Origin of the sequence: Chitinophaga sp. sic0106, assembly GCF_019219075.1 — a bacterium.
GTDB lineage: Bacteria > Bacteroidota > Bacteroidia > Chitinophagales > Chitinophagaceae > Chitinophaga.
On record NZ_JAHUWJ010000005.1, the window covers coordinates 230,687 to 288,357 of the forward strand.

General features: G+C 42.6%; 57 protein-coding genes, 2 tRNA genes and 1 pseudogene (1 of these 60 cut by a window edge). 33 read left to right on the forward strand and 27 right to left on the reverse strand.

The genetic code is table 11. The features are described 5' to 3' along the window. The 4 genes from KW844_RS09915 to KW844_RS09930 form a co-directional block, all read right to left on the reverse strand. Positions 1–848, reverse strand: the 5' portion of a protein-coding gene (locus KW844_RS09915; RefSeq protein WP_218376565.1) for a HEPN domain-containing protein. 16 nt of this gene lie to the left of the window's left edge; the window shows 848 of its 864 coding nt (coding positions 1–848); its start codon is at positions 846–848; its stop codon lies beyond the left edge, outside the window. A gap of 92 nt (positions 849–940) precedes the next feature. Continuing rightward, a complete protein-coding gene (locus tag KW844_RS09920) occupies positions 941–1,666 on the reverse strand; it encodes a hypothetical protein (protein WP_218376566.1) in 726 nt (241 codons plus the stop codon). Between the two features lie 12 nt (positions 1,667–1,678). Further along, complete coding sequence (locus KW844_RS09925) at positions 1,679–1,984, reverse strand: hypothetical protein (RefSeq protein ID WP_218376567.1); 306 nt, start codon at positions 1,982–1,984, stop codon at positions 1,679–1,681. A gap of 23 nt (positions 1,985–2,007) precedes the next feature. Beyond that, complete coding sequence (locus tag KW844_RS09930) at positions 2,008–3,237, reverse strand: hypothetical protein (protein ID WP_218376568.1); 1,230 nt, start codon at positions 3,235–3,237, stop codon at positions 2,008–2,010. 129 nt (positions 3,238–3,366) lie between these two features. Here KW844_RS09930 and KW844_RS29380 point away from each other — a divergent pair, with 129 nt between their 5' ends. Beyond that, positions 3,367–3,750, forward strand: coding sequence for a helix-turn-helix transcriptional regulator (locus tag KW844_RS29380; RefSeq protein ID WP_218376569.1), 384 nt, complete (start codon positions 3,367–3,369; stop codon positions 3,748–3,750). A gap of 17 nt (positions 3,751–3,767) precedes the next feature. Here the strand turns inward: KW844_RS29380 and KW844_RS09940 are convergent, their stop codons facing one another. Genes KW844_RS09940 through KW844_RS09950 form a run of 3 tightly spaced genes read right to left on the reverse strand, consistent with a single transcriptional unit; the run spans position 3,768 to position 4,908 of the window. After that, the gene (locus tag KW844_RS09940; RefSeq protein WP_218376570.1) at positions 3,768–4,151 is read right to left on the reverse strand and encodes a helix-turn-helix domain-containing protein; all 384 of its coding nucleotides are present in this window, start codon (positions 4,149–4,151) and stop codon (positions 3,768–3,770) included. Then, entirely contained in the window at positions 4,148–4,564 is a 417-nt protein-coding gene (locus tag KW844_RS09945) for a helix-turn-helix domain-containing protein (protein ID WP_218376571.1), read from the reverse strand. Before KW844_RS09945 ends, KW844_RS09940 begins: the two co-directional genes overlap by 4 nt. 11 nt (positions 4,565–4,575) lie before the next feature. Beyond that, positions 4,576–4,908, reverse strand: a complete 333-nt coding sequence (locus tag KW844_RS09950) for a helix-turn-helix domain-containing protein (protein WP_218376572.1) — start codon at positions 4,906–4,908, stop codon at positions 4,576–4,578. Positions 4,909–5,195: 287 nt separating this feature from the next. Between KW844_RS09950 and KW844_RS09955 the strand changes: the two genes are divergently transcribed. The 4 genes from KW844_RS09955 to KW844_RS09970 are packed head-to-tail and all read left to right on the forward strand — an operon-like array spanning position 5,196 to position 10,908. Beyond that, positions 5,196–5,774, forward strand: coding sequence for a TlpA disulfide reductase family protein (locus KW844_RS09955; RefSeq protein ID WP_218376573.1), 579 nt, complete (start codon positions 5,196–5,198; stop codon positions 5,772–5,774). 34 nt (positions 5,775–5,808) lie between these two features. Then, positions 5,809–9,018 (forward strand): SusC/RagA family TonB-linked outer membrane protein, encoded by a 3,210-nt coding sequence (locus KW844_RS09960; protein ID WP_218376574.1) that lies wholly within the window; start codon positions 5,809–5,811, stop codon positions 9,016–9,018. Positions 9,019–9,031: 13 nt separating this feature from the next. After that, positions 9,032–10,393 (forward strand): RagB/SusD family nutrient uptake outer membrane protein, encoded by a 1,362-nt coding sequence (locus KW844_RS09965; RefSeq protein WP_218376575.1) that lies wholly within the window; start codon positions 9,032–9,034, stop codon positions 10,391–10,393. Between the two features lie 20 nt (positions 10,394–10,413). Further along, positions 10,414–10,908 (forward strand): antitoxin Xre/MbcA/ParS toxin-binding domain-containing protein, encoded by a 495-nt coding sequence (locus tag KW844_RS09970; RefSeq protein ID WP_218376576.1) that lies wholly within the window; start codon positions 10,414–10,416, stop codon positions 10,906–10,908. A gap of 100 nt (positions 10,909–11,008) precedes the next feature. Here the strand turns inward: KW844_RS09970 and KW844_RS09975 are convergent, their stop codons facing one another. The 4 genes from KW844_RS09975 to KW844_RS09990 all read right to left on the reverse strand — a co-directional run bounded on the left by KW844_RS09975 (position 11,009) and on the right by KW844_RS09990 (position 13,818). After that, the gene (locus tag KW844_RS09975; protein ID WP_218376577.1) at positions 11,009–11,527 is read right to left on the reverse strand and encodes a hypothetical protein; all 519 of its coding nucleotides are present in this window, start codon (positions 11,525–11,527) and stop codon (positions 11,009–11,011) included. Positions 11,528–11,671: 144 nt separating this feature from the next. After that, positions 11,672–12,040, reverse strand: coding sequence for a hypothetical protein (locus tag KW844_RS09980; RefSeq protein ID WP_218376578.1), 369 nt, complete (start codon positions 12,038–12,040; stop codon positions 11,672–11,674). A gap of 58 nt (positions 12,041–12,098) precedes the next feature. After that, the gene (locus KW844_RS09985) at positions 12,099–12,578 is read right to left on the reverse strand and encodes a MauE/DoxX family redox-associated membrane protein (RefSeq protein WP_218376579.1); all 480 of its coding nucleotides are present in this window, start codon (positions 12,576–12,578) and stop codon (positions 12,099–12,101) included. Positions 12,579–12,813: 235 nt separating this feature from the next. Beyond that, positions 12,814–13,818, reverse strand: coding sequence for an AraC family transcriptional regulator (locus KW844_RS09990; protein WP_218376580.1), 1,005 nt, complete (start codon positions 13,816–13,818; stop codon positions 12,814–12,816). Positions 13,819–14,471: 653 nt separating this feature from the next. On the opposite strand from KW844_RS09990, the gene KW844_RS09995 reads away from it, so the two are divergent. From KW844_RS09995 to KW844_RS10035, 9 genes are all read left to right on the forward strand, one after another. Continuing rightward, the gene (locus KW844_RS09995; RefSeq protein ID WP_218376581.1) at positions 14,472–14,720 is read left to right on the forward strand and encodes a hypothetical protein; all 249 of its coding nucleotides are present in this window, start codon (positions 14,472–14,474) and stop codon (positions 14,718–14,720) included. A 57-nt stretch (positions 14,721–14,777) separates the two neighbouring features. Further along, positions 14,778–14,981 carry a hypothetical protein gene (locus KW844_RS10000; RefSeq protein ID WP_218376582.1) on the forward strand — a complete coding sequence of 68 codons (204 nt, stop codon included), beginning with the start codon at positions 14,778–14,780 and terminating at the stop codon, positions 14,979–14,981. Positions 14,982–14,992: 11 nt separating this feature from the next. Further along, positions 14,993–15,469 carry a hypothetical protein gene (locus tag KW844_RS10005; protein ID WP_218376583.1) on the forward strand — a complete coding sequence of 159 codons (477 nt, stop codon included), beginning with the start codon at positions 14,993–14,995 and terminating at the stop codon, positions 15,467–15,469. Between the two features lie 65 nt (positions 15,470–15,534). Further along, positions 15,535–15,969 (forward strand): hypothetical protein, encoded by a 435-nt coding sequence (locus KW844_RS10010; RefSeq protein WP_218376584.1) that lies wholly within the window; start codon positions 15,535–15,537, stop codon positions 15,967–15,969. Between the two features lie 52 nt (positions 15,970–16,021). Next, on the forward strand, positions 16,022–16,393 hold the full coding sequence (locus KW844_RS10015) for a hypothetical protein (protein ID WP_218376585.1): 372 nt from the start codon (positions 16,022–16,024) through the stop codon (positions 16,391–16,393). 22 nt (positions 16,394–16,415) lie between these two features. Then, positions 16,416–16,658: a hypothetical protein gene (locus KW844_RS10020; protein WP_218376586.1), complete on the forward strand. Its 243-nt coding sequence runs from the start codon at positions 16,416–16,418 to the stop codon at positions 16,656–16,658. A 3-nt stretch (positions 16,659–16,661) separates the two neighbouring features. Next, complete coding sequence (locus KW844_RS10025; protein ID WP_218376587.1) at positions 16,662–16,970, forward strand: J domain-containing protein; 309 nt, start codon at positions 16,662–16,664, stop codon at positions 16,968–16,970. A 63-nt stretch (positions 16,971–17,033) separates the two neighbouring features. Further along, entirely contained in the window at positions 17,034–17,831 is a 798-nt protein-coding gene (locus KW844_RS10030) for a DUF3560 domain-containing protein (protein ID WP_218376588.1), read from the forward strand. A 59-nt stretch (positions 17,832–17,890) separates the two neighbouring features. Further along, a complete protein-coding gene (locus KW844_RS10035; protein ID WP_218376589.1) occupies positions 17,891–18,184 on the forward strand; it encodes a hypothetical protein in 294 nt (97 codons plus the stop codon). Between the two features lie 86 nt (positions 18,185–18,270). Here the strand turns inward: KW844_RS10035 and KW844_RS10040 are convergent, their stop codons facing one another. After that, positions 18,271–18,612 carry a hypothetical protein gene (locus KW844_RS10040; RefSeq protein WP_218376590.1) on the reverse strand — a complete coding sequence of 114 codons (342 nt, stop codon included), beginning with the start codon at positions 18,610–18,612 and terminating at the stop codon, positions 18,271–18,273. Positions 18,613–18,619: 7 nt separating this feature from the next. Then, the gene (locus KW844_RS10045) at positions 18,620–18,895 is read right to left on the reverse strand and encodes a hypothetical protein (RefSeq protein WP_218376591.1); all 276 of its coding nucleotides are present in this window, start codon (positions 18,893–18,895) and stop codon (positions 18,620–18,622) included. A gap of 165 nt (positions 18,896–19,060) precedes the next feature. Here KW844_RS10045 and KW844_RS10050 point away from each other — a divergent pair, with 165 nt between their 5' ends. The 5 genes from KW844_RS10050 (at position 19,061) to mobC (ending at position 24,776) form a co-directional block, all read left to right on the forward strand. Next, positions 19,061–19,957, forward strand: a complete 897-nt coding sequence (locus KW844_RS10050; protein ID WP_218376592.1) for a toprim domain-containing protein — start codon at positions 19,061–19,063, stop codon at positions 19,955–19,957. A gap of 254 nt (positions 19,958–20,211) precedes the next feature. Further along, positions 20,212–20,604: a plasmid mobilization relaxosome protein MobC gene (locus KW844_RS29075; protein WP_255578340.1), complete on the forward strand. Its 393-nt coding sequence runs from the start codon at positions 20,212–20,214 to the stop codon at positions 20,602–20,604. Continuing rightward, positions 20,589–21,839: a relaxase/mobilization nuclease domain-containing protein gene (locus KW844_RS10060; RefSeq protein ID WP_218376594.1), complete on the forward strand. Its 1,251-nt coding sequence runs from the start codon at positions 20,589–20,591 to the stop codon at positions 21,837–21,839. Before KW844_RS29075 ends, KW844_RS10060 begins: the two co-directional genes overlap by 16 nt. 12 nt (positions 21,840–21,851) lie before the next feature. Next, complete coding sequence (locus KW844_RS10065; protein WP_218376595.1) at positions 21,852–22,760, forward strand: phosphoadenosine phosphosulfate reductase family protein; 909 nt, start codon at positions 21,852–21,854, stop codon at positions 22,758–22,760. Positions 22,761–22,787: 27 nt separating this feature from the next. After that, positions 22,788–24,776, forward strand: coding sequence for a conjugal transfer protein MobC (mobC, locus tag KW844_RS10070; protein ID WP_218376596.1), 1,989 nt, complete (start codon positions 22,788–22,790; stop codon positions 24,774–24,776). Positions 24,777–24,792: 16 nt separating this feature from the next. Here the strand turns inward: mobC and KW844_RS10075 are convergent, their stop codons facing one another. Beyond that, entirely contained in the window at positions 24,793–25,947 is a 1,155-nt protein-coding gene (locus KW844_RS10075) for an AAA family ATPase (protein ID WP_218376597.1), read from the reverse strand. Between the two features lie 114 nt (positions 25,948–26,061). Between KW844_RS10075 and KW844_RS10080 the strand changes: the two genes are divergently transcribed. The 5 genes and pseudogenes from KW844_RS10080 to KW844_RS29385 form a co-directional block, all read left to right on the forward strand. Further along, positions 26,062–26,658: a hypothetical protein gene (locus tag KW844_RS10080; RefSeq protein ID WP_218376598.1), complete on the forward strand. Its 597-nt coding sequence runs from the start codon at positions 26,062–26,064 to the stop codon at positions 26,656–26,658. A 211-nt stretch (positions 26,659–26,869) separates the two neighbouring features. Continuing rightward, entirely contained in the window at positions 26,870–27,022 is a 153-nt protein-coding gene (locus KW844_RS10085; protein ID WP_218376599.1) for a hypothetical protein, read from the forward strand. Then, the gene (locus tag KW844_RS10090) at positions 27,009–27,386 is read left to right on the forward strand and encodes a recombinase family protein (RefSeq protein ID WP_218376600.1); all 378 of its coding nucleotides are present in this window, start codon (positions 27,009–27,011) and stop codon (positions 27,384–27,386) included. Before KW844_RS10085 ends, KW844_RS10090 begins: the two co-directional genes overlap by 14 nt. A 12-nt stretch (positions 27,387–27,398) precedes the next feature. Next, entirely contained in the window at positions 27,399–27,737 is a 339-nt protein-coding gene (locus tag KW844_RS10095; protein ID WP_218376601.1) for a hypothetical protein, read from the forward strand. A gap of 70 nt (positions 27,738–27,807) precedes the next feature. Then, positions 27,808–28,794: pseudogene (locus KW844_RS29385) on the forward strand (recombinase family protein); the annotation flags it as partial. 529 nt (positions 28,795–29,323) lie between these two features. Here the strand turns inward: KW844_RS29385 and KW844_RS10110 are convergent. Next, positions 29,324–29,396: transfer RNA gene (locus tag KW844_RS10110), tRNA-Lys, on the reverse strand. Between the two features lie 89 nt (positions 29,397–29,485). Beyond that, positions 29,486–30,262: an MBL fold metallo-hydrolase gene (locus KW844_RS10115; RefSeq protein ID WP_218376602.1), complete on the reverse strand. Its 777-nt coding sequence runs from the start codon at positions 30,260–30,262 to the stop codon at positions 29,486–29,488. A 144-nt stretch (positions 30,263–30,406) separates the two neighbouring features. Between KW844_RS10115 and KW844_RS10120 the strand changes: the two genes are divergently transcribed. Then, entirely contained in the window at positions 30,407–32,704 is a 2,298-nt protein-coding gene (locus KW844_RS10120; protein WP_255578333.1) for a family 20 glycosylhydrolase, read from the forward strand. A gap of 46 nt (positions 32,705–32,750) precedes the next feature. On the opposite strand, the gene KW844_RS10125 is transcribed toward KW844_RS10120, so the two are convergent. The 6 genes from KW844_RS10125 to KW844_RS10150 all read right to left on the reverse strand — a co-directional run bounded on the left by KW844_RS10125 (position 32,751) and on the right by KW844_RS10150 (position 36,958). Further along, positions 32,751–33,287 (reverse strand): c-type cytochrome, encoded by a 537-nt coding sequence (locus tag KW844_RS10125; RefSeq protein ID WP_218376603.1) that lies wholly within the window; start codon positions 33,285–33,287, stop codon positions 32,751–32,753. Next, on the reverse strand, positions 33,277–33,936 hold the full coding sequence (locus KW844_RS10130) for an SCO family protein (protein WP_218376604.1): 660 nt from the start codon (positions 33,934–33,936) through the stop codon (positions 33,277–33,279). Before KW844_RS10130 ends, KW844_RS10125 begins: the two co-directional genes overlap by 11 nt. A gap of 1 nt (position 33,937) precedes the next feature. Next, positions 33,938–35,617 (reverse strand): cbb3-type cytochrome c oxidase subunit I, encoded by a 1,680-nt coding sequence (locus KW844_RS10135; protein ID WP_218376605.1) that lies wholly within the window; start codon positions 35,615–35,617, stop codon positions 33,938–33,940. 3 nt (positions 35,618–35,620) lie between these two features. Further along, on the reverse strand, positions 35,621–36,076 hold the full coding sequence (locus KW844_RS10140; protein ID WP_218376606.1) for a hypothetical protein: 456 nt from the start codon (positions 36,074–36,076) through the stop codon (positions 35,621–35,623). Between the two features lie 10 nt (positions 36,077–36,086). Next, a complete protein-coding gene (locus tag KW844_RS10145; protein ID WP_218376607.1) occupies positions 36,087–36,212 on the reverse strand; it encodes a cytochrome c oxidase subunit 2A in 126 nt (41 codons plus the stop codon). Between the two features lie 221 nt (positions 36,213–36,433). After that, positions 36,434–36,958 (reverse strand): hypothetical protein, encoded by a 525-nt coding sequence (locus KW844_RS10150; RefSeq protein ID WP_218376608.1) that lies wholly within the window; start codon positions 36,956–36,958, stop codon positions 36,434–36,436. A gap of 133 nt (positions 36,959–37,091) precedes the next feature. On the opposite strand from KW844_RS10150, the gene KW844_RS10155 reads away from it, so the two are divergent. The 3 genes from KW844_RS10155 to KW844_RS10165 all read left to right on the forward strand — a co-directional run bounded on the left by KW844_RS10155 (position 37,092) and on the right by KW844_RS10165 (position 41,188). Beyond that, the gene (locus tag KW844_RS10155) at positions 37,092–39,527 is read left to right on the forward strand and encodes a glutaminase domain-containing protein (protein ID WP_255578334.1); all 2,436 of its coding nucleotides are present in this window, start codon (positions 37,092–37,094) and stop codon (positions 39,525–39,527) included. Positions 39,528–39,600: 73 nt separating this feature from the next. Further along, positions 39,601–39,673 (forward strand) — tRNA-Lys (locus tag KW844_RS10160). A 252-nt stretch (positions 39,674–39,925) separates the two neighbouring features. Continuing rightward, on the forward strand, positions 39,926–41,188 hold the full coding sequence (locus tag KW844_RS10165) for a site-specific integrase (protein WP_218376610.1): 1,263 nt from the start codon (positions 39,926–39,928) through the stop codon (positions 41,186–41,188). 105 nt (positions 41,189–41,293) lie between these two features. On the opposite strand, the gene KW844_RS10170 is transcribed toward KW844_RS10165, so the two are convergent. After that, the gene (locus tag KW844_RS10170; protein ID WP_218376611.1) at positions 41,294–42,097 is read right to left on the reverse strand and encodes a hypothetical protein; all 804 of its coding nucleotides are present in this window, start codon (positions 42,095–42,097) and stop codon (positions 41,294–41,296) included. A gap of 271 nt (positions 42,098–42,368) precedes the next feature. Between KW844_RS10170 and KW844_RS10175 the strand changes: the two genes are divergently transcribed. From KW844_RS10175 to KW844_RS10195, 5 genes are all read left to right on the forward strand, one after another. Then, positions 42,369–43,628, forward strand: coding sequence for a hypothetical protein (locus KW844_RS10175; protein WP_218376612.1), 1,260 nt, complete (start codon positions 42,369–42,371; stop codon positions 43,626–43,628). A gap of 160 nt (positions 43,629–43,788) precedes the next feature. Beyond that, positions 43,789–44,067 carry a helix-turn-helix domain-containing protein gene (locus tag KW844_RS10180; protein ID WP_169191003.1) on the forward strand — a complete coding sequence of 93 codons (279 nt, stop codon included), beginning with the start codon at positions 43,789–43,791 and terminating at the stop codon, positions 44,065–44,067. Beyond that, complete coding sequence (locus KW844_RS10185; protein ID WP_218376613.1) at positions 44,067–44,966, forward strand: hypothetical protein; 900 nt, start codon at positions 44,067–44,069, stop codon at positions 44,964–44,966. The genes KW844_RS10180 and KW844_RS10185 overlap by 1 nt, the downstream gene beginning before the upstream one ends. Continuing rightward, on the forward strand, positions 44,887–45,570 hold the full coding sequence (locus tag KW844_RS10190; protein ID WP_218376614.1) for a hypothetical protein: 684 nt from the start codon (positions 44,887–44,889) through the stop codon (positions 45,568–45,570). Before KW844_RS10185 ends, KW844_RS10190 begins: the two co-directional genes overlap by 80 nt. A 271-nt stretch (positions 45,571–45,841) precedes the next feature. Continuing rightward, on the forward strand, positions 45,842–46,876 hold the full coding sequence (locus KW844_RS10195) for a DNA cytosine methyltransferase (RefSeq protein WP_218376615.1): 1,035 nt from the start codon (positions 45,842–45,844) through the stop codon (positions 46,874–46,876). Here KW844_RS10195 and KW844_RS10200 read toward each other — a convergent pair. Genes KW844_RS10200 through KW844_RS10215 form a run of 4 tightly spaced genes read right to left on the reverse strand, consistent with a single transcriptional unit; the run spans position 46,873 to position 57,422 of the window. Next, a complete protein-coding gene (locus KW844_RS10200; protein ID WP_218376616.1) occupies positions 46,873–47,295 on the reverse strand; it encodes a very short patch repair endonuclease in 423 nt (140 codons plus the stop codon). The genes KW844_RS10195 and KW844_RS10200 overlap by 4 nt on opposite strands. 40 nt (positions 47,296–47,335) lie before the next feature. Next, entirely contained in the window at positions 47,336–48,427 is a 1,092-nt protein-coding gene (locus KW844_RS10205; protein ID WP_218376617.1) for a PD-(D/E)XK nuclease family protein, read from the reverse strand. Continuing rightward, positions 48,424–54,528 (reverse strand): DEAD/DEAH box helicase, encoded by a 6,105-nt coding sequence (locus tag KW844_RS10210; RefSeq protein ID WP_218376618.1) that lies wholly within the window; start codon positions 54,526–54,528, stop codon positions 48,424–48,426. The genes KW844_RS10205 and KW844_RS10210 overlap by 4 nt, the downstream gene beginning before the upstream one ends. A 2-nt stretch (positions 54,529–54,530) precedes the next feature. After that, complete coding sequence (locus KW844_RS10215) at positions 54,531–57,422, reverse strand: hypothetical protein (protein WP_218376619.1); 2,892 nt, start codon at positions 57,420–57,422, stop codon at positions 54,531–54,533. Between the last annotated feature and the right edge of the window lie 249 nt (positions 57,423–57,671).

Genomic DNA, 57,671 nt, shown 5'->3' on the forward strand with positions numbered 1-57,671 from the left:
ACATCCAGAAGCCCCGACTTTCCTGCATCTATAAGTATATCCAGCACCAGTTGGGCCTTCTCCTTCAATTTTAGGACATACAGCATAGGAGGAGAAAAGTCATAAGCGTATCGCGCACCTACATATGATTTTTGCAACGTTTCCAGCAGCTTTTTACTGTCTGCCTGGTCAATAGGAAAAACTTCCAGCAAACGATACGTAACCAATCCAGCATACCTTAGTAACCGATCAATACTATGGGTATCTACAACAAAGCCGCTTCCAATTAATACAAGTGTTTTAAGTGATTGCTCAAAACACTGATGTATCATGAAAGTTGCAAGTTCACCTTCTTCACGAGCAAGATAGAGGTCAGCACCGGCGAGAAATTCTTTTGCTCGATGGACTGTTTTTTTGTATTCTTTCTGACCGTCGCGTGGTGCTTTTACTTTAATATCATTCAAATCCGGCAACTCCACATTTCCAGCGTCATAGAAAACCGCACCTGCGCTATGTGCCGATGTTGCGAATATGTTACCTTCTTTATACTTTTCCACGAATGGTAGCAACTCCATCACAATTATTGTCACTCTTGCAATATGCGCACACCGCTGTTCTAAAATATCCTCCCATTCACTCATACGCCTACCTTCTCCATCTTTTGTTATAACGAGAAGAAAATAATCACCCATGTAATGTGATGCAGGAGATGTACAATTAAAGATTGTTTCTGTTCGTCGTTGGTACAATGACGAACCAAGTAAATAAATTATTTCTGTGGCTACGGAGTTCTTTATGATCCTTACAATTTCTGTTTGCGGATTCTGAAACAAACTGTTGTGAGTGCTGAATAAATTAAACGGTCGCATATCTAAATTGATTTTAATGATAAGTATTCAATTATTTTACTTTTAAAATGTGCTGTTGCTATTTCCATCTTTCACTATCGAGGAATAGCAAGCTACGAAGTGCCTTCCGGCGTTTTGATGGGCCTGATCTTACCAATAAGGTCAGCAACTCGTGAGCTGAGTATCTCCATATTCTCACGTACAAGCGATCCAATCATATCTGCCTCTGCGTTTGATAGTTTAGCATCAGTATGCTGTTTCCTATAGTAAGTAGAAATTGACCAGTTACATTGTTCCATTACTTCATTTCTGATCTTTATCAAAACATCTTCCATAGTGGTTTGCAAATCGCCCAGTATATTGTAGGCACTTCGGTGTGACGAGCATCCTGCGTTTGACGGAGTATTGTAACGCTCCCGATGCCGTTCTGTTTGATTTCGATACGAGGGTGAGAATATGGGTACTTCCTTACAGTCGCCATTTTCTGGTAAATCGACAGCATATCTTTTTTTGCTACGGTTATTACTTCCCGGCGGGCGGCCCACTCTTTTTTTTCGCTCCCCACTTCCCACTGGCTCATTCTGGAATCTTTGCAGAGGCAACGAAGGAATGATATAACGATTCCTTTCCTCCAAAGTAGAGGGCGATGTAGGTTCATTTGTTACAGGATCATACTTAGGCCGTACACCTAATGATTTCCAATTACCCGGCTTTGTCGGAACACCTGGATTCTCCTTTTTGGGTCTGCCTCGCTTCCCGTTCGGACGTTCCTTATCTTTGCGACCGCTGTACAGATCATCATCGGAGTAATCGAAATCCAGATCATCAGCATAATTCATAAGGAGTATTTTTTAACGTTTTGGGTTGTCTTTTTCGTTTCGGATTAACCAAGCGGCTTCAATCAGCATCTCAGTTTCAGTATAAAAGAAAATAGCTTGCGCTGCATTCTCATGATGTGTTCCTTCCCTACAATAGTAACCAACGCAAGAGTGGTAGAAATCCCATAAGTGGCTTCTGGCTTCCTGTAAAGTGAAATTGCTGAAAAACGAATCCACAGCTTCCATTGGAGAAAAAACATTATTTTCCTGCATCCTAGACTGCCGATAGTGCAGCTCCTTTAAATGCTTCTTTTTCTTTCCTTCAGTTTTTTCAGTCATAATTAGATGGGATTTTTTAATCTCTATAAAAGTGTATATCTCTGCGCCAGCGGTTTTATTATTGCCTCAGCAGCTTCTTTCTTATGCTCATTATAAATTGTGATGTGACCAGCATTGACCATCCACTGCGCAATCGCCGCATCCTGATACGTATCGAACATATACAAGGTTCCCTGATGGATTACAAAGAAGGGATAGTGAGCGTCAAATGATGATAATGGCCTGCCGTTTATTTTAACCCCCATAGTTAGTTGAAATCGTTCCTTTGTATAAACCATTTTAAAATACACTTCAGGTTTCTCCACTGAAACCGTGATTCTACTTGCATGAGATTTTGATGGTCGCATTTTCATCGCTCTAATTCCGAAATATGTATATGAATAAACGAATATTTCATTCTGCAACAAGGGGTAGATGTTTCTCCATTCATTAAAAGCTGCCAGCATTTTTTGATTCCATTTAGGCATTCTGGAATAGTTATTTTCCTTCCCAAATTCTTCAGACCGCTCTCGCAACTGTGATCCTTTTATAACGAGGTCAAGCTGATGTACACTGATCGATTTTTCAGCTTCTTCATCTAATACAGGTAAAAACTTAGTCCATGATGTGATTCTATCATTAGACTTGCTCATTTTACCCGAAGCTGGAACTATAAAGGGTGGTTGTTTTCCTGCGTATGGTAACATTAACAAGAAGGCAACCGCTTCTCGCTTCTCCGGCATCTTCTTTTCTGAGGGAACTTTGAGTGATAATATATCATCCAGGGCCAAAGGAAAATTTGGCTTATCGAAAGGAAACAACTGCTTTACCTCCTTCCTTTGCATTAAGTAGATCCCGCTTTCAGTTTCGATCTTATCAAATCCATATTGATATTTAAAAGCAAGATCAAACTGGCGGTTCGGCAACAACTGAGCGAAATAGTATTTACCGTATCTACTTACTATTACTGCAACGGTTTTGCAAATATGAATGCAAACACCGGTGTGCTTTCCTTTGCAGCTACAAGTAACCTGTAGTTCTTTTTCAGACGCTTTAAACTTTACATCATAGTCGCCTGTAAAAAAAGTACATTTCAATACAAGCTGATGGTTTCTGTATTGAATGAATTTAATGGAAGGAGAATGGAACTCGTTTATTAATTCAGCGTCCACGCAACGCTTCATCAATTGTTCCGTCGATATACCCTTGTCTTTGTCAAATGGGATTGCTACAATGTTAGATGCAGCTTTCGGAAATGATTTAGTTGTAACCATGATTTTTGTTTCTCGCAAATCACGGCGTTCTCAAACTGAAAGCAGAATTTTCAATTTTGTATTTTACCACTAACCGGTTGACTTTTACAAAAGTTGAAAATTATATACTTGTGAAGGTTTTATTCGCTTATGACAAATTCAACTATAAATGAAGGAGAAAATGTTAGGAGGCTAAGGCTAATAATGGGGCTGCGGCAGAGCCGAATGGCACTGAAGTTGGGAAAAGACTGGAACCAACAACGAGTTTCCTATATGGAAAACAGAAGGAAAATAGATATATCGACTTTAAATCGCATTGCTGCTGTATTGCAGGTTCCTGTCTGGTTGCTTCAGATGCCCCATTCAGTATTCAACAACATCGTTCTTAAATGTCCAAAACAGGACAATTTTTGCCCTGATGTATATATGATTAAGATTGTAGAACTATACGAAAGATTATTGATAAGTGAGCGGGAACTGCATAAATTAATAGGTGAGCTGAATGAATTGGAGGGAAGTGTAGTTTGGGAATGAAGGGGATGCAGTTTGTTTTAGCTCGACTTTGCATCGAGCTTTTTAAGTATCAATTCCAGTGTTTCTGTAAGTTTTTCATATTGACTATTGTTTACCGTGTGATGATAGTAATTTGCCACAGTATTTGTGTTCACTCCACAATTTTCATAAAAGTTGATCGTATTAAACTGTGCCATGTCTTCATTATAATCAAGCAACCCCTGTTCTGTTACCCCCAACGCTGAGGCAATTTCTCTGATCCTGTCAACGTCCAAATTTTCAAGTTGTTCCAGCATTGATACTTCCTGAGCTGTTACCCCCAGGGCAATAGCAAATTCATGTTCTGTTATGCCTCGCAACCGGCGAATGCTTCCTATTCTCCTTCCCAAATGCTTTATAGTCTTAGGTTTTTCTATTGTCATTGATCGCCTGATTTCTTGTTTCTCAATTTATCCGCTTTTATCTTTTCTCCAGCAATGAGTTTTTCGTACAATGACATTGCTTGATGAATATCGAATGTGTTCAAGTTCTCAATATTATTAGAGCAAATTCCCGATGCTGATACTCCGCTTGAATCGTAGAAGTTAATAGTGTTATACAATACACGTTCCTCATGGAAATTTTTTAGCCCTTCTTCCGTTACCTCAAGAGCTTCGGCTACCTTCCTTATTTTATCGTCATCCATTTTTTCCGTCTGTTCCAATTTTGAAACAGCCTGTTTTGACATACCAAGCCTTTCCCCAAGTTGAGTTTGAGAGAATCCTCGTAACCGCCTCACCCGTTCTATTTTGCGGCCTATATGAGCAGTATTTGTGCTATTTAATGTTTTTTCCATATTGTGCTAAATTAATTACTGTTATCTTTTTTCTTTAAAATTTCAACTTTTTCCCTTTCACTTGTCAGCAGCCTTTCATACAATTCAACGATTTTTTCAACGGGATTGAAGGTGCCCGCGACTGAATTTATCGAGTTGTCAGAAAAGGTACAATCCCGTACATTGTTTATGTTGTTTATTACATTCTTTTCGTCAAATTCTTTGATCATCTCCGCCGATACACCCAATACATCTGCCACCTTTGATAACATATCGTCGTCAATTACCTCTTGTTTTTCCAAACTAGAAATGCCTTGTTGCGATAACCCAAGATCAGCAGCTAGGGCTTCCTGCTTAACGCTCATGTAAACCCTAATTTTTTGGATATTCCTTCCATGATGTTTATTCGATTTAACCTCCGGGGAATTTGAAACCATACTTTATATTTTAACCACAATATAGTAAAAGTCAACCAAATTCCAGTTAAAGTCAACCGAAAATCGCACAAAAGTTGCACAACATCGCATAATTTGCCTAGAATACTAATTCCCTAACCATACGCACAATCACAGTTTATTGAGATCGGGGAAAGGCAACTGGCATGGCAAAAGCCCATATATTATAATATCTCTTAATTAATTCACAATCGCGCATGAAGTTACTTCTTTTCATTGCGCTGGCCCTTGTGTGGCCGGCACGATGCTCCTTTGCTCAGGATCTTCATCTGGCTAAACACGCTCCGTTATCTATTGGCGACACGGTACCGGATATTTCGTTTATGCTCTGGAAGAAAAGCATACCTGCCAAGCTCAGTGACTATACCGGAAAGCTGGTGATCCTCGACTTTTGGGCTACATGGTGCGGAAGCTGCATCCGCATGTTCCCTAAAAGCGATTCTTTAGAAAACCAATACAAAGGACAGGTAATCTTCCTGCTGGTCAACAGCATACGTTCCACCCAGGACAGCGCCCGTCAACTAACTAATTTCTTCCAACGCTGGCAGAAAATGAACGGCCAGCAGTTTGCCCTTCGCACTGCCGTCAATGATACAACAGCATTCAAATTATTCCCTCACATATTCCTACCGCATTACGTTTGGATTTCAGGTGATAGAAAAGTGTTAGCCATTACCGGCTTCGAGGCAATCACGGCCACCAACATACGAAAAGCACTGAGTGGAAAAATACTAAAAGAACCGATTAAAGGCGACAGGTACGACAGGGATAACTGACACCACACCATTTTTCACCAAAACACAATTTTCAATGAGATTGATTTTAGTAGGATTTTTCTTTTTATTTACCGTTGTGGCGTTGGCACAGCCGACAACCCGTGTAGAGATCAGGGGACGTGTATATTCAAATGAACAACTGCCGCTGGCTGGTATTTCGGTATCGGCACAGAAAAGCGGCGTCAGAACCACCACACGAAACGATGGCACTTTCAACCTATCCATATCACAGCTACCCGATACCCTGACCTTTACACATATCGGCTACAGCCCACTTCGGATGCCCATCACAAAGCCGGGCGAATCATTAGATATTGTGATGAATGTTATTGCTACAGAACTTTCGCAGGTTACGATCAGTACAGGCTACCAGCGAATAAAGCCCAACCAGGTCAACGGTTCATTTGCCCTTATCGACAATAAGGTACTAAACCAGCAAACCGGAACCAACATCCTTAACAGGCTACAGAATGTTACGCCGGGCCTCAACTTTAACCCCGGCTATGGTAATGCCAACAGTAACAACAATAGAACCGGAATAAATATCCGTGGATTAAGTACAATCAACGGATCGTTAGACCCATTGATTGTACTGGACAATTTCGTTTTTCAGGGTGATATTTCAAATATCAATCCGAACGACATTGAAAATATCACTGTTCTTAAAGATGCCGCTGCCGCTTCCATATGGGGAGCTAGGGCCGGGAATGGTGTGATTGTCATTACAACCAAGAAAGGACGCTATAATCAAAAACCAACCATTTCCCTTTCTTCTGGCTTGATCGTTCAGGATAAGCCCGATCTTTCTAACCTCCGGGATATGAGCATACAAGACTACATGGGGCTTGAAGCATTCCTATTCGGTAAAAACTACTTCAACACTACATTGAACCGCCGGTACGTACCAGTTCCACCACTAATCGAAGTGCTTCAGAAGCGGAAGAGCGGCTTGATCTCTGCTGCGGATAGCGCGGCGCAGGTTTCAGCATTGCAAGCACAAGACAGCAAAGCTCAGTATCAGGAACACTTTTACCGCCCTGCCGTCACTCAACAATATTCACTAAGCCTTTCAGGAGGTAGCAGTAGTATGACATGGTTACTCGCCGGAGCGTATGACCGAAATATCGATAATCTGAGCGCCGCATATGACAAAGTAAACCTGCATCTATCCAATTCGATGAAACTTTCCAAAAAAATACAGGTCGATGTGAACGCCTACTACACTAATAGCAAGGCGACCAGCGGCAAAGAGAGTTTCGGTACAGTAGCAAGTGTAAATGGAAGATATGCTCCATATCTTTCATTTGCTGATGCAGCAGGTAAATCCTTGCCTGTTCCGAAATACTATCGGGATAGCTATGTAGATACGGCAGGGGCAGGTCAATTACTCGACTGGAAATATTACCCGCTGGATGAATACCACCAACGCAGGGCGACAACAAGAACAGACGAGATAATCGCAAATATCACAGCCACCTACAAAATACTACCATTTCTGCAGGGCAGCATCTTATATCAGTACCAGCGGCAGCGTACCAACCTGCAAAGCCTTTCAGGGGCTAATAGTTTTGATGCCAGAAACACCATAAATCTATTTAGCCAGGTCAACCGATCCACGGGTGAAATAACCCATATTGTACCTGTAGGCGATATTCTCCGTACAACCTTCACCAACCGAAGCAGCCAGAACCTGCGTGGTCAAATTGATTTCAGCCGGGGCTGGAAAGACCACAGCATAGTAGCACTTGCCGGGGCTGAGATTCAGGATATTGAAGCCGACAGTTACAAAAATATCTATTACGGATATAACGCGCAGCCCTTATCATATGCAAAAATGGATTTCATCAATCCCTACCCAACTTTCATTACAGGTCGAAACCAAATTATTTCTGATGCAGGGCTGCCGACCAGTACGACGAATCGCTTTGCTTCTCTTTTCGCCAATCTGAACTATTCCTACCAAGCAAAATATAGTTTCTCCCTTAGTACACGGCGCGATGGAAGCAATGCTTTTGGAGTGAAAACAAATGATCGGTGGAAACCACTATGGTCTGCGGGCTTTGGATGGGATATTTCTCAGGAAGGATTTTATAGGCTTCAGTGGCTCCCACAGTTGAAACTCAGGGCTACCTATGGAACATCAGGTAATGTTGATATTACACGCACTGCAATGCCGGTCGCTGTATATTCCGTTGATCCTCTCACAAACCTGCCCATTGCCACTGTTTCCACGCTGAACAACCCGCGACTGCGTTGGGAAACCGTTAAACAACTGAATATAGGTGTACAATTCTCTAACAACTTCCTGTCCGGCAGCATCGATTACTACCGCAAACTAGGTTCCGATCTGTATGGGCCGATGCCCTACGATTACACTGCATGGGGTGCATCGAATTTCATTATCGCTAACGTCGCAGACATGCGAGGTAATGGCATCGATGTGATACTGAATAGCAATAACCTCAAAGGAAAGCTGAAATGGAATACTACGGCGATATACAACTACGTCAGTAATAAAACGACAAAATACTTTGACGAATCTGCTCAAACGATCAATACCATGTTGAGCGGAGGCAGAAGTATCACTCCGGTGATCGGAAAGCCATTGTATGCAATCGCAGCCTTCCAGTGGGCGGGGCTTAACGGAAAAGGAAACCCGCAGGGCTATTTGAATGGTGCAATAAGCACCGACTATGCAGCAATGCTGGCATCGACCTCCGGGAAAGATGGAGATCGGCCAAGCATCGTTTATGTAGGCTCATCGATACCAACATCTACAGGCAGTTTAATTAACACTTTCTCTTACGCCAATTTTGATTTAGCGGTAAATATCGCGTACAAACTCGGCTACTATTTTCGCAAACCATCTATTTCCTATTCCGGTATCGTTGCCGGATCGATGGGCAATAAAGAGTATACAGATCGATGGCAGTTTCCCGGTGATGAAAACCGTACCACGGTGCCTGCTTTTAATTATCCCGCAGATGGAACCCGTGATATGTTTTATGCTTACAGTACTATCAATGCGCTTAAAGGCGACCATATCAGGCTACAGTACATCAACCTGACGTATACACCGGTTCGACCCTTCGGGATCTCTACTATGAAACAAATACAGCTTTACATCAATGTTGCTAACCTGGGCATCTTATGGCGGGCAAATGACCATAACCTTGACCCTGATTTCCCCAATGGGTTACCGACACCTAAAACATTCTCAGTAGGCATCCGTGCCTCATTTTAAAAAACATATAATCATGAAAATTATCGCACAAATATTTCTCATTGGTCTTTTAGGTGGCCTTCTCGGATGCAGCAAATATTTAGAGGTTCAGCCTGATGATACGCTGACTGTTCCGAAAAGCCTCACCGACCTTCAGTCGCTACTGGACAATTCCAATCGTATGAACATGCAACGAACTCCCAATTTCGGGGAAGCATCCAGTGATGATTACTTTCTGCCCGGCGCACAATTCGACAATATTGAAGTGGAGCTGCAACGAATCTACACATGGAAGGTAAAAGAGTACGTCTTTCAAAATGATTGGTCTATAGCATACGAGCCGATCTTTGTCGCCAATCTCTGTCTGGAACAGCTACAAGAAATCCCTTCGTCCGGCAACGCGGCAGAATGGAACCAAATAAAGGGCGCTGCCCTGTTCTTTCGCAGTTACTACTATCAGCAATTGCTCTGGACTTTTGCACCAGCTTATGACGCATCCACGGCAGCAAACGATTTAGGCATAGTATTACGCAAGACCTCTGACTTCAATGAACCTAGTGAACGGGCGAAAGTGCAGCAGTCGTATGACCAGGTGTTACAGGACGCGAAAGAAGCAGCCGCACTTCTGCCCGATCTACCGCTGCTTCCAATGCGGCCATCGAAAGCGGCTGCATATGGTCTGCTGGCCCGGACGTATCTTTCTATGCGCATTTATGATAGTGCCTATTTCTATGCGGATGCTGCCCTGCGAATAAAAAGCGACCTTATGAACTTCAATGGTGATACCGACATAAACGGCAGCATCACCGAGCAAGTCCCTTTCCGTATGTTCAATAAAGAAATACTATTTTATTCGGAAATGACAACCACCAATTATATTATCAATCCTTCCAGCATAGCCATAGATTCCAATCTCATAAAGTTGTACAACCCGCAGGATCTCCGCCTTGCGGCTTTCTACACGAAGGAGGACACCATTTACCATTTCAAAGGTAGTTACACCGGTAATGAATGGCAATACTTCACAGGCATTGCCACTGATGAACTATATCTGATTCGGGCGGAAGGAGCGGCCAGAACCGGACAGGTAGAACAGGCTGTATCTGACCTTCGTGCATTACTGACAGCCCGGTGGAATGAATCGAGCGACCCGCCGGTAATTGCGCCCGCTGACAGCCAAGAAGCACTACAAATGGTTCTCGAAGAACGTCGCAAAGAACTTTACATGCGCGGGGTACGATGGGTGGATATAAAACGACTTAACAAGGAAAGACGGAATATTACACTGCAACGTATTGTGAATGGTACCAGCTACAAATTGAATCCGAACGACCGATACTTTGCATTGCCACTTCCAAAAGACATAGTAAGTGATAGAGTACCTCAGAATCCATAATCGCAGGAAAAAGGTTTACAATGACGAGATTCTTAGAAGAAAAAAATGCGAAACGAAACTACTCCGCTTTAGTAGGCTTTCACAATTTGTCATGGAGAGAAAAAGAAAGCATTTTCCATCAGGGCGTTCGCAAGGTGCAGTTATCCGCTTTCAGGGAATTAGTTCAACTAAACTGGCAAGAACTTGCAGTTTTACTGGCAGTAACTCATCGGACTTTACACCTTTGGCGAGAAGACCACAAACTTGCGGATTGTTATGCCGACCGGTTCATCCAATATGTAGAAGTATTTAGTTTGCTATACAATGCTATTACCATTCACCAGCAAGCGACCGTATGGCTTAGAACCCCGTGCCGGGAATTGTCAGGTCGAAAACCGTTAGAGGTACTTGAAACCTACCCAGGTGTAATAGCTGTAGAATATGCTCTAAAACGCAAACTGGCGGAAAGATGGCACGCTGACCTGCATTGTAAAAGATGTTATCAGTTTCCGCTTAGAAATACGAATGCGGTATGATCCAGCTATAGTTCCAAAGAAGGCGGCTCGTAAGCCGCCTTCTTTTCTTTCTTCCTTTAATGAAAAGGGCTACCGACCGGCAGCCCCTCAATTTTCCGAATTACTTTTTCTCTACCATCTTCCATCCATCATCAGCCAGTGTGAACACAGCCCTTTCTTTTTTTTCGCCCTCCAATTTATAGTGAGATAGCTTAGCGAACGGCGTATTATGACGATGTTCAACGGTGTACTCGACGATAGTTTGTTTTCCGTCAGCTTGCTCAACAACATCTGTGATCTCTTTGAAGTGCAGCTCACTCACCTTTACCCGCTGGATACTGTATTCTTTATCCTTATCTGTGACAGGTAGTAAGTATGGCCCTGATCTATCGGTGAAGCTGATAAAGGGCTTTCCAGCGTCGGCAAGTGATTGTGTTTTCGCTATTTTAATATACCCTTCATCTTCCAGCTTTGAATCCAGGGCGCGAGCTGCGTGCTTCGGGTCAGCGGTGAATACTTCCCAATCAATAGTTTTCGGGTACTTTTTTGAAATGATCTCTGCGGCTTTCTCCTTCGTCAATTGCTGAGAGCCGCAGGACACCAGCAACAGTGCAATCAGTGCATAGAAAGTGGTTCGCATGTTCTTATAATTATTTGTAAGCAATTTACTGATTTTATCCGCTTCAAATCCGCACTGAACAACAGTTATACGAAAATTCTGGCTCACGACAAAAAGGCTACCCTCTACAAAGGAGGTAGCCTTTTTTGTCTGCTTAAAAATTAATCAGTCCGCCTGATTGGAATACAGATTTCCGGTACCGGAAATTCCGGTTACGTGTGCCGTAGTTCCGCTTTGCGTTGCTGTGATCGAAACACCGGATAGTTGCGTTGGGCTATCCGGATCATCAACATAATCGGCGCTCACCAGCACGCGGCAGGCTTTTTGGTTAATGTTGGCGCAGCCACTCAGATTCAGACCCTTGTATTCCCAATATGCGTTCGAGGTATTTTGTACATTACCTTGTGTATAGGGTTGGGAGCTTTTGAACTCAAACACGTACATATCTGCACGTTTGGAACTCTTTGCTTCTTTGAAAGCAACGCCTGTAAAGGCTACCACTGCGGCAAGTATGCCGAACAAATACTTCTTCATGACATGAAATTTTAGCTGTTATAAATATTGTTTAGATAAAACCGGACGATAACCCACGTTACGAAGGTGGCGCACGACTTCCCACGCTGGAGCTTTTACCGCTGGCAACAATTCCTATTATTGCCAATACGATCATGACAGCATTGAAAATGATGTGCGACTTCCAGGACAATGATTCCAGCAACCCTGCACACATGCACGGCAACTTCGGTGCAAATGCCATCATATAGCTCAGGTAAATAGTGAATACTGCCAGTAAAAGAATCGTGGCTTTAAATCCCGTCTTTCTCATAGTCGGGATAAAAAGTGCCGTCGCTATAAAAATTTCTGCTACTGGTAGTGACCACGCCACTAAGCCCGCCACATTCCCCAATACCGGTGATTTACTCAACGCATCTCTGAACTGTTTATAATTATACAATTTATCGAGGCCGGTAAATAGAAACAGACACATTATAACTGCTGCAATTGATTCAACAGTCAATGTCCATTTCGTCCTTTCGGTTAGTGATGGGCGGTATGTTTTGTGGGTATTCATTTTTTGTTTTAGGCAAAACAATCCCTGATAAGGATGATCCTTATTTTTTTTTGATCCAATCTGTTGTTGGTAATTAAGAGTTCCTCTGCGATTGTCTAAAGCTGCGGGCTACAATATTCCTGTTTGTCTGCTAAATCTGTAATAAAGGTAATAAGCTGTTCCATTGATAACAATACGGTAATACTGAAATTTCCTTTTTGATGTAAAAAATTGCCTTTTTGACACATAGCCGTTTTTACAACAAATCGAACAGCATAGCCTCAACGAGCAATTGAAATGCCATTCCTAAATTCTTGTCCCGCCATACGGTCAACTTTGTTTTCTCCATCGGATAGAATGCCCGCCGAAGATTATTGTATGTACGGAATCCGCATTGCCTTGCTACTTCGCTTAGGGGTAACTGTGGGTCTGAAAGCATTATCTGCTTTGCTGCTTTTATTCTTTCATACATCAGGTAGCGATAGGGTGTAATGCCGAAAACCTGACGAAACTTATACTTGAAGTCTGTAGTGTTCATCCGGGTGTCCTTCGCCCATTGCTGCAATGTCATTGCTTCCGGGTATCTTTTTCTTATCATCTCCCTTACGAGGTACAAATTTTCCACCTGGTCATACGTTATCTTCTTATCATGCCCGTTGTTTTTGATAAGCGTATGCACTACCTGTCGCACTATTTCCTTAGCTATACCTTCTTTTGTGGGATCTTGTAATAGTTCTTCCATTCCCTCCAATACTGTATAGTCACTCCATGCAGGCTTCTCTGAAATCCACACCGGTTTGTCTGAACCAATCATGGAAGAAAAGGTATCAAACGTCCGGCCCCGTAGTTTTAGCTGACTGAATAGTGCCGGCGATACCTGCATATCCACTACCTCATAAATTTCATTTCCCTTTAAGAGCAGCTCAACATCTGTCAGCGGGGAATAGGCAAAGTGCATCTGGCCCTGCATGATCCCAATCGGCTTCCCCAGGAACACATGGGCAATGTGTTTCTTCAGCATGAGCCGAAAACCGAGCCATTCCATGTTTCTTTTCACCCGCAATGAAACATCTTCATGTGGATGATAAGAACTTCGCCAGATGGTGAAGTTTTCCTGCTGCACTTCCTGATAATAAAAATCGCCAAAATTGTTTGTGGACTGGAATGCGAGGCTTCCGGGAATGTAGGACTGAGGCAATTCTTGGGGATTATTTGGCATAAAGCTAACTATTCCCTTTGTCCGTTCGGATAAGGTAAACATATAGGGTGGGTTTAAATGATTAATGGTTTCCTGTTAATGAGTTGCTGGCATTTCTTGCGGGTTTTTAAATGATTACTGAATAATGGGGTTATTGTCCGGTTATATTGCCCCTATATAAATTTACTAAACTCCTCTCATTTAATTATATACAGCTCTGCAACAATCCTTCACATATTTATCTAGTATGGCATTGGATTACATGGCAATTCATAAATTATTGTAAACTTTTTTATTGATAATGGACACTCGCGCTAATAGTTAATGGTTTTTGGGTAGTCGGCATAGGAACATCAATTAAACCCCCGTTGCGTCGCACTCTTGTACGTCATGTTAGCCTACTCACCATGTCCATTTTCAGATTTTCCTTTTGCATAGGATTCCATACCACTTTATAACAACGCCCACGTACATACGATTCTCACTCTATTCCATAAAGTTCACAATAGATGTACTGTTTTCAGGATGCCGCCGAACAGCCCTGGAAAAAAAATTTCTCCCCTCGTTGGCTTTTATAGTTACGGGACTCAGGGAGAAATTTTTTTTCTGGCGGGCAGTTCTCTGGCATCCTGAAAACACTAATACGCTTTGCGTGCGAAAAAGAAGAAAGCGGCGCACATAATAAGCCGCAATGTTTAACTCAAAACTTTTTCGTTATGCAAATTCCTAACAATCTATCAGAGATCGCAAAGATCATCCGCGCGGACTGGAAGAACATACACTACACCGCGAAACCTTACCTGTCCGCAATGGAAACGCTGGACAGTATCAGCGATCACTTTTTTGAAGATAGCGCCCGGAGTATTGTTTGTTACTTCCTCGGCAATGCTCATTCATGGAAGGGCGAAACCGCAAAAGCAGTGAAGCAAAAGTTAAATGAACTGCTGAAAAACTCCGATCAATAAGCCCACCGCCGGGGTGAAACGCCCCGGCTTTATTCCTCACTATCAAAAATTTTAAACATGAAAACTACAACACTTAGCCGCTTAATGCGCATGTCATGGGAGATTCAGCGCCGCCGTCATACAGACCGATCTAAAGCCCTGCTTTCCGCGTGGGTGATATTCAAAAATGATGATGTGGCTGTAGGTTATCTCCGCGCCAAGCATAGCACCCGTAACAGCAAACCTGCCCCCGCTGCAAACTATTCCCTTTTCAACATTTAAAAATTCAAGTCATGAAATACTTCAATAGTTGCAAAACCTTAGAAGAAGTAAAAACGCTTTACCGCGAACTGGCAAAAGAACATCATCCAGACATGGGCGGAGATACCGCTACTATGCAGGAGATCAACAAAGAATATGCGTTTGCCTGCGCTTTCATTGCAAAGGGTTCCGGTATGACTGATGAACAGGTAGACCAAGAATTGAAACTATCCGAAGAATACCGCGCCGTCATTGAAAAAATTATACACCTGCCCGGTATCACCATTGAGCTAGTAGGCAACTGGATATGGGTAACAGGTAACACCAAACCCGTAAAGGAAAACCTGAAAGATGCCGGTTTCATTTTCGCCTCAAAAAAAATTGCATGGTTCTACAGAAATGAAGCCTTTAAAGTGCGTGGCAATGGCGCACCCCTTGAAAAAATCCGCGCAAAATACGGTTCTCAGACCGTGCAAGGAAAATACAAAAAAGAACTTAACGAAGCATGAACATAACGGAGCGGCACAACCGCCGCTCCGCTCTCTATTTCTTTCTCACGTATAAATTTTTAATCATGAAAAAGATAAATCAACAGGCGACGAAAGTATTTAGCCAAATCTTAGAAAAGTTAGGTACACGATGCCATATAAAACTTGAATCCTCCGGATTCATGCCTTTAACAGTGGAATTGCTGAATAGGTATATAACTACAGCAGCCGGAGAAGGTACACTCTACAGCCTTTGCCATTATTACGAGCTAAACGGTGATCTAATGCGCGATCCTGAAATGTGCTTTTTAGTGGTTGATTGCCGGAAGGAGCCGACAGATTATAAAAATCTCCACATATGCCCGCAGATGTACCAGCAAGACAATCGCGGGTTGTATGAGGAAAGCATGGAGATTGAAAACAATACAGTAAAAGCGTTCTGGCCGGGCTACCAACATCAGCACTGCATTTTTGCCAACTTCTGGTTCCAAAATATCCAACAACAAGGTTTCCTGAAATAAAAACCAGCGCGGAGCAATCCGCGCTCATTCTCTCACTCTAAAATCTTATCACATGCCTGCACTTAATCAAATGTACAACGTTCACAAGGCGAAGTTAATCTGTGAACTTTTACCCGAAGAAATCCCCGGCTTTCTTGACTTCGCAAAATCTTTTTCTGATGGCATTACCGCCGCTCCTGATGAACTCCGTAAACAGTGGAAAATAAATCCAATTATCGGCCCGGATCATTGGCTGAGTTACGCCGCTGAAACTAGCCAAATCATTACGCAGTACGGGAAAAAATTGGCTAAATCTCCAAAGGTTTTTGCAGATCAGCTTTTTGATGGCATGATAGCTTTATATACCTGTCACTGCCTGCAACAGTACGTAGAACACAAAACCACTAACGAGAAGTTTAAACTCGCCTATCAGCTCATTTTTTAACTCCCGCTTAAATACAAACGAAATGAAACCGACAATTTATGTACGGCCTGATATGGCATTGCCCGACAATGACCAATGGCAACACCGATTCAACGTAAAGAGCGAAAGCTCCAACCGTCTTTACGTTATCTCGCAAAACATAAAGGGCAGGCATTGGGCCTGCTCCTGTCCGGGATGGAAAGCGCACCGTACCTGCAAACACCTTTCCGCCCTCGGACTACCCGGCAAATGCACGCCATATGAAGCAAACCTGATAAACGAGTAAGCTATGGCAAAGAAAGGTTTTCTCGATGGTTACAAAACATACGACACGGCCAGCGGTTACGGCAGTCCTCAAAGCTGGCGGGATGCCTTTACTCAACGTATGAGCAAGGAAGATGCAACCCGAATAATTACCGATGCAGTACAAACTCCGCATGAGGTACTCGGAATTAAACAGGGGGCATCCGCAGCAGAAATTAAGAAAGCATTCCGCCAGCTAATTCGTCAGTGGCACCCTGATACTAATCAACACCGGCTCACCGAAGCCGAAGCCATGAGTAAGAAGATAATCGCGGCTTACACACTTCTTTCCTAATACATTTTTTTAACCGGCCTGCCCTTAGACAACATGGAGGGCAGGCTACAAACTCGCATCATTATGAAACACAATTATGAAGAACGAAAACAAAACCGCATCGAATATGCAAAACAAAAAGCGGTCAAATTGCAAAAGGAATCTAATCAGCTTTATGACCAGGCTAAAAACATGGCATCAGCTATTCCAATGGGCCAGCCTATTCTTGTGGGTCATCACTCAGAAAAGAGAGATCGTAACTACCGCGAGAAAATACACAACACCTACGGAAAGGCTTTTGCAGCCAGTGACAAAGCAGAGTATTATGAGAGCAAGGCCGTTACGATAGAGGCCAACGATGCCATATCATCAGACGATCCCCAGGCACTCCTGAAACTCAGGAACAAACTCGCATCCTTGCAGAGTGCGCAGGACTTCATGAAGGAAGCAAACAAATGCGTAAAATCCGGTAACAAGGAGGCGTTTATGAAACTGCCACACGCGTCGGAAAAAATCTGGCAGGAAATCACAACCCCGGATTGCATGAATACAATCGGTTTTGCTCACTACTCCCTCAAAAATAACAATGCCAATATCCGGCGGATAAAGCAACGTATTGTACAACTGGAAGGGATGGAACAACTTAAAACTTTTGAGAAAACCATCAACGGTGTGCGCGTAGTGGTAAATGCAGAGGCAAACCGTGTTCAATTATTCTTTCCTCAGATTCCCGGCGAAGATATAAGAAAGCGGCTCCGTGATCGTGGTTTCCGTTTTTCTCGATCAGAGGGTAACGCTTGGCAACAGTTCATCAGCAACAGCGCGGTAAATCATGCTTACATGGTGGCCGGACTGTATCAGGCTGAACACGGCGACAAATAATTGCTGACCTGCGGCGCCTTTCCCGGCGCCGCCATTTTCTCACTCCCAAAAACAGCTATATGTCAATACGTAAAAGGAAAAATGCCTACAATGTATTTTGCCGGTCAGCTAACCGGGTTACGGCACAGGATGCGGTCGCAGATCCTGAGCAATACCCTTACGCTCCTGATCTTATGGATGAAGGTGATGTTCTTGCATTTCATGTTTATCTCGATGGATATTTCTTTCTCGAAATCACTCACAGTGGCGAAGTGAAATACCAAGTCCTTACACAATGGATGCACCCGATTTTCTCCAATATTGAAGATGCAGAAAAAGAGCTTTTCGATATGTGGAAGAAAGGATTGTATTAAATGCGAAAAAGCTGCCGCCATGCTTTTCACCATCGCCAAACAGCGACGCACAGCGGCAGCTTCCCACTGCCCAAATTAAAATCAATCTATGCTTCCAAACATCGTATACTCTCCAAAAAAGGTCTGTCTTTCTTTATCCCTATCTTCAATTCATATCGGCAATCAACAGGGCAAAAGGCGAAGTCTATGGATTCATTATTCAGTTTGTAATTTCGCAACCGCTTATTTAGAAAAACGGTTAGCTGAAATCTTAATCCTCCTTCCTGAGAGAAGTAGCCATTTATCCCCATGACCTTCTTTGCCCAAATTTTAAAATCTAATCGGGCAACCACCATTCCTGTAGGTACCAGTTTCTTTTCATACGGATAGTCTTTCGGACGCAGCCCCATTTGCGAAGCCTTTCCCCACGCCAGCACATTGTTTTCCATACCACAATCATTTCTGCGTTAACAAAGAAATTTTCTCGTTTAGTTCGGTCAGACCTGCTTTTTTGAGCAATTCATCTGCGATACTTTTAATCGCATCAGCGGTGCCTTCATCCATCCCGGCAAGTAGCCCATCTTCGCGGTTCTTTAAACCAGAATCGATCACCTTCACCAGAAGCAGGATTAACTTCCGTGGTTGGTTAACGCTCACCTTCACCGAATCACCCATTCCAGGGCTTGCAAGTAATGTTTCAAAAACTACTACAACATCTTTCGCACTTAACATACACTTCTGTTTTTGTGAGTAAATAATTTCTCCGTAAAAATATTCGCTTCCATCGTCGCATTGATACTTCACCTACTTCCTTCTTTGCAGTGGTATGTTCTCGCCTGTGTCACATATCTACTTTTGTATCTGCAATATTGAATTGTGAAGTGAAAAATGTGAGTTATGACAATAGAGCAAGCTAAAGAGCTGGACATGGTGGATTATCTCACCAAAATTGGTTTCCAGCCGAAGACGATCAACGAACCTCATTACTGGTATATCTCTCCATTGCGTCCAGAGGAAAAAACGCCCTCCTTCAAGATCAATCGCAAGATGAACAAATGGAAGGATTGGGGAAGCGGTGACAGCGGCAACCTGATAGATTTTGGCATCCAGTTCCACAAATGTTCCGTGAAGGACTTTCTGCAAAAGCTGGACGTGAACACACCAATGTTCAGACCTGCTCCGCAGCAGGAATCTTCCAGTAGAACAGACGGCGAAATTACTGTCAGCCGGGTAAAGCCCATAACCTCAATTCCTCTCATTCAGTATGTGCGACAACGTGGTATTCCGCTAGATACAGCAGAACGATATTTGAAGGAGGTGCATTACAACCTCAAAGGCAAAAACTATTATGCCCTCGGCTTCAAAAATGATGCAGGTGGTTATGAGCTTCGCAACAAGTATATCAAAGCCAGTAGTTCCCCCAAAACTTCCACGTTTATAGATAATAAATCCGGGGAACTAGCGGTATTTGAGGGCTTTTTTAACTTCCTTTCTCACCAAGCGATCAACCGCAACAAACAGCAGCCATCCAGCAATTTCCTAGTACTAAATTCTCTCTCTTTTTTCGACAATAATATTTCCCGCATGACAGCCCATGATCGTGTGAAATTATACCTCGACAACGACAAATCCGGCGACAAATTTACCAAGCAGGCATTAGCCATAGACTGCCATAAATTCAGTGATGAACGCAAGTTGTATGCACCGTCAAAAGACCTCAACGAATGGATGCTGAACAACCGTCCACAACAGCAGCACCAGCACCACCAACAACAACAACGCCGAAGCCCGTAGTCTATCCGGGCGACTGGCTCCCTGCTCTCCAGGGCTTCGGGACATGACTAACATCTGCGATTACGGCATCCAGCACTGCATACCCATTTTGTCCACCATGACAAAATCTGAGATCATCTGCTGCGCCATGATCGGCCAGATGTACGGTTGTGGCACAAGCCTCAACCGAATCTGGCCGGCCACCCTCCGAAGTCGGGGCCGGAAATCGCCACAGGCGGCAAAAGAACCATTTTAAGCCACTTAAAATTTATCAAATGAAAGGGCAAAAGATCAATCGTAACAAGCATCTCCATGTTCGGCTAACGCCGGAAGAATACCAAAAGTTATTCAATCAGTTCACCATTTCTTCCAGTCAGAAATTCAGCGAACATATTCGGAAAATCCTATTGGATAAACCGATAAAAATGTATCACAGAAATCGATCTCTCGATGACCTAATGACAGTCCTGATCCTACTCAAAGATGAGCTGAATGCCATCGCCAATAACTACAACCAGGTCGTCAAAAAACTGCACATGCTCAACGATAAATCAGACCTCTCCGGATGGTTATCGCTCAATGAAATTGGTCGCAAAGCATTGCATGAAAAAGTAACTGAAATCAAAGACAAAATATCTCAAATCAGCGAAAAATGGTTGCAAGAGTAAACGCTAGTAGATCACTGAGAAATGCGCTGCACTATAATGAAAATAAGGTGCGGCAGTCCACCGCTGTGCTTATCCATTCCAGAAATTTTGCAAAGGACACTCAACAGCTCGGCATTACCGATAAATTGGGAACACTTCAGAACTTAGCTGCCCGGAATGAGCGTACTAAAGTGAACAGTGTTCATATCTCGTTGAACTTTGATCCGTCAGAGAAACTGGACGACGTAACCTTTCAACGGATAGCCGATTCATACCTGCAAAAAATTGGCTTTGGAGATCAGCCATATCTCGTTTACAAGCATGAAGATGCAAGCCATCCCCACATCCACATCGTTACCACCAACATCAAACGGAACGGGAAAAGAATTGCACTCCACAACATCGGAAAAAATCAGTCCGAAAAAGCTCGCAAACAAATTGAAAAGGATTTTAATCTAGTTCGTGCTGATTCAAAGCAGCGGCAACAGGCATATGAGGTAAAGCCAGTTAACGCTGAGAAACTTTTATATGGAAAGAATGCTGCCTCCGGTACCAAACGGGCCATCGCAAATGTTCTCGACACGGTGTTACCGAAGTACAAATACACCTCATTGCCAGAGTTAAATGCAGTTCTCCGACAATACAATATTGTTGCTGACCAGGGCAGCAAGGAATCCCGCATCTATAAGTCCGGTGGACTGGTCTACAGAGTGCTTGATGCGAACGGGCAAAAGGTTGGTGTCCCGATACCTGCCAGTCACATCTACAACAAACCAACTCTTAAAAACTTAGAGAAAAACTTCCTGAAAAATCAGGTGCAACGCCGCCCACATATGCAGCGGGTTCGCAATGCCGTGGACTACATCATTGCAACAAAAGGACGTATCACCTTAACAGAATTACAAAACTACTTACAGAAAGAGAGGATTTCGCTTGTTGTACGGCAAAACGCGGATGGCATTGTTTACGGCTTAACCTACGTAGATCATAAAACGCAATCAGTTTTTAACGGTTCAGATCTCGGCAAACCCTACAGCTCTAACCAAATGCAACAACGTATCCGGCAGATCCCCGTGATGCGTCCAGAAACGCCACTGATAAAACAGCATACCTCCAATTCTCAGAAGAATGAACAAACACAAGCGGGTGCCGTGAAGGGTGCTGTAGAATCAGTGTTTGACATTGAAAAGGAATCGTCACCACAGGCAGAATTTGACGAAAGAAAGAAGAAAAAACGAAAAAGATTGTTTCATTAAACCTTGTTTCGTATGAAGAAGAAATTGATCGTGTCGTTTAGTGGAGGCGAAACATCAGCTTTTATGTCGCAATGGCTATGGCAGCATAGAACAAACGATTATGAAATGCTTTTTGTATTCGCTAATACCGGCGAGGAAAGAGAAGAAACACTGGAATTTGTTCAACATTGCAGCGATTATTTCGGGTTTTCCGTGAACTGGATAGAATGCGAACCCGGTTGTAAGGATAAATACAGGTCGGTTGATTTTAAAACCGCTTCCCGGCATGGAGAACCGTTTGAAAAAGTAATTCAAAAATATGGCATTCCCAATATTGCATTGCCGCATTGTTCCCGTGAGCTAAAGGAAGTACCAATATCTGCATTCTCAAAATGCTGCTTCAAGAAGTCATATTATACTGCAATAGGTATTCGTTCCGACGAAGTTGATCGCATATCTCCGTTGGCCCAAAAGAAGAAGCTAATTTATCCGCTAATATCAAAAGGATTCCTTCCGGGCATCATGAAGGTTGATGTAAACCTGTACTGGTCAAAAATGCCGTTTAGACTGAATCTGAAAGGCTACGAAGGGAACTGCAAATGGTGCTGGAAGAAATCAAAAAGAAAGCTGCTGCGTATAGCAAAAGATACCCCTTCAGCTTTTGACTTCCCTCGGCGTATGGAGGAACTATATGGACATTTCATACCTGATAGCCGATCCGCGAAACTATTGCAGGATGGCAAGTCAATATCCTTCCCAATTACATTTTTCAGAAACCATTTATCGGCCAAAGAGATTCTACACATGGCCCAGTCTGCCAATCCTATCATCAGGGATGAGAGCAGGGATTATACAAAGCAAGCAACACTACCATTCGATGATACCGACGACATCGATGCCGTAGGTGGTAATAGTTGCGAGGTATTCTCGGATTGCCGATAGATATTCTTTACTTCCAAATTGTGTGTTATGTCAATGCGAACAGGTGAGAACGAACAGGGGTTGAAGAAGATCATTGACCTCACTAGAATGATAGCAATAGTTATCCTACTTCTTCATTGCTATTACAACTGCTACTATGCTTTTAAGCTAATAGGATGGACTAGCAACATATCCGACCAGCTATTAAAAAATATCGTCAAAACTGGCTTATTATCAGGGTATTTTAGGAGTAAAATCATCGCACTCCTCTTACTATTTATTTCGTTGCTTGGAGTGCGTGGCAGAAAGGATGAAAAAGCAGATGCGCGTGCAGGCATTGCGCTGCTGTTCTCTGGCCTCATTATTTACTTTGTGAGTGGTTTGATTTTATTGGTAGACGGACTGCCCGCGCAGGCTGTTTCAGCAACCTACATTCTATTAAACGCACTAGCATTCGTACTCCTTATTACTGGCGGTAGTATAATAGCCAGGTCTTTAAAAAAAAGACTGAGCGGCGATATATTCAATAAAGAAAATGAAACGTTCCCGCAGCAGGAGAAACTACTACAGAATGAATTTTCAATAAACCTTCCCGCATACTATTTCTACAAGGGTGCGCAGCGGGATTCGTGGCTGAATTATGTATCGCCAGCTCGTGGCCTACTCTGCGTAGCCTCGCCCGGAGCCGGAAAATCCAGATACCTTATTGAACCTGCGATCCGCCAACTTCTGGCTAAGAATCATGCAATGGTTTTATATGATTTTAAGTACCCTGATTTATCAATCATAGCATACAATCACTATCTAAAAAATCGAAAGAACTACCCGCGCAAACCCTCATTTCATGTAATAAATTTTGACGACCTGCCACACAGCAACCGGTGTAATCCACTCTATCCGGAAATGATGCACGACATATCCGATGCTGTTGAGGCAGCGCGAATCCTAATGCTAGGAACCAACAAATCCTGGTTGCGTAAGCAAGGGGATTTTTTTGTCGAATCGGCAATAAATTTTACTATATCAGTCATTTGGTTTCTGCGGAAGTATGAGGATGGACGGTATTGCACATTGCCGCACATAATTGAGTTTATGCAGGTAAAAATGGATAAGCTCTTTACGGTGCTTCAGACGGAGCCGGAAATTTCTGCCTTCATTTCACCCTTCATTTCTGCATTCGTTGAAAATACAATGGAGCAACTCGAAGGTCAGTTAGACGCAGCAAAGATCGGTCTTGCAAGACTTTCCTCGCCTACAATTTACTATCTGCTTAGTGGTAATGATTTCACTTTGGACATTAATAACCCGGCATCCCCGAAGATTCTTTGTTTAGCAAATAATCCGCAGAAGCAAGAAGTATATGGGCCACTATTAAGCCTTTTCATGACCCGTATCAGTAAGATCATGAACCAGCCGGGCAAAATAAAATCGGCGGTGATACTGGATGAATTTCCCACCCTGACATTTCTGGAACTCTCAACACAAATCGCAAGTGCAAGGAGCCACCTTATATCTACCATCTTGGCAATGCAATCGGATCATCAATTGCGTTTGCAATATGGCAAAGAGTGGGCAGACGTAGTGCTAAATATTTGCGGAAATATTATGATCGGGCAAACCAGCGGAGAACTTGCAAAGCAGGTTTCCGAAAGGCTCGGTAAAACAATGCAAGACCGCGAAAGCATTTCCATAAATAGCGGTGACACTTCCATTTCCAGAAGTAAGCAACTTGAAATGGCCGTGCCTGTGAGTACAATTTCCAACCTTTCTTCCGGCGAGTTTGTAGGCATCACTGCCGATACACCCGACCAGCCCATTGAATTGAAACGGTTTCATGCTCACGTGAAGGTTGATAACAGTGCCTTGAAAATTGAAAAAGAAACCTATCTGCCCGTTCCGATAGTGAAAGCTGTAACCCGTAAGGACATAATGGACAATTATGCCATCATTAAACAGGATGTGCAGGATATTGTTGAGGCTGTTTTACAGTCGGTTTTAAACGATCCTTCGCAGGAGGGACTAATAGTGAAAAAATAAAAAACGTCTGCAATATCTAGTTTGCAACCGGCGCATGTTCTGCATCCGGTTCGGCTGTAGGTTGAAATACGTAGAAGGTTTCACGACCTCGTTTTTCAGCCGCAAACTTTCCACCGCCGTTAATGTTTAGTATAAACTGATCTTCACGGCTTAGGTCGGCCAGCTTACGTGCAATAGTATTTTCATTGTACTCTCCATTCATTTTTTTTGCGACGAAGGAAGCAAGAGCAGCACGAGAAAATTCCCTCTGTTGGCTGAAGGCTTCAGCCAGGGCAGCATGAAGTTCGTTCCCTGCGCTGGGGCTTTCTTTTTCGCCTCTACTTTCTTCATTGTATTCGACCTCTACCAATGTTTCTAATTCTTCATCATATGCGATGTATATAGGCGCATACCGCTTTTTAAACCGCATTTTTTTGAACACCAACTGAAATACGTCTTTATCCTCTTTATCACTCACACGGCGTATCTGTAATTGGGTCGATGCCTTCAATGTAAGCTCAGTTCCGACGTGTCCACGTGCCTTGTCATTACCACTTAAATTTTCATGGATCAATAACAAAAATGTCATATCGAACTCCGTCCTCATGATGTTCATCCAATCATGTATCTTATTGGCACTTGTAGAGGAATTAAAATCGTCTATACAATCCGTAGAAACGTCAAGAACTACCAGCATGTGCTGCTTTACTTTCTTCCGCAATTTCTCAACGTAGGTTTTTAATACTTCGAGCCTGTTATCACGGGAAATATTCAATATCGGAACAGGTGTTAATCGGGCGGAAATTGTGTTGGCTTTGTGTCCTGCATTTCTGTTTAACGATTGAATCGAAGTTGGAAACTCGTCTTGCATGTTCCGTTCGGTATCAACATACAGAACATGGCAGGGCATATCAGGGTTTGCAACGATATTGAGGTAATTCCCGCCAGGTTTCCCCACTGTGTTTTTCCCCACAATTGCAGCGGTACAGATTATCTCTGCAAATCGGCTCTTATGGCTTCCTTCTTTCCCTTGTATTGCATTGATGGTATAAGGGCGAAATAGCGGCTGCCCATTTATACTCAGCAACGCAGGAGGCTGCGCGATGGGATTACGTGAAGCCTTCTTTACCTGCTCCACATTTGTTTCAAGAACTTTTAATTCTTCTGCGATTGTTTTTTCAGCGTTACTCATAGCTAGTTTAAGATGACGAATGATGTAAAATACGTTACATTCAAATTCCAAATGTTAATTAGATGTAAACATTTTATCTTTTTCCGGGGTCACGCAATCATGATTGTGTGACGGATGCGTGTATGTGTATATGTATATATAGCCATCAATGCACGCATACATAATATCGCGGAGGTACGTCTGGTTGGAGCGGCGAAGTTATTACTTCAACATCATACTGCAATTCTATTGCAGTACAATTCCCACGCTGGTAAAAATCAACCTTGTTGTGGTAAAAGTCAACAGCTACAAATTCCTGTAAATCCGGGACTTAGTGTATTTTTCTATTATAGCTTTAAGACTATGGCAAACTTCCCTCATTTATTTCCCGGAAACCGATATAAAAAGTTGTCCTCACAGCAGCTTCGCCAGCAATTAAAGGGTATGGCGCAATACATCTATGATCTCGGCAGGCGTATCGGCTCTTACAATTCCATAAGAAAGAAAACGCTTATGCAAAAGTTCAAACGTCAGCTTCTCATTTATCAGGTTGGATATTACTTCGCGTTCTATGAACATTTATATAATATCCTCATGGAAAAAGAAAAAAAGAACCTTATCAAAGATCACCCAGGTATGAAAGTCCTTTTCGATAAAGGAATCGTAAAAGATATTCAAGACGTTATAGCACTTCGAGAGAAAGCAAAACGCCGCCCACCTGACCCACCTTAATATCGCTGACTGAATTTTAGAGCTATTGCCATTTTTTTAAACACTTTCTAAATTTTAGAATTTTGTCGCACATTGATACATCTTGCTTTTGTCAGTAGCTATTCACGATATTCCGGCATAATGCTGGACGTTAGAATAATGCACATTCATTTGTAAATTTGTGTTATCCCGCATAGCACTTGGAATTGTGAAGTATGAACATGAGTGTGTTATGGACAAAAAAATGAAGCCTGAAACAGCAGTGAAAATACTGAGTGAACAAGGCATTACGGTATCTCTTGAAGAAGCCGCAGCTATTCTCGACATTATCTACCAGTTTGCAGAAATTACTATTACAGAAATTTTAAGTCATGAAGATTGCTGATTTATATATCCGTGCAAGGTGCGATGACCCTGCACGTCAAAAGTTAATGGAAGAACAACAGGAAAAAGAACTTGAAGAATACTGCGTCGCCAACAACATCAAAATAAGGGCAAAAGTAATTGACAATTGTTCTGCCGGAAACTTTGATAGACCCGGTTGGTCGGAATATTATGATCGGCTTGTTTCCTCAACCGTTTGGCCGGACTTGATATTATTTACTACATGGGATAGGTTCACAAGAAATTTAGAAAAATTCACTATTGTGAAATCTAATCTTGATAGAATGCAGATAACCGCTAAAGCGATTAAAACAAACATTTTCTTAGAAGCAGCAAACAGAACATGGCAAAGCATGGAACTGTAACAACTTTATACAATGAAGAAGGGATTAACTGGCGGCCAGCAAGCAAAAATTTCAGCCGCTAAATTTTTTATGAAAAATCACAAAGCCAACGATACGTTATACAATGTTGTAATTATTCTCGGCCCGGCCTTATTCGGTTCGTTTTTCAACTCGAACACAGATACAGTTTGGTCAAGAGTAGAAGATCCGCCACAATTTAGATTGCTAGAAATGATGGCATTAACGAATGTCTTTGAAATAACGATGGAGCGATTAATAGAAATACTCGTTTTACAAGTACAGTATAATGAGTTCGAGTTATTGAACAACCGTCCGATTGGTAGAGAAAAGTATCAAAATCCTAGTTCTTAGAACATCATTTTTGCGGCGATGGCAATTCGACGCATGTTACTTTAAGTTTTATTTAGAAATTATTTCTTTTATGTTAGTAGCAGATTTATATATCAGAGTGAGTACAGACGATCAGCGTGACAAAGGTTTCTCCCAACGAAATCAGGAAGAAGTTCTGCGTAAATACTGCGATCACAATTTTATCCAAATTCGTCAGGTCATTTTTGAGGATCACAGCGCCAAAACTTTCAATCGTCCGCAGTGGAATAAGCTCTTATTTGACTGGCGGAAGAAAAAGCATCAGGTTGACCTCGTGCTGTTCACAAAATGGGATAGGTTCAGCCGCAATGCAGGGGATGCCTATCAAATGATAAGCACCATCAGAAAACTTGGAATTGAGCCGCAGGCGATTGAACAGCCCCTCGACATGACAGTACCGGAAAGTAAGATTATGATGGCCGTGTATCTGGCAACTCCCGAAGTCGAAAACGACCGTCGCGCACTCAACGTATTTTATGGTATGCGTCGCGCCCGCAAGGAAGGGCGGTGGATGGGGACAGCTCCAATAGGCTATCAGAACAGAACCGACGAAACCGGTAAGGTTAAGTATATATGCCCGAATGAGCCAGAGGCAAGCATAATGAAATGGGTTTTTGAAGAAATTGCGGCCTGTCGTTTCAATACTGAGCAAATTCTACACATGGCCCGCAACCGTGGCCTGAAATGCAGTAAGAATAATTTTTGGGTGGCAATACGCAACCCAGTCTACTGCGGAAAAATACACGTTCCCAAATTCAAGGACGAAGAAAGCATTTTTGTCCAGGGCAAACATGAGGCCATCATTTCGTCTACGTTATTCTATCTCGTGCAGGAGATTCTGGATGGACGGCGTAAAAAACAGCGTACAAAAATCGTAGTTGATAATAGCCTGCCTTTACGCGGCTTCCTGATCTGCCCACGTTGCGGCAGAGTTCTAACCGGCAGCGCATCAAAAGGCAGAAACAGGCATTATCACTATTACCACTGTATCACGTCATGCGGTTGCCGTTTCCCGGCAGAACGGGCCAATCAACTTTTTTCAAAGGAATTACGCAAATTTGTGCCACAATCTCCGTTCCGCGATATTTTCCGCCCGGCATTGGAATACTATTTTAAGGCTCAAACCAAAAGCACCTCCGAAGAAAGAGATAGTCTGCTCTCTCAAATCGACGCTTATACAGATTTAATCAGGGAAGCGCGGAAACTTTTATTTCAACAAAAAATCACTCCGGAGGACTTCAAGGAAAGTAAAGAAGAATATGAATTGTCCATTACAAAGCTGGAAGATCGCCTTTCAGAGATTCCGAAGAAGAATTATAATATTGAGGGCATTCTCGAAAAGGGCATGAGAAACCTTTCCAAACTAGATATTTTGTACGACAGTGGGGAGGTAGAAACGCAGCGGAAGATCATTGGTTCGATATTCCCCGAAAAACTGGTATTCACTGGTGACGCATATCGAACCGCCAGAGTAAATTATGCAGTTCAGCTAATATATAGCATGGATAAGGCTTTCGTAGAAAAAGAAAATGGGACAAGCCTATCAATTTTAGACTTGTCCCATCAGGTGATCCCGCTGGGACTCGAACCCAGGGCCCATACATTAAAAGTGTATTGCTCTACCAACTGAGCTACGGAATCATTCCCGTTAGGGGAGTGCAAAAGTAGAAAATATTTTATCTCTACCAAATTTTTTCTAAAATTTTTTTCGGGAGATATAACAGTGACGACTATACGTTAACCGCGGAAATATGATACACACCCGTTTCAGCGTAGCGCGAAGCGACCACAATTTCAGTAGTGGTGCCTTCCTGCGTAAATAACTGATGTACCAGTTCGGGATTGTTATTGTCTTTGGAAAGGTGCGCCAGCAGCAGGTGCGACATATACTCCGGCCGGTGCGCCCTGAATAATTCCAGCGCCTGGGTATTGGATAAGTGCCCATGGCCACCACGGATACGGTTTTTCAGGAAGTAAGGGTAGCGGCCCTGCTCCAGCATTACCTCGTCGTAATTGGCTTCCAGGAAAGCTGCATGACATTGTTTGAAGTGGTGTACCAGCTGATCGCAAGCCACGCCAATATCCGTAAACACGCCAATATTGATGCCGTTGGCGCTCACTATAAAACTATGTGGCTCTATGGCATCGTGAAATTTTGGGAAAGCAGTAATCTGTAAATCACCGATCACCACCGGTTCAAAGGCTGTAAAGCGCCGTACCAGCGTTTCGTGAATTTCCAGCCCGCCGTGCTGCATGGTGCTGGCTGTAATATACACCGGTAACTGATGCTTGCGCGCCATCACCGGAATACCCCGGATGTGATCTGTGTGTTCGTGCGATACAAATATCGCCCGCACCTTGCTCATACTCAAGCCCAGCCTCGCCATCCGCTTCTCCGTTTCACGGCATGAAATGCCTGCATCCACCAGTATGGCGTCCGTATCGTTGCCGATATAATAACAGTTTCCGTTGCTGCCGGAATTCAGAGAAGTAATGTAAAGTGACATGACATGCAAAGAAAATTCATTTTCCCCAATTCCTGAAATATACCGTGGAAGTCAATATAGTTGCAGCATTAGACAATATCACACCACTCGCATGCTCAAAATTTGCTTTAATTTGCCGGATTGGATCATACTTAACGATAAACTATGCTTAGATCACTCAAGTTGACTGTACTTGCCGCAACCATTTACAGTACCACACTGATGGCGCAGGATGCAGATCCACAGCGCTATCCGTTGATTCCTTACCCGCAGGAGCTCACCGCTCAACAGGGGGAATTTGTGGTTGGAAGGAATACGAATATTGTAAGCGCGAACGCTTTTGCAGGCGAAGTAAAACAGTTGCAACTGCTGATGACCACTTTCCTCGGCGCTAAACTGCCGGTGTCATCAAAGGTAGGCCAGAGCAGTATTGTGCTGGTTCAGGATAACACCATAAAAGGAGAGGAGGAGTACCAGCTGGAGATCACACCTGCCCGTATTACCCTCCGCGCCCGTACCGGCGACGGTATTTTCCGCGGTATCCAGACACTCACCCAACTGGTGCCATTGGCAGGCCATCACGGCACCGAAAAAATGAAAACCATTGCCTTCCCCGCCGCTACCATCAAGGATCATCCTACCTATGACTATAGAGGGATGCACCTCGATGTAGCCCGCCATTTCTTCTCTGTAAAATATGTGAAGAAATTTTTGGATGTGATGGCGCTCTATAAAATGAACAAGTTCCACTGGCACCTCAGTGATGACCAGGGCTGGAGAATTGAAATCAAAAAATATCCTCTGCTCACAGAACAAGGCGCCTGGAGAACGTATAATAACCAGGATTCTATTTGTATAGAGAAATCAAAAGATAACCCTGATATGGCCCTGGACCAGGAACATATCATCCAGCGTACGGGTAAAACCCTGTATGGTGGCTTCTATACACAGGCTGAGATCAAAGAGGTAATCGCCTACGCGGCCGCACGCCATATCGAAATCATCCCGGAAATCGATATGCCCGGCCATGTGATGGCAGCTATCAAAGCTTATCCATTCCTGACCTGCGATAGCGAAAACGGCTGGGGTAAAACCTTTAGCACGCCTATCTGCCCATGCGAGGAAACTACCTTCAAATTTGCAGAAGACGTATTCACGGAAATCGCTGCCCTCTTCCCATCCAAATATATCCACCTCGGTGCGGATGAAGTAGAGAAAACCAGCTGGGCTAAATCGCCCGCCTGTGAAGCCGTGATGAAGGCCAATAACCTGAAATCGGTAGAAGAATTACAGAGCTACTTCGTAAAACGAATGGAGAAATTCTTTAATTCAAAAGGCAAAAAACTCATCGGCTGGGACGAAATTCTGGAAGGTGGCGTGAGTCCTACCGCGGTAGTGATGTACTGGCGCTCCTGGGTGCCAAAAGCCCCGATAGAAGCGGCAAAGAATGGTAACCGCGTGATCATGACGCCGGGTAATCCCCTGTACTTCGATGGCGTGCCTGACCGCAATTCCATCTCCAATGTATACCATTTTAATCCGATCCCTAAAGGCCTCACCGCCGCTGAAGCAGCCAATATCCTGGGTGCCCAGGCAAACATCTGGACGGAGTGGATTCCTTCAGAAAAACGGGCGGACTACATGTATATGCCACGTATGACGGCCCTGGCTGAGGTGCTGTGGACCAACCAGCCCCGCTATGATCATTACATGAACCGACTCAGAGTAAGTTATAGTCTCCTCGATCTGATGGGTGTCAACTACCGCCTGCCGGACCTCGACGGATTCGCGGGCGATAACGTGTTTGTGGACAAGGGCAGCCTGAACGTAATCAAGCCACTGGATATTATGACCGTGCGCTATACCACGGATGGTTCCATTCCTTCGGTGCAGTCGCCCCAGCTAAGTGGCGCGCTCACCATCACCAAGCCGGAAACCATTAAGCTCTCTGCTTTCTCGCCAACCGGCAATCGCGGCGATATATACACACTGAAATACCGTCAGCAGAACTATCTGAAACCTATTGATGGCGCAGGATTACAAGCAGGCCTGCAACTGGGAATGTTTAATGGTGCGTTTAAAAGTGCCACTAAAATCAAATCAGCAGCTGATGCGACTGTAACTGTTTCTAATGTGGAAATTCCCGAAGAGCTGGGCAAAGGCGGGAAACCTTTCGGTGCTAAACTGGATGGCTTCATCGACGTACCTGCTACAGGTATATACAGTTTCTACCTCACCTGCGACGATGGTGGTATCCTCTACATCGGCGGGGAAGAAGTGGTCAATAATGATGGCTGGCATGCGCCGGTACAGAAGAGTGGCCAGGTAGCACTGGAGAAAGGTCTGCATCCGCTGCAGGTGGCATTTGTAGAAGGCGGCGGCGGATATACGCTAAAGCTGGAATACAGTGTGAATGGCAGTAAAATTCAACCGGTTCCTGATAGCTGGTTTAAACGTAAATAAGGAATATATGAAAAAGCCCCGGTCTGGGGCTTTTTTTATGGAGATGTCAATCGTCTTTATGAATATGGTGCTCGTAACTTTTGATGTTTACCAGGAACACGAGCAAAATCACCATGACGATGATCAGCACCAGGTAGGCGATCATAAATGGGAAATTGTAGATCGATAGTGGCATCAGATTGGGTTCTTTCTGCCCTGGCCTTGAAAACGGCGCGTCATCTTCTTTCGGAGCGTTGGCGGCGGTTTCCTTGATATAGGCCAGGATATCGCGGATCTGATCATCGGAAAGATCAGGATGGTCTGGCATAATGACCTGGTTATTTTTATTGAAAACCTCCAGGGCAGCGGCATCACCGGATTTTACCATGGCCTGTGAGCCTTTTACAAAGGAGATGATCCAGGCTTCGGGATGGCGCTCTTCCACACCTGCCAGCGCAGGCCCTGTGAGTTTTTTAGTTACATTATGGCAGGAGGCGCACCTGCCCTGAAACAGCATTTTACCCTGCTCCGGATTGGCTGCCTTAACAGCGGCGGCAGTGGTGATGCAGCAGAAAACCACGATCAGTAAACGCTTACATTTCATTTTGTAATTTTTTTATGTCAGCCAGCAGCTGGTCTACTTCTTCGGGCAAGGTGCCGTCGTAGTAGCCACGTATCCGCTGGCGGTTGTCCAGTAATACAAGCCTGTCGCTATGGATGAAGTCAGTTTCTCCTCCGTCACCTTCCGTAGCGGTAATGAAGAGTCCCTTGCGGGCGAAGTGATAGAGGGCTTTTTTATCTCCCGTTAATAACCTCCACCTGTTGGGCAGTACATCATATTGCAGGGCGAATTTCATGAGCCGGGCTACTGAATCCCGCTTCGGGTCCACGGTAAACGACAGGATCATCACTTTATCGGTGCCTGCCTGCACCCGCTGCAGCTGCATCATCATTTTAGGGCAGATGCTGGGGCAGGAGGTGTAGAAGTAATTGGCCACTACTATTTTGTTGGTCATGATCGAATTGGTGACCGTACTGCCCAGCTGGTCGGTGAATACGAACAGGGGCAGGCTCCCGTCAGTTTTACTGTCGGATGCCAGCGTGGAGCTGCTGGCGTAGATAGGCAGTTTGCCGTACTTTTTTTCCAGCATGCGCACGGAAATATAGGCCAGCAGCGGAACGCCGATCAGCAGTGCCAGGAAAAACTTCCAGGAAGTCAGTAGGTATGACTTTTCCAGTTTCATGACCCTCATCTTATTTTTTTTGTACTACAGGCGTTGGGTCTGTAGGCAAGTATGGTGGCGCTTTTTTGCCGGTATTATTCAGTGCATCGGAAATGGCCGGCAGGTACGTCAGAAAAATAATCAATGCCATAATTGCCAGCCAGGGCTTAAAGGTATCCAGCACGGGTATACGTTTTTCTTCATGCAGAGGTTCACTTTCCGGCAGGTCGAGCAGTGGTTCGGTGGAACGTTTGCTGAACAGGGTGCCAAAGAAGCTGATGAAATACAGGAACCCGGCTACAAACATGATTCCGCCGCCTGCGAGTCCCAGCATACTGGAAATTACCCAGTAGGGGTGGTACTGGTCGCTCGCCGGATTCAGGTAAGTGAGGCCCAGGTTGGTCCTGCGCGGTTCGCCCATGAGTCCGCCCCACATGAGGCCACTGGAGAAGATGATCACGCCCACCGTCCACAGATAGGGCACGATGGCATTGATAGTAGGCAGAAATATTTTCTTTCCTGTCAGCTGTTGCAGTAGAAATATAGACATGCCGAGTATAGCCAGGAATACCGGGCCCGCCACTGTCATATGAAAGTGCCCGGGAATAAAGGCGGTATTATGCACTACGTTATTTAGTGAATAGGAGGCTAATACCAGCCCGGTGAGTCCGCCGAAGATAAACAGGATGAGGCCATTGATCAGGTAGCCGAAGAGGAATACATCCTTGCGGAAGAACGGCAGTTTCCATATCCAGTTGTACAGCCCTGTGGCGCCGCGTTTGCGGGCAGCATATTCCAGGGATGCCGCCAGGGTAAAAGCGGTGATAAAGCTGGGCAGCGCCACACCAAAGGTGAGCAGCGACTGTGACAGCTTCACACCTCTGCCGATCGATGGATCGCCAAACTGATGATGCACACCAATTGGGATGGAGAGCAGCAGGAAGATGAAAAATGCAATGCGGCCTGCGGTGGCGGAATACAGTTTACCACCTGCGAGTTTAGGCAGCATGGTATAAAACATGATGTAGGAAGGTAACAGCCAGAAATATACGAGGGCGTGGCCGAAAAACCAGAACAGCGTACGGGCCAGCGGCACATTTACAGTAGGCGTATGGCCCAGGCTCCAGGGCACCAGCAGTACCAGCACTTCGTAAGCTACCGCAGTAGTACATACGAACCAGATGGTGAAGTTTACCAGGGTGCCTATTATGGCCAGTGGTGTATTGGTTTCGGGGTTTTCTTTTTTCCATTTCAGGTAGATGGTAACCCAGTCGAAAAACGCGACCCACGATCCGATAATAAGCATAGCAGTGCCGATATAGAAGGCAGGATGTGCTTTCAGGGGCGGGTAGAAGGTGTAAAGTACCGAAGCTTTGCCGGCCAGCATGGCGGCAGCGGCCAGGAGGGTGCCTATCACCATCAGCCACATGGATAGGGCAGTGGCTTTTTTATTAGGTTCTTTTTTCAGGTAGAAGGCAATGGTAGCATGGCCAAAGGCTACGGCAAAGAACGTGGTGAGCACTACGGCATTGATAACGCCATGCAGCGTGAGGCCCTGGTAGTAGTCGAGCTTGGCTACGGACGACTGATGGATCACGCCGGCGCGGTAAATCACCTGCATCAGGCCATGGTAGATGCCTACTGTGAGTAATAATATCGGGACGAACAGTTCAATGAGAATGGTATTGCGTAGAAACCTGCTAACCTGCATAGTTTATTGTTTTTTGGGATAGTTTACGATTATTTCTGCCTGCATATTCTGGTGGCCGGTGCCGCAGTATTCGTGGCATACCACTTTGTATACACCGGGCTGATCAAACCTGACGGTAGTTTTGGTGACTCCTCCCGGAACGGCCATCAGGTTTACGTTCTTGTTATAGACGTTGAAGCCGTGTACCACGTCGTTGGAGGTTACGAACAGGTCCACCTCGCTGCCTACGGGAATATAGGCCACGGAGGGCTCAAAATTCCACATACGGGCCACGTAGAAAATCTGGTAGGTGGTTTTGTCCAGCTGCTCCACCCGTGCAGTTTCGTACGTTTTATCGTAGGGGAGACACTCCGTTACATCCGCCTTGCGGGCGCCCATGGCGTAAAAGATAGCCAGAATGAACAGGCCCATGACGAGGATGGAGACGAGGATGATTCTTCTTTCAAATACGTCGATCATACTTAACTATTTAGATCCTTTCAAGCATGAGAAAATAGATGCCAAACCAGATAATGAGGCCGAGGGCGATCAGAAAAGCAAAGAAGGCGATGGCGCCCCGGGGCACAAAATTTTCTGAGTTATCGGGTTGTGTCATATGGGAGATTTTGGTGATTTGGATAGTTTAATAACATTAACCATCCATCACCGGGATTTGTTTGCAATTAATTGTGAGAATTTGGGGTAAATGTGTATTTTTGCGCTCCCTTCGTATTGGAATTATTTAAAATATTGAAGATAAACGCAGATCCGCTATCGTACTGACAAGGCTTCTCAGGGCCTCCAAGGCGATATGTTGGGTCTGCGTCTTTTTTGTGGCTACATCTTTTTGAGGATGGGGAAGGATTCGATGGTGGCTTCTCCGCCATAATCTGCTTCGGTCAGTTTTCCTGTGGCTGCATTCCACTCTTTCCATTTACCTACTTTTTTTCCATTAACCCGCACGCCCTGGGCTTCGACCTGGTTTTCTGTTCGCAGCCAGGTGCTGAGGCCATAGCCTTCGCCGCGGTAATAGATGCCTTCAAATGAGGCGGGGCCTTTAAAGGTGAATTCGCGGCGCAGCTCAAAAGCTCCATCCTTGCTATGGTAAAATTCATAGTGCAGCACGTTGTTGTCGTACGCCCGGGTGATCAGCAGCTGATGATTGGCGAATGACTGCTGTATTTTCGTACTACTGTCCCGGTTATACGAAAAATGAACACTATCGGGCTCCGCCGATGCCTGGCTGATAATCCGTTCTTTAGTTTGCCTAAACCATAATTCGTGTGCAGCCTTTGTTTGTGGCTGATTACAACCCATCATAACAGCTACCGAAAAGGCGTATAGTGTAATAAATCCTTTCATTGTTTACCGGATGTTTGAATTAATGTAATAACAAAATGGATGAATGGTTATTAATCATGATAATTTTTGAATAGTTTTCTAAAATCTTTAACAAACCCATTCCAGTTACGTTATGAGGCATATCCGCTTTATTATGAGTACCCTGCTGATGGGGGCCGGTGCTGTTGTTGCACAACAGAAGGCGCCATCATATCCTTTGGTAACCCACCATCCTTACTTCAGTATCTGGTCGTCTACGGATACGATTATGCAAAGCAGCACCCGCCATTGGACCGGCACGGCACAGCCTATTACCGGTGTGGTGACCGTGGATGGGGTGCCTTATACCGTGTTGGGCAGTATGCCTGATACGTATGAGGACTTATTGCCGGCCGCTGGTGCGGTGAAATACCTAACAGACGTGCCATCGGGCGAATGGACATCTCCCGGATATAATGACCAGCAATGGAAGAAGGGCGCAATGCCTTTCAGTGATAACCCGGCAGCCGGGGAAACAGGGTGGAGGAGTAATGATCTTTTTGTGAGAAGGTCATTTGACCTGGGGCAGGTGGCGTCGGACACGCTGTACCTGAAGCTGCACCACGATGATAATGTAACGGTGCATCTGAACGGGAAAGAGGTGTTTGCCCGAAAAGGCTGGAATGGCCGCGACGAGTACTTTCCGATAGCGCTGGACCCACATCTCCTCCAACAAAAAAATAATTTGCTGGCTATCCATGTAAAAAATACTGCTGGTGGCGCTTATTTATCGGCCGGCCTGTCGAAAAAAGTGCAGCCGGCAGCAGGAGCTGCGCGTATGGCAATACAGGAGTCGGTAGAAGTACATGCTACGCAAACCGTGTATCAGTTCAGGTGCGGGCCGGTGCAGATGGAGATGGCGTTTATCTCTCCCTTATTAATGGACGACCTGATGTTGCTTTCCCGCCCGGTAACGTACCTGGCATGCCACGCATTATCGGCCGATGACCAAGCCCACGATGTTCGTGTACAGGTGGGCGTTAGTACCGCTGTTTGTGTAAATAACGCCGGGCAGCCGGTGGAGGCTAGTCAATATACCAGTGGTGAGCTGACTGTTTTGAAAGCCGGTACGAAAGAGCAGCCGGTGCTGAAAAAGAAAGGGGATGATATCCGCATCGACTGGGGGTACATGTATGTGGCTACCAGTAAAGGCCCTGGCGTAAAGCAGTGGATAGCTGACCGTGCGGACAAGACCAAGATGTTGGTAACGGAGGCGGCTATGGGAAAAGTAGGGAGAGGGATAGCAGCTATGCCTTCCAGGGTGTTTTTACTCGGGTATGACGACCTGTATGCCGTTGAATATTTTGGAAAACGGTTGAAGGCCTGGTGGAAAAATGATGCCAGTGCTACGATGGATCGGGAGTTGAAAAACGCGATGCGGGATTATGGGAAGGTATTGGGTCGCTGTATGCAGTTTGATGAAGCGCTGCAAAAGGAAGCTGCGGCTGCCGGTGGAAAAGAGTATGCACGGTTGTGTGAGCTGGCGTATCGTCAGGCGATAGCGGCGCATACGTTAGTACGTGGTCCGAAAGGGGAGTTGCTGTTTTTGTCGAAAGAGAATTTCAGCAATGGATGTATCAATACCGTGGATATCACGTATCCTTCTGCACCTATGTTTTTGCTGTATAATCCTGACTTGCTGAAAGGGATGATGACGGGAATTTTTGAGTATTCTGAAAGTGGTCGTTTTCCGAAACCCTTTGCTGCGCATGATCTTGGAACGTATCCGATTGCCAGTGGCCAGGTGTATGGAGAGGATATGCCGGTGGAAGAATCCGGCAATATGTTGATTCTGACCGGTGCCGTTGCAAAGGCAGACGGCAACGCCAGCTATGCAAAAGCGCATTGGAAAACGCTGACCACCTGGGCGGAGTACTTGCTGAAGGCGGGTTTTGATCCGGAGAACCAGCTTTGCACCGATGACTTTGCGGGGCATCTGGCGCATAATACCAATCTGTCTTTAAAAGCGATTGCCGGTATTCGTAGCTATGCTATGCTGGCGGATATGTTAGGCCACAAAGATGTAGCAAAGCGCTATACCGACAGTGCGCAGGCGATGGCCACTAACTGGATGAAACTGGCTGCGGACGCGGATCATTACCGGCTGGCATTTGACAAACCGGGTTCCTGGAGCCAGAAGTATAACCTGGTATGGGACCGGGTGCTGGGCTTTAAGCTGTTTCCTGCATCGCTGTACGAGCAGGAGGTAAGCTGGTATCTGAAGCAGCAGCAGGCGTTTGGGTTACCGCTGGATAGTCGCAAAACCTATACGAAATCCGACTGGATCGTATGGACGGCCACGTTAGCCTCTACTCCGGATGAATTCAGGGAGTTAGTGGACCCTATTTACAAGTATGTAACGGAAACGGCTACACGTGTTCCGTTATCAGACTGGCATGAAACTACTGACGGCAAGCAGGTTGGTTTTCAGGCGCGTAGTGTGGTGGGCGGTTATTTTATGAAGATGCTGGATGTGCGTTATAACGGCGGAACGGGCTCTGGTAGTGGCTCCGTTATATATACATATAATCCGCTTTCGATAAATCATTAAAAATGAATGAAATAAATTTGGTAGGAATGGAATAATTTCTATCTTTGCACTCCCGAAATGATCGGGGGTGATTGATTCCGTAGCTCAGTTGGTAGAGCAATACACTTTTAATGTATGGGCCCTGGGTTCGAGTCCCAGCGGGATCACTACAAGAATATCAAAGGTTATTAAAGCCGCTTAAATCGTAGGATTTATGCGGCTTTTCTGTTTTTGGTATGAAAAGATAAATCATATCAAACGAATCTGAAAGGATACAAAAAAGGATACACAAAAAAAATCTAAGTTAGTGTATCCTTTTTTCTGGTAGATGCTTATCAGTAAAGGGTTTTAGGACTTGCAAACCGAAACAAAACACACCAAACAAAACCAAAAATCGGTAACCTAAAACTTGTTTGACTATGAAAGTAAGTCAAGATTTATCAATCCTCTTTCATCTCCGGTACGATAACAATAATTCCAACGGAAAGGCTACTATCTGCGTCCGTATTACTGTTACGGGTTTTCCCAGAGATGGTTTTTCACTGGGCTATAAAGTTGATCCCACGAAATTCAACAAAGAAGCCGGCATCTTTATGGGAAAGTCAGCGGAGGCCATTGAGATAAACAACCAGCTGCAACACGTCAGAGGTGAGCTGCTCCGGCACTACAACCTGTTGAAGAAGCAGGGATCAACTGTTACCCCCGCTATGATTAAAAACGCTTACCTGGGTGTTCATCAGGAAAAGCAGACACTGTTGCAGGTCGTAGATTTTCATAATGGGAAGTTCAAAGAAAAGGTGGACAAAGGGAAGCGGGAAAACAGCACCTACAAAAAATGGCTCACCACAAAGGATAAGATCACAGCCTTTCTTGCCGGCGTCCTGAAAATGAAAGATATTCCCCTCGAAAGAATTGAGTTTTCCTTCGCAGAAGATTTCTTCGATTATCTCACCCTTACAGAAGGTATCCAGGATAACACTGCTATGAAATACCTGAAGAACACCAAGCAGCTGTTAAAACTGGCGGTCCAGCGGAAATGGTTGCAGTGTAACCCCTTGCAGGATTATGTATGTTCCTATATCAACCCGGAACGGGATATACTCACCGTGGCGGAACTCAGCACACTGTATCATAAAGAGTTTTCCATCCCCCGCCTGCAGGAAGCCAAAGACGCCTACGTATTCATGACACTCACCGGCTACGCTTATAAAGATGCGCAGTTGCTGACACCTGACAGTATCACTAAATACTTCGATGGGGAAGACTGGATCGTGAAAAACAGGGAAAAGACCTGGTGCCGTGAAAACGTTCCCCTGTTACCGTTAGCTAAGGAGATCCTGCGGAAGTACCGCGATCACCCGCACTGTGTTGCCAACAATGTACTGCTGCCCATCAAAAGCAATCAGCGTTTTAATGGGTATCTCAAGGAAATAGCTGACCTCTGTGGTATTCAAAAGAACCTTACCACTCATACCGCGCGACATACATTTGCCACCACCGTTACGCTGGCCAACGGTGTACCGCTAGAAACCGTCAGCGCCATGCTGGGGCATAAATCCATACGCACCACGCAGATCTATGCTAAGATAGTAGCCAGCAAAGTGAGCGAAGACATGCAGGTATTGAAGCACCGGTTTAATCTCAAATTGCCGGAATCCATGCTGGGAAAGGCTGTAGCGTAGTCCGTTGTCGTATTGGATATTAATAACCCCCACGGAGGAGATTCAACTGCTCAATGGGGGCTTTCACTTTTCTGGGTAGTGAATATTTTAAGTGAAATTCTTGGACTATGCACAGTCAAACATGATTAATTCAAGTTGCACTTCCTTCTTGGGGTCTTCCGGATGAACAAAAATGAAAGAAGCACAGCTATCTTTAGTCTGCCCCAAGTATCTCTTACATAAGGGGTGGCTCTTTATAGCCTCAATCGCTTTGTTTACAATTTCGCTGAACCCCTTTACGGTTTTGTTGAAAATAATGAAGGCTAACTTTTCATCTCTCCAGGTTACGTAGCGCTGGAGTAGTTGGTCTATTGCAGGGTGCACTTGAGATTCTCCACCCCAAAGTTTACATTCTGCAATAAAGACATTTTCACTCTTTGTGTTTTGAACTAAGATATCTGTCTTACCGATTTTATTGAACGTTTCTCCGGTTGCAGTGTGGTTGGGGGACATAGAGTTCAGATAGGGCAGAAAATACTCTCGATAGCCTTCTTCATCAAATTTGGAGCGTAGATTAGTGAGCTTTTCCATGTTTTTCCCAAAATAATATATGAGGTCGATAATTTGGCGATATGCAAGTTCACTGATGCTTGATATGCCCTCCTCAATTACAACAGGGTCGGCTGGTTTAGATTCAAAAATGACCTTCAATGCTGCTTCAATTTCTTGTTGTGTTTCTTCTGCCGTATATACCTTGCTAGGATAGGCTGTTAGATCTGGTTCTTTATTCTGAGTTACATTTATATTCTTAACTGAAGTAAGATTACTTAACACAACGCGAATCTCTTCCAATCTGGATTTATCCTTCAGGAATACTTTTACATATTTAGTTCCAAATGTTGACCTGATCTCAGTTGTATAATTTGCCATTCTAGAGTGTTTTTAATGGTGAAAAATAGTTTAAATTCTGAAATATATTAAAAATTCATTTTATGAATGTGTGAGGAATTAAATAATTATCGAGCTCAAAATATAAGGAAAAATCAGATGTCTTTAACATAGCATTAACATGTCGATATTGCTCAATTGCGTTGTATTGCAACCATTGTTGATGCCCAAAGTGTCACGCCCCGATCATGTGATTTATGAAAGACCATTACGCAACCAAATCCATACTCGCGCACATTTTAAAACCAATAATATGCAGCAGTATTACCCATTATCCTTTTTTGAAAAATTTATTCACGTTGACCTGCAACAAGCATCAACCGAACGAAAACACCCCGATGAACCGTTCTGCACACAAGCCGTTAAAGACATCATCAACGAAAAAAACAAAATCTTGGAATGCATCAGCAAATACCTGTACGACCTTCGAAAGGAGAAGCAGATAGAATGGTTCATTCAACAAAGCCAGCGACAGCTGGTCACACTGATGATCAGCGTAGCCAAAAGCCTGCCGGCAGAAAGTCTTGTCGATGACGCCAAGCCCGCAGTGAAGAACACCTGGTCAAACCTTTACAAAATCCTCTACCTCCATCTGGCTGAACTACTTGCACACCTTGAACAAAAATTTGAACGGTACCTCGACATTGACTGCAAAGTACCACCATCCTATCTGTTAAAAGCCCAGGCGAAATTCCGGGAAGATGTAGGGCTGCTGAAAGCCGGCTTCCTATCTTCCGGCGTAGACGAGCAGTTGCAAAATGTTGTATTCATGCCCTTTCTGGAACTAACAAAGAGCATCCATACCAGTTCCCCGATCACCTACCAGCAGCTGCACTATCTAACGGAAATGAATAAACGGTTATTTCAGTTACTCGATGTCAGTGGAGAGCAAGCCGTATTTCCGCAAAAGCTGCACGAGCTATTGTTGTTTATTAATTTCAACAACGTCCACTATTTTGAATATTGGTGCATTATGATCACCGAAGAGCTGACCACCTTTCCCTCCTTCCGGGAAAAGCTGGAACGGCTGATGTTTCTCCAGAAGAAAATTAGCCAGGCTACCCAGAAACCTGCGTTTGTATTCAATTCCCAACGTCCTCCGCTTCAACATAAAATGCAATCTTGGCTGGCAGAAGAAATTGTTTACCACAAGGAAATCAACGCCACATCAGGTGGAGCGCACCTCCCAGAGGAGTTAAGCCGCTGGAAGGACTTTAAAGTGCAAACCAATTTTTCGGTCCCGCAAATCGGCCATATTCTGAAGTTGTTGCTGGATAGCGGTATTTATGTAAACAAGAATAGGGCGGAAGTCCTGGACTTCTTTTCTTACTTCTTCACCTCTGTTAAGCAGGATAGTATTTCTCCCAGCAGCCTCCGGAACAATTTCTACAACGACAACGCCGCCGTGTCAAAGTCTGTACGCGATCTCCTCATGAAGCTGGTCAATCAATCGCATAAAGGCTTAAACGTGGCCGCCTGCCTGATAGCGGATTGTTTCCTGCAACAGTTCTGATTTTAGGTATCATGCACCGATTCTAATATTGCGAAAATAATTATATCAAATTGTTACTTTTGATTATCAAATAGTTACAAGGGGTTGTAAAACCCCTGTAACTATTCTTGCGTGAGTAATAATTTTTCTTTTGCTGCCATAACAAACAAACCCAAACCATATGGCAGCAGAAATCCTCACCCGTGAAGATCTGGCGATCTTCAAAACAGAGTTATTCAGGGAACTACGGGAGCTGGTCAGCGCCCCGGCCCTCCAGCCCAAGAAATGGCTTAAAACTTACGAAGTCCGCGACATGCTGGGTATCTCTCCCGGTACCCTTCAAAACATGCGTATCAACGGTACGCTGTCTTTCACCAAAATCGGTGGCTTAATCTTCTACGACTACGACGACATTCTCCAGCTGATGGAAGGCACCCGGAAAACCGTTAAGCGTTCCTGATGCCGGCGCCAGCAGCTCATACCAACTACATCAAACATCTCAATGCTTTCTTCGCACAGGTGCGGAAAGAAACCCGCTTACAAGCTAATCATGTAAGCCTCTACCTGGCATTGTTTCAGGTCTGGAACTATCACCGTTTCCAGAATCCCTTTCCCATCCTGCGCGAAGAAATCATGAGCCTTTCCTGTATCGGCTCCCGGAGCACTTATGTACGTTGCCTGAAGCACCTGGACCATTGCCGTTACATCACCTACGCACAGGCCCGACAGGCTTATGCCACCAGCTATGTGTCCATCATTCCCCTGGCCGATTTTATCGCAGATCCTCACTCTGAACAGCTGTTTCTGTTTCAGGATGAAAAGGCTGCCCCCATGAGGCCCAAAAGTGAGCCACATAACCTGCTCAAAACTGGGCCACACATGAGGCTCAATAATGGGCCTGACACGTGGCCTAAAACTGGGCCACATACAGGCCCAAAAGTGGGCCACTTTAATAAACATATAAACAATAGTAAACGTGGGGGAGAAAACAGGCTCCCGCCCCCAACTAAAAAAAATAAAAATGAAACTGAAAACCTCCCGCACAATCCGGATGCACCCGGCGCGGAAAATTCAGTCGGCGCCGCGCGGGTTCTTCCCTTGCTTTCCGAGGTGCAGGAATTCTTTGCCGCCTGCAACTACCCGGAAGCAGAAGCCAGCAAATTTTTTCACCACTACCAGGCCAACGGCTGGCGGCAGGGCGGCAAAGCACTGATCACGGACTGGCAGGCCGCCGCCCACAAATGGATACACAACATTCACCCACCCAAACCCGACCATTATGACAAACATAGCAGACCATCAACCGGGGCAGGAAGGCTCCACACCAATGAAAACAAAAGCTATTCAGAGCCCCTATGATTACTATCAACTATTCCAGCAGCTGGGGGAACATGGAAAGAATATCTACGGTCCCAGGTTCTGGCTCGACGATGTGGATCGGCCGGTAGTTGTTAAATTACTGGCTTATTTTCTGCAGGATGAAGCTGTAGCAGCTGCGGAGGGGATCGACCTGCACAAAGGGATACTCCTTACCGGCAAGATCGGATGCGGCAAAACCTCCCTCATGACGCTTATGAGAGCCCTGGTGCAGGAATCGTACCGGTCGCATATAGTGTCTTGCCGGCAGATCAGTTTTGAGTTCAGCAAAATTGGGTACGATATTATCAGCCGGTATAGTACCAATGCTTTTTTTCCGTATACTAATGTGCCGCGGGTGCATTGCTTTGATGACCTGGGCGTGGAGCAGACGGTGAATTACTGGGGGAATAACTGCAATGTGATGGGGGAGATATTGCTTTCAAGGTATGACCTGTTTATCTCCAATAAAATGATTACCCATGTGACGACGAATCTTAACAGCCAGGAACTGGAGGAGGTATATGGGAATAGGTTGAGGAGTAGGATGCGGGCGATGTTTAATCTTATTGCTTTTGATAACAATACAACAGATAAAAGATATTAAGCAACAACACAATAAAGTTAAGTCCATTGAAGTCACTGCTTTCCAACGGCTTTTAGTGTTGATGATAAATGTTGTCAGCAAGAGGTAGTTTTATTTACGTCTAGATAAGCCGCTAGTGGCTCAATGTATAAGTGAAATGGTTTTTTGATATAATGTGTATATCCTTATTGCACTTATTTTTGCTTAACTTTGCAAGTTTTATTATATTTAGTTCTTATAAGAATTGACGAAGTGTTTAATTGACCTTTACTCAATTCAAATAGCAATGGTTATGAACAATAGGGAAATAAAAGGAAAATCTGAAATTGCTAACTCTGTGAAGTTGCCAAAAATCATATCTCTATTTTGTGGGGCAGGTGGATTAGACCTAGGCTTTATACAAGAAGGTTTTGAAGTGGTAGCTGCTATCGATTTAGAGCAGTCTGCTATTGAAACTCACAAAAAGAATTTTCCTAAATGTAATAGTATCGCTAGTGACCTGACAGTTCTAGGACCCAAAGGAGTAAATCAATATATCAAGAAATTTTTGACTCCTGGTGAACATGTCGCCATTATTGGCGGACCACCTTGCCAAGGCTTTTCGCGCTCAAATCCAACTGCTGATTCTGAAGATCCGCGTAACCATTTACCGAAGCTGTATGTTCAAATAATAAGGGAACTACAGAAGGATTTTGTAATTGATTTCGTGGTTTTCGAAAATGTCCTTGGTATGAAAGATAGAAAACACTCTGCTAAGTATTTAGCTTTAATAAAAGGGCTAAAGCGTTTAAAGTTTGAGATTTTTGAAAATGAATTATGTGCTGTCGACTATGGTGTTCCGCAAAACCGAGAGAGAATAGTTATTGCAGCTATACGTTCTAGTAATGAACAATCAGAATTCAAAATAGAGAAAAATAAAGGAATAAAAACAGTAAGGGAAGCAATCGGGAATTTGGGAGATCCGGTTTATTTTAAGAAAAATATTACAGCAAGCGATATTCCATTTCATCCTAATCATTGGACAATGCAGCCTAAATCTGTTAAGTTTAAGACTCCGATGAAGTTCAATAGCAAGTCAAGAAGTTTTAAATTGTTGGATTGGGACAAAGCATCACCAACTATTGCATTTGGAAATAGAGAAATTCATATTCATCCAAGTGGCAAAAGGCGATTGAGTATTTATGAAGCTATGCTACTTCAAGGTTTTCCTTCTTCATTTATACTTGAGGGTAATCTTTCTCAGCAAGTCAAGCAAGTTTCTAATGCTGTTCCGCCACCCTTAGCTAAAAGTGTCGCTGCCGCGGTTAAAAGTTCGTTACACTTTTAAATAGGGCAACATGTAATTTGTTGCTCAATGTATTCTAAAGTAGAAGTTATGTTTTTCTCAATTTCACATTCCCAAATAACGAGTACTTTCCAGCCTAGTTTAATTAATGCATGTTGATGTTTTAAATCGCGATCTACATTTTTTGAAAGTTTATTCCTCCAAAATTGGGTGTTGGTATTGGGAATATGCCCTTCCCGACAGTCTCTATGGTAATGCCAAAAACAACCATGTACAAAAATGACAGTTTTTAATTTTGGAAAAACTATGTCGGGCTTTCCTGGCAATAAGTTATTATGGATACGATATCTGTGTCCCTTCGCGAAGAGGGCCTTCCGAAGTAGGATTTCTGGCTTCGTGTTTTTAGACCGGATTTTGCTCATGACTTTGCTCCGTTTTTCTCTTGACCATATGTCAACCATAATCCTTTGATGTTAAATTTAAAATAACGTTTTTCTTACTTTAATATTCATATACTGTAGTAGTATTTGTTGCAATCAAGTTTGTCGAATTTTTATCCTTTTGTATGTTAAAAAAAACAAGTTTCTTGTTTAATCTACTATTGAAGGACCCTTCGTGTTTTTGATTAAAGCCTGAAATAACCCTTGTGTTAAATCCTTCAGATATATACGCACATGTATTGCCATTAGGGAAAACTTTAAAAGAAAGTAAGGTCCCACAAATATCATTAGTAACCAATTTATTATTTTCCATCCAATCAGTATAATGTACGCAAGCTGGCCTATACACACAGAATTTGCAATTATCTTCGGCACAATGCGCTAATTTTTTGAAATTGCCATTTTGGGAATGGGAGTTTAATTCCTCTAATATGTTGATGGCTTTGTGGTAGAGTGATTCGCATTCTCCAATGTCAAAGGGTATCTCTATTTTCTTTTTGTCTAATGAAATTAACGATAACTTATCAGGAGACCTTCCTTTCATTTGAAAATATAAATAAGCATAAAGCTTTAGCTGGTATTCATATTCTTCCTTTATTAGGTAAGTGATATCACTACCCTCATTAAATATTTGTTTTAATATATTACCTGTTTTAAAGTCATAAATCTCTATATAATCTATGCCTTCATATACTAAATCCGCTTTCCCAAATATTCTGCCTGTATTATCAAATAAAGACATTTCAGATCGGTATCGATTGCTATAACCAGCACTTGGTCTGGAGTACGTGGACTTGTTATTGATGAGCCATTGAAGCTGTATTTTTTTGAGCCCTACGTTTTTAATATGTGCCTTTATAGGAACTAATTCATCTAACCCCTCATTGATTAGTTCATTATCTTTTTTCATAATTAACTCCTTCCAATAGTGCTCAAAAGTAGGCAAGTCAACTATTGTTCTATTTGTAATCAATTCAATTATCGTGTGTAATACAGATCCAAAATAGGCATTAGGAGACAGTGCAACTAAGGGCTTATGATGATATGCTTCTGCCAAAACCATTTTGAAAGGGCACTTTAAAACACCGTAGAGCTGGCTAGGTGATATCCGATTTACTTTCTTGTAAATAAAAGGAGTTAGTATTCGAATCATTTTCTTACAATTTTTTCATAACACCATCCAACTCTTCTATGTAGATTGAATGTATCCAAGCATTCAAAATTATCTTCGACTGAATAACCTTTTTCAATGATGTAGCGATGGGCTTCTGCGATAGCTTTTGTGTATTCTGCGTCTTCGGCATAACTACTCAAATTCCAAAATGGATGTGTGATTAAAATAATTTTAGGCCTTCCAGCTTTAGGTGACCCCCATTTTATACCAGGTAACCCGTTAAGATTAATAATAAAATCATTTCTATCTGGATAGTCTTCTGATATAAAGAAGCTATCAACAAACTGATCTCTAAGTGAAACAGCAAACGGTATCCAATCTGCTATTTCAATAAACGAGCTAAAATTTCCATCCGCACCTGATTTATAATTTTGGGTACTTAAAATTCTAAGAATTCCTAACCCCAAACGCCAATCTAATAAGCTATGCCAATTCATGTTCCTATAAACCTTCAAGCAGTCGTAGCAAGCATCTTTACATTTATTTCTATGTGAATGTATTTTGTCAACATAGGAATTTTCTTTTTGTGGGTTCAAGCATTCATTTAGGATATTTTCAAAGTTGTTATATAAATGTCTGACAAAACCAGATCCATTTGGCAATTCATCTGTTAATATAATTTCTGCGGCGTTCTTTATAATTCCATTTCTAGTTTCTAATTGTCGTTTGGTGATATCAGCAATTTCTATTTCTGTAGGGTCAATGTCCAATTGATCAGCTAAAACCCTTTGTAGTAGGAAAGCTGCTGAGTAAAATCCAGCCCTTACGCCGAGGCTTTGTCGGTCAATAAAGTTAGGATTAGGATATAATCTGAACATATCAAGACTCAATTCATCTGGATAAGACCGTGGAAATATTTTAAGAATTTCGGTTTGCTTATTTATAGCGAGCGCTAATGGATCTTCAGGGGTAGGATTTGAAAGTGTAAATTGATAACTATCTTGTTTATAAACGGGGTTATCTAATCCATTTAGAATCCATTGGTTGCTAAAAGTGAAGGTTTTCCTAGTTTCAGGATTATAATTGCGGACGTTATAATACTGGCCTTGATAGAACTTGTCAGCATTAGTATTTACCCGCCAGGTAACATCTTTGTCTGAGATAATTATATTAGTGTTCTTTATAGTGTCGGATTGGACATTACGGTCGTCTTTCGTGGAATGATCTGCATATATTGGAGGTCTGTTTGTTACTAAATCGGCTTCATCCCTACTATCCATACCTAATAGGAAATTAGTCCTATACGCTTTGGGCGATTTGATTTTGAATTTTGAAAAAGTCAAAGGATCAGAGTTTGAGCAAATAGTACATTGAACGTCTTCTGGCATATTAGTATCATTAAATGATTTACTGTACCCACATTTTTTGCATCTTAGCATCCAACGATTCAAGTAAAATGGAGAATCGCCAGTCTGCTCAGATGATTTGTTTTTTAATGTATCCTTTCCTTGTATGTCTGTTGATTTTATAATTTCACTTGTAAAACCAATTGTTTGATAAATTGCTTTATCCTTCGTTTTTTGTGCTGCTGGTGCAAACTCATAGATTGCCATCGACTGAGGCCGATCTATACCAAGTACACTATTATTCTTTGTTCCATGATATAAATATTTTACATCGGTTGGCATACCAAACATCGGAAGTATTCCCCCTTCGGCCAGTTTTTGAGAAATGTCATCAGTGGGTATTTCGGTATTGTCTACTACGGATTGTAACCTTGAAACAAAACCACTTTCAATGTCAGATATGTGATTAATGAAAGTAGTTTTCATACTTTTAAGTTGTTGTGGTAACAATGAATTTATAATATTTTCTATATGATTTGGATTGTTTCTAATCCAAGCAATTATTCCCGGCTTATATTTTCCTGCCCAATTATGTATTTTCCCAAATATGCCATGGATACTGGATTTTTCTTCGTCGAAATTTTCATTAACGGAAATGGTTCTATACGCTTGTCTTAGGACCTCTTTTGCCAGTAACCGCTTGAAAATGCGTTCTTGTGTCATTGTCAAGAAAGGCGTGGGTGGATTATCGCCTGTGATTTTATGAGGGTTAGAAAAATAAAACTCATCATGGCTACGACCTCTGCAAAAGGTAAGAATTACGGAATAGGCTTGTCCGCGCCTTCCTGCTCGCCCTACTCTTTGCTGGTAATTAAATCTCTGGGGAGGCATATTCGCAAGCATTACGGCCTGAAGAGACCCAATATCAACGCCTACTTCAAGAGTTGTTGTAACGCTTAATAGATCTATTTGCTTCACTTTTTCATAGCCATCTAGAATAATGTTCCTAAAATGTCTTTGACGTTCAAATTGATTATCTGTCTGTCCAGTTAATTCTTCGCAATGCAATCTAATTGGTTTTCTCTGCTCTATTGCCGCGGAATAGGACAAATAATTTTTCTTCCAAATCTCTTGGCAAATAGTATCCGGAGCAGTATTTAGTTTTGCTCTTGAATAGGTACAAATACCACCTGATTTATGTAGATGTGTTCTTTTCCCTTGAGGGCTTGTCCAAACAGGATCTGTCGGTAAGGAAGTTTTTAAGTAAAGTTTTTGTATCTGAATACCCGTGTTTGCTAATAAAAATCTAGATTCTGTTAACAAGTCAAATACATTCTGGCCGAGTTGTAGTGTAGGAGTGCCTATTTCGGCAGCTACTGCCTCTAAATATTTTCTGCATTGGGGTGGCAAATCCTTATAAGATGTTATCTCTATTTTAAAAGCGCTTTCTTTAGCTTGATTGTGAACATATTTTTCCCCTAATATCCGTATAGTAGAGTTGACTATTTCAAGAAAGAGTGTTTGGGATATTCCAGCCTTTCCGGCATAGGTAGAAATTTCTGGCAAGTCAGGATTGATGGTTATATATCCCAGTCCGCTTCCTTCGAAAGAATAAAGTAAGGTGGCAAAGAAAATATCTGCAAGTTTGGAAAATGTACCACCCTGTATTTTATCGATAAAACTTTGGGCTACTCCTGCTACCCATTCGCCATTTTTAAAATTGATTACTTCATACCAGTTAATTGTGTTGCCATTTAATAAGGCTTTTTGCAGATTAATGTCATTCCCTCCCGGATTAATGCCCAAATCTGCAAGTTGTTTTATCAAAGGCGCGAGATTAACGGAGTTAGTTTCATCTACTAAGTCGTATACGTTAATGATCCTGGAGTTTATCTCCTTGATTTTTTGCAATGCAGCATTTTTTCTTTGGACCAATGCTGTATTCGAACTATTTATTTGTGAATCAAGGTGAATTAATTCTACCTCATTAAAAGCTTCTTTATCTTCTATCCGTAAGATGTCTAATTGGATCTGATTGTTTGTTACAAAGTTTTGCAATACTTTGTGCTTAAATAGTAACTTGTTGTTTAATTCTCTTATTAATAACTCACGTAATAAATCGGTAAAGTGATTTCTTTCAATTCCATTGGCAACCTGGGCCGCGTCTTCCCGGCTATCTGAGAATACAACTAGTTTCCTTTCATTTACTTTATCAGGAAGCTGATAGAGTAATTCCTTCGCAAACATTTGACTCGATTTAGCAAAACCTGTTCTGAATCCTCTTATTGGAGATGTTTTATGTTTGGGCGAATTGTTATCTTTTTTTTGATGGTTTATTCCACAAGCGGGACAAACACTAGGTGTGGCCTTGTGCGTATCTTCTATTTCGTTATTGGCGTTTCTTATAAAAGCAATATCGAGGTTACGTACATCCTCTCTTTCTATTTTGAAATAGTATCCCTTAATCCAATTTTTGGGCTCTTTTTCAGCTTTTGTGTGATGTGATTTTATATCGCCCGAAAAAACATTTAAACAAGCAGGCTCCCAATATGCACTAAACTTATTTTGATCTAAATCCTTACTGATTACAGGTTGTCTCCAATATCCTGCTGGTCTTTCGTGAGCTATGTGCTCCTGATTTCCAATAGGCCAGAAGATAGCATATTCCTGATAAGTTCTTTTTTCAAGAAGTTTATGTGGTGTTTTCTCTGGTATTCCTTCTATGTTGGGGCTTAGTGGAAGTAATTCAAATCTCTCATTTCCTATCCCTAATCTACTTCCACCAAAGAGAGTTGTGCCGCAATTATCGCAATATAAAAGCTCTAGGATACGAAATCCTGCGTCGGATTTAATTTGAGCTTGAGAGTATATTCGTCCCATTGTTCTCTCCCCGTCTTTAAATTCTTCATCATTATCTTCTGGCTTTACAGAAGCCCATAACCCCTCTATATTGCGAAAAAAGAAATGAAACCTGAATCGCGGTAATACTCGATCCTTTTTTTCTCGTTCTATATTTCTATATTCCTCTTCATCAAAAAGTGAACGCGCTATTAATAGTCCACTGAGAGCTTTTCGTAGTTCATCCTTGTCATTATTTGTTCCGAATAGTTTTTCAGAAAAAATATTCTTATCCTCTGTGTCTCCTTCTGCTCTAATAGAACATACTGCACGCCTATTATTGTCTAATGAACATGCATCATATAATCGCTCCCTAAGCTGTATTTTTTTATGTAATAGTATTTCAAGTAGCGGGTTTTCATTAGCGATAGCTGATAGATCTATATTAAAATAGGAAGCAAGTTCTTGGGCTGTTGAGGAGCATTGCTGTATGAATAACGTACTGGAAATGTCTTGTTTTACTGCATAATAGCTTTCGCTAAGTTTGATAAATGGTTCGACCGGTAGAAGGTTTTCATGGTTGTTTACCTGATTTATAATGCTGCTTTCTCCCGTAATAATTTCGAATTTATCTGCTGCATTCTTGACTCCAAAGAAGTCTTCAATGAAATCGATACTTTTAGGGTCGGTTGATTCTAGGGAAGCTGATGATGCGAGGATCCGAAGTTGTTTATGATCTGGGCTTAGTCCAAGACGATTTAGGATTAGGCGAATAAGATAGGCCACTTCAGTGCCCTGTGTTCCTCTATATAAATGTAATTCATCAATAATTAGATGGAAAACCCGTTTGTTTTTTTCAATTTCAATTTCATTATCAGTTAAATGCTTAGAGAATTGATCTTCGCAGTTGAGCCATTTCCTTGTTTCCTCAAAGATGCTGTTGTCAACATCCCTCATTAGCATAATACTCAACATAGAATAGTTGGTAATCATAATATCTGGAGGTGCTATTTGCATATCAAATCTACAACGCATCTCTGATCCATCTAGCCTGGGAAAGAATGAAATTAGGTTTTCCTCTTTATCGGGTAGATTATCATTGTGCGCGATGTAGCTGGCTACATTAATTGCTTCTTGGTTTATTGTAATGAGATCAGATTTAAGCTGTTTTACTTTATAGCTGTTTATTTTTTTTAATCCGCTGTTGTCGTAGTTGAATAGTTCACCAGCTACAGGGGTGTTGCCATTGTATCTGCCAAAGTAAATGCTGTTGTTTCCCGCGTTCTTATTATACCATTCTCGTGTAGAGTCTGAGTCTAAAGCTTTTCGTAGCCTCGTTAATTGGTCCTCAACAAGAGCATTCATTGGATATAAAACAAGAGCGCGGACTGCTGCAGGGCGGTTATCGTTAGAACGCTGTTGGCAGTGTTCGGTTAAAATAAAGTCTTTTGAGGTGTCAACTATTTGACTATCCTTTAGTGTTGTATCTGACCACCATTGGGTTTTGTTTACACCTGTTGTTGGGGCCCAGCTATTAAGTTCTTTTGATAGTTGAGCAAATAATGGGAGTAGGAATGATTCTGTTTTGCCTGAACCCGTACCTGATGTAATAATACAATGTTTACCTTCTGTTGCCTTTTTTAGCATTTGTGTTTGGTGAAAGTGTAATGGAATATTAGCCGGAAATAATCCTGTTTTCACCAGCCCTTTAAATATTTCAAGTTCTTCGGGACTAATGTTCTTTACATCATCTGTTGTTAATTGGTCTATTGTTTTATTGCTTGATTTATAGTCGGGAAGTGGCTCTATCCATGGCTCACGATAAAGAATTCGATCAGTATTTAATGTTTTTCGCCTTTCCTTTTCGACATTTTCAAATTTGGTACCAAATGCGGTTTCAATGTATCTAATGTAATTCTCCTTTATTGTGTCAAAAGCAAATATTGGGTCTCTCATATTTACATATTTAGTGGTTGGATTTCCTGATTGAACTTTTGGAATAAATTTTCTGCGAATAGTTTTGGGACATTTTCATATAATTGATACACAATTTTGTTGTTGTCAATTTGAAGCGTTTTGAATGATGGAGCACGCCCACTTAATAGGATTAAAGATTCAGAAATGAGACGCGGAAGTTGCATATTTCTAGGAACAGCCAAGATCCATTGTTCCTGAGAATAGAATATAACCTTTCTTTGACGTTCTGATGCAATTAAGTATGTTCCCCAATTTTCATCTATATTGTAGCTTTTTCCGTGGTACCAGAATCGATATAACTTTTTGTATTTGAATACATACAGCACTAATGAAAGATTGGTATTCACTTTGCCATCAAGTTTTTCAAATCTCAATGTCTGGGTATTGAACACTCTTGCTGCCCAGGAGTGATCTTTCTCGTTTACTAAATTATTGGATAGCATATGTTGCTTGTATTCAGAAATGGTTGCGCTGAAGTCCTGAAGACCAAATTGGATGATCGCAGGCTTTATCTCAGGCCTTTCTACTTTCTTAAATATTATGTTGAGATCCGATGCTAACTGATCTATTTTATGAATCGCTTCTGTTGAGTTTTTGCATTCCGCAGGTGTTAAATATATGGTGTCAGGAAGGAGGTATTTGAGTAACTGATTATCTTGGTCTTTTATTTCTACGTTTATACAAAGTTTAGTGGCAACTTCTATAAGTTTTAATACATTGTTTCTTGTTCTTGCTCCAATTAATATAGCCACTACGCTTTTTGAAGATGGTATTATTACTATTTGAGGTTTATTTATGTTTATTTTTCCAGTTGAATACTCGTAATCAAGATGCCCTAGAAAATCATAAAATTTAATTGCTAATTGTTTGATCCATTTGACTTCATTACTTATATTTTCCCATACATTCCTGTCCGATGTAAGGGTGTCAAATGAGATACAGAAGTTTTCATACGTTGTTTCCCTCTGACATGAAAGGTATTCTAGTAATAGATTCCCATCCTCGTTTTTTACATTTGGTATATACTCTGATAAAGTTGTCATTGTATAGTTAATAGAGAAGAAATCAAGTGTCCATCCTTGTTGATACGCCCATCTGTTATATATAGTGTTACTCCCTAGAATATATGCGTCATCATTTTCAATGGTCGGTTCACCAAATTTGTTTCTTTTTGATATTTTGTTTTCATTTAATAGAAATGTGCCAGCGGCAGTTTCAATTATTTTATATGGAATTGTATATCCGGCTAGTTCCTCGTCTTTTATTTTTATCAGGAAGTTTTTATTGTGCTGGACTGAATCTGGGATATTATATCTTTCAGGAATAAGAGAGTTGTTTGTTAGAAATAGCTGTTCACCTGATTCAGTATATTCCAGATACACTTTCTCAGTGCCTATGCCTCCTCTTAAATATATTGCAGGTAGCGCATTCTGTAGAAATTCCCTATTATTGATTTTAAGCCCTCCTGATAGTTCTATTTTTTTAGTTGCTTGAAACCGGAGCGAAGGTTCATCGATATGCTGTATTGTCGGATTTTTAAATCGGTATAAAATATGCCCAATAGGAATACCTTCCAAATTAATTTGTTTGAAGTTCTGTGGGGTGAAATGTTTTCCCCAGTTATCAATTGACTCCTTCTTGTCAGCCTTGCATAGTAGATACATTTGTGAAGCTCTGCTAATTTCACTTGTCTCAATCCACACATCGTTTTCCAAACCTGCATATGCACCATTTCTATATAGTATTAAATCATTTTTTTTGGGTGCTACCTTCCATTTGTTAAAATTATCTTCTGCAATTAGGTTTTGATTGAAAGGTAAAGATATTGCTCTGGAGTAGCCATTGGCTAAATAGGAGATATTTTGTCCAAGAAGGTTTAGGTCTTCTGGGTATTCATTCTTTGAATAGATGTAGTATTGGTGATCCCATTCATCATTTACTGAATCAATGTTAAATGCCGAGTATAAGACCGCAGATACCCATCCCGATTTAATCCTGCCAGTGCTACTTTCAATTTCGTTTTCATAAACATCACCTTCCCATTTTTCATATTCTCTTCTTACTATATCGATGATGACCTTAGTTATTTCATCATTCGGATCTTCTATGATGTCGAGAATTTTTCTTGATAGATTTAATTCTTTCTGCCCATATGATTTCAGTATGTTGATAATTTCTGCATTTGTAAGAGTTGAATTGGGAACTAATTCGGCCGCCCAGAATAAATTTGGTGTATTTCTTATGTTCTGAGGAGATAGAATACATTGTGAGAACGGTGTGCCGACATGAATCCATTTTGGACTGCCAAAGTTTCTTTTTTCGAAGAAGCCGTAATCTGTTTGGTAAAAATGCTTAGACCACTTCTCTAAATTATCCCAGATATCATAAGAGAAACTCAATGATTTTACATCAGGTTGAGCGATGTTATTTTCCTTGAGAAATTCATTTAATCTTGGATAATAGGCGTTCGCCCTGTATTGATTCGGGTTTTCTGTTAAAGGAATTACCAGGGTAATGAGAAAAGCTAGATAAAAGGGTGGAACTGTTCCATTTTCGTTTTTAATTGATATCTCTTCTATTTTAAGGTCGTTATTTGTTTTTTTCTCAAATATCCATTTTTCATATTGCGACCATTTGTTGTTGATGACATTAAACTTATCAAGAAATGAATGTTTGTTATGTATTTCAGGGAATCCATTTTTAAGAGCTTTACAATAGTCGCTCCAGCTTTCATCTTTATCGGAAAAATCAAATGATTTCATTCCTAATAAGGAAATTTCCTGCTGTGTGATGTATAGTAGTACTTCTTTTCCTGCCTTTTCATTATTGAATAAATAACGACTGATAACGTGATTCCATTCGAGATATTTCATATTGACTTGAAAATGAAAGAATTAGGTTAATAGAGGATTTGATACAGTGCTTGATTATTTTGAAATATGCAGTCTCATTGGATTTCAATTTAATAAATCTAGACGGGAATATAAAGTTATAAGGGATTGACTTTAAGCAATTAGCCTGAGTCGGCCGCTGTGAATGCTGATGATAATTCTGTGCGATGCTCAGTAAAAGTGAGGATATAAGGTCTCACTCCGGCGTCAGTCGGCAAAAAGGGCGCCCAG

What these genes read in the sequence shown, in the direction of transcription:
- KW844_RS10025 (WP_218376587.1), top strand. Translation starts at nt 16,662, where the DNA reads ATGGCAAAGAAAGGTTTTCTCGATGGTTACAAAACATACGACACGGCC.
- KW844_RS10035 (WP_218376589.1), top strand. Translation starts at nt 17,891, where the DNA reads ATGTCAATACGTAAAAGGAAAAATGCCTACAATGTATTTTGCCGGTCA.
- KW844_RS10180 (WP_169191003.1), top strand. Translation starts at nt 43,789, where the DNA reads ATGGCAGCAGAAATCCTCACCCGTGAAGATCTGGCGATCTTCAAAACA.
- KW844_RS09965 (WP_218376575.1), top strand. Translation starts at nt 9,032, where the DNA reads ATGAAAATTATCGCACAAATATTTCTCATTGGTCTTTTAGGTGGCCTT.
- KW844_RS09985 (WP_218376579.1), bottom strand. Translation starts at nt 12,578, where the DNA reads ATGAATACCCACAAAACATACCGCCCATCACTAACCGAAAGGACGAAA.
- KW844_RS10165 (WP_218376610.1), top strand. Translation starts at nt 39,926, where the DNA reads ATGAAAGTAAGTCAAGATTTATCAATCCTCTTTCATCTCCGGTACGAT.
- KW844_RS10090 (WP_218376600.1), top strand. Translation starts at nt 27,009, where the DNA reads ATGAAGATTGCTGATTTATATATCCGTGCAAGGTGCGATGACCCTGCA.
- KW844_RS09990 (WP_218376580.1), bottom strand. Translation starts at nt 13,818, where the DNA reads ATGTTTACCTTATCCGAACGGACAAAGGGAATAGTTAGCTTTATGCCA.
- mobC (WP_218376596.1), top strand. Translation starts at nt 22,788, where the DNA reads ATGTCAATGCGAACAGGTGAGAACGAACAGGGGTTGAAGAAGATCATT.
- KW844_RS10015 (WP_218376585.1), top strand. Translation starts at nt 16,022, where the DNA reads ATGCCTGCACTTAATCAAATGTACAACGTTCACAAGGCGAAGTTAATC.
- KW844_RS10150 (WP_218376608.1), bottom strand. Translation starts at nt 36,958, where the DNA reads ATGAAAGGATTTATTACACTATACGCCTTTTCGGTAGCTGTTATGATG.
- KW844_RS10175 (WP_218376612.1), top strand. Translation starts at nt 42,369, where the DNA reads ATGCAGCAGTATTACCCATTATCCTTTTTTGAAAAATTTATTCACGTT.
- KW844_RS10130 (WP_218376604.1), bottom strand. Translation starts at nt 33,936, where the DNA reads ATGAGGGTCATGAAACTGGAAAAGTCATACCTACTGACTTCCTGGAAG.
- KW844_RS29380 (WP_218376569.1), top strand. Translation starts at nt 3,367, where the DNA reads ATGACAAATTCAACTATAAATGAAGGAGAAAATGTTAGGAGGCTAAGG.
- KW844_RS09980 (WP_218376578.1), bottom strand. Translation starts at nt 12,040, where the DNA reads ATGAAGAAGTATTTGTTCGGCATACTTGCCGCAGTGGTAGCCTTTACA.
- KW844_RS09975 (WP_218376577.1), bottom strand. Translation starts at nt 11,527, where the DNA reads ATGCGAACCACTTTCTATGCACTGATTGCACTGTTGCTGGTGTCCTGC.
- KW844_RS10060 (WP_218376594.1), top strand. Translation starts at nt 20,589, where the DNA reads ATGGTTGCAAGAGTAAACGCTAGTAGATCACTGAGAAATGCGCTGCAC.
- KW844_RS10120 (WP_255578333.1), top strand. Translation starts at nt 30,407, where the DNA reads ATGCTTAGATCACTCAAGTTGACTGTACTTGCCGCAACCATTTACAGT.
- KW844_RS10200 (WP_218376616.1), bottom strand. Translation starts at nt 47,295, where the DNA reads ATGGTTGACATATGGTCAAGAGAAAAACGGAGCAAAGTCATGAGCAAA.
- KW844_RS10010 (WP_218376584.1), top strand. Translation starts at nt 15,535, where the DNA reads ATGAAAAAGATAAATCAACAGGCGACGAAAGTATTTAGCCAAATCTTA.
- KW844_RS10140 (WP_218376606.1), bottom strand. Translation starts at nt 36,076, where the DNA reads ATGATCGACGTATTTGAAAGAAGAATCATCCTCGTCTCCATCCTCGTC.
- KW844_RS10085 (WP_218376599.1), top strand. Translation starts at nt 26,870, where the DNA reads ATGGACAAAAAAATGAAGCCTGAAACAGCAGTGAAAATACTGAGTGAA.
- KW844_RS09955 (WP_218376573.1), top strand. Translation starts at nt 5,196, where the DNA reads ATGAAGTTACTTCTTTTCATTGCGCTGGCCCTTGTGTGGCCGGCACGA.
- KW844_RS10190 (WP_218376614.1), top strand. Translation starts at nt 44,887, where the DNA reads ATGACAAACATAGCAGACCATCAACCGGGGCAGGAAGGCTCCACACCA.
- KW844_RS10005 (WP_218376583.1), top strand. Translation starts at nt 14,993, where the DNA reads ATGAAATACTTCAATAGTTGCAAAACCTTAGAAGAAGTAAAAACGCTT.
- KW844_RS10040 (WP_218376590.1), bottom strand. Translation starts at nt 18,612, where the DNA reads ATGGAAAACAATGTGCTGGCGTGGGGAAAGGCTTCGCAAATGGGGCTG.
- KW844_RS10195 (WP_218376615.1), top strand. Translation starts at nt 45,842, where the DNA reads ATGAACAATAGGGAAATAAAAGGAAAATCTGAAATTGCTAACTCTGTG.
- KW844_RS10145 (WP_218376607.1), bottom strand. Translation starts at nt 36,212, where the DNA reads ATGACACAACCCGATAACTCAGAAAATTTTGTGCCCCGGGGCGCCATC.
- KW844_RS10125 (WP_218376603.1), bottom strand. Translation starts at nt 33,287, where the DNA reads ATGAAATGTAAGCGTTTACTGATCGTGGTTTTCTGCTGCATCACCACT.
- KW844_RS09950 (WP_218376572.1), bottom strand. Translation starts at nt 4,908, where the DNA reads ATGAGCGTTAAGCAGGAAGCCCTAGCTGCTGATCTTGGGTTATCGCAA.
- KW844_RS09930 (WP_218376568.1), bottom strand. Translation starts at nt 3,237, where the DNA reads ATGGTTACAACTAAATCATTTCCGAAAGCTGCATCTAACATTGTAGCA.
- KW844_RS09995 (WP_218376581.1), top strand. Translation starts at nt 14,472, where the DNA reads ATGCAAATTCCTAACAATCTATCAGAGATCGCAAAGATCATCCGCGCG.
- KW844_RS10155 (WP_255578334.1), top strand. Translation starts at nt 37,092, where the DNA reads ATGAGTACCCTGCTGATGGGGGCCGGTGCTGTTGTTGCACAACAGAAG.
- KW844_RS09960 (WP_218376574.1), top strand. Translation starts at nt 5,809, where the DNA reads ATGAGATTGATTTTAGTAGGATTTTTCTTTTTATTTACCGTTGTGGCG.
- KW844_RS09940 (WP_218376570.1), bottom strand. Translation starts at nt 4,151, where the DNA reads ATGACAATAGAAAAACCTAAGACTATAAAGCATTTGGGAAGGAGAATA.
- KW844_RS10075 (WP_218376597.1), bottom strand. Translation starts at nt 25,947, where the DNA reads ATGAGTAACGCTGAAAAAACAATCGCAGAAGAATTAAAAGTTCTTGAA.
- KW844_RS10210 (WP_218376618.1), bottom strand. Translation starts at nt 54,528, where the DNA reads ATGAGAGACCCAATATTTGCTTTTGACACAATAAAGGAGAATTACATT.
- KW844_RS10080 (WP_218376598.1), top strand. Translation starts at nt 26,062, where the DNA reads ATGCGTGTATGTGTATATGTATATATAGCCATCAATGCACGCATACAT.
- KW844_RS10170 (WP_218376611.1), bottom strand. Translation starts at nt 42,097, where the DNA reads ATGGCAAATTATACAACTGAGATCAGGTCAACATTTGGAACTAAATAT.
- KW844_RS10000 (WP_218376582.1), top strand. Translation starts at nt 14,778, where the DNA reads ATGAAAACTACAACACTTAGCCGCTTAATGCGCATGTCATGGGAGATT.
- KW844_RS10050 (WP_218376592.1), top strand. Translation starts at nt 19,061, where the DNA reads ATGACAATAGAGCAAGCTAAAGAGCTGGACATGGTGGATTATCTCACC.
- KW844_RS10065 (WP_218376595.1), top strand. Translation starts at nt 21,852, where the DNA reads ATGAAGAAGAAATTGATCGTGTCGTTTAGTGGAGGCGAAACATCAGCT.
- KW844_RS10135 (WP_218376605.1), bottom strand. Translation starts at nt 35,617, where the DNA reads ATGCAGGTTAGCAGGTTTCTACGCAATACCATTCTCATTGAACTGTTC.
- KW844_RS10115 (WP_218376602.1), bottom strand. Translation starts at nt 30,262, where the DNA reads ATGTCACTTTACATTACTTCTCTGAATTCCGGCAGCAACGGAAACTGT.
- KW844_RS10020 (WP_218376586.1), top strand. Translation starts at nt 16,416, where the DNA reads ATGAAACCGACAATTTATGTACGGCCTGATATGGCATTGCCCGACAAT.
- KW844_RS10045 (WP_218376591.1), bottom strand. Translation starts at nt 18,895, where the DNA reads ATGTTAAGTGCGAAAGATGTTGTAGTAGTTTTTGAAACATTACTTGCA.
- KW844_RS29075 (WP_255578340.1), top strand. Translation starts at nt 20,212, where the DNA reads ATGAAAGGGCAAAAGATCAATCGTAACAAGCATCTCCATGTTCGGCTA.
- KW844_RS09925 (WP_218376567.1), bottom strand. Translation starts at nt 1,984, where the DNA reads ATGACTGAAAAAACTGAAGGAAAGAAAAAGAAGCATTTAAAGGAGCTG.
- KW844_RS09920 (WP_218376566.1), bottom strand. Translation starts at nt 1,666, where the DNA reads ATGAATTATGCTGATGATCTGGATTTCGATTACTCCGATGATGATCTG.
- KW844_RS10205 (WP_218376617.1), bottom strand. Translation starts at nt 48,427, where the DNA reads ATGATTCGAATACTAACTCCTTTTATTTACAAGAAAGTAAATCGGATA.
- KW844_RS09945 (WP_218376571.1), bottom strand. Translation starts at nt 4,564, where the DNA reads ATGGAAAAAACATTAAATAGCACAAATACTGCTCATATAGGCCGCAAA.
- KW844_RS10030 (WP_218376588.1), top strand. Translation starts at nt 17,034, where the DNA reads ATGAAACACAATTATGAAGAACGAAAACAAAACCGCATCGAATATGCA.
- KW844_RS09970 (WP_218376576.1), top strand. Translation starts at nt 10,414, where the DNA reads ATGACGAGATTCTTAGAAGAAAAAAATGCGAAACGAAACTACTCCGCT.
- KW844_RS10215 (WP_218376619.1), bottom strand. Translation starts at nt 57,422, where the DNA reads ATGAAATATCTCGAATGGAATCACGTTATCAGTCGTTATTTATTCAAT.
- KW844_RS10095 (WP_218376601.1), top strand. Translation starts at nt 27,399, where the DNA reads ATGAAGAAGGGATTAACTGGCGGCCAGCAAGCAAAAATTTCAGCCGCT.
- KW844_RS10185 (WP_218376613.1), top strand. Translation starts at nt 44,067, where the DNA reads ATGCCGGCGCCAGCAGCTCATACCAACTACATCAAACATCTCAATGCT.